This window comes from Nocardia sp. NPDC004068 (genome assembly GCF_042874315.1).
In the GTDB taxonomy this organism is placed as follows: Bacteria; Actinomycetota; Actinomycetes; order Mycobacteriales; family Mycobacteriaceae; genus Nocardia.
Map to the genome: position 1 here is coordinate 168,769 of NZ_JBIAMW010000008.1, position 54,526 is coordinate 223,294.

General features: G+C 70.0%; 59 protein-coding genes (2 of these 59 running past the window's edge). 32 read left to right on the top strand and 27 right to left on the bottom strand.

Annotation, left to right across the window (positions count from 1 at the left end):
* Window positions 1-216, top strand: the 3' portion of a protein-coding gene (locus ACFYTQ_RS21510; protein ID WP_387363546.1) for a bifunctional FO biosynthesis protein CofGH. The gene continues 2,385 nt to the left of window position 1, outside the view; 216 of the gene's 2,601 nt are visible here — the last part of the coding sequence; its start codon lies off the left edge, out of view; its stop codon occupies window positions 214-216.
* Here the strand turns inward: ACFYTQ_RS21510 and ACFYTQ_RS21515 are convergent.
* A complete protein-coding gene (locus ACFYTQ_RS21515; protein ID WP_387363549.1) occupies window positions 194-1,375 on the bottom strand; it encodes an MFS transporter in 1,182 nt (393 codons plus the stop codon). The genes ACFYTQ_RS21510 and ACFYTQ_RS21515 overlap by 23 nt on opposite strands.
* A 76-nt stretch (window positions 1,376-1,451) precedes the next feature.
* Between ACFYTQ_RS21515 and ACFYTQ_RS21520 the strand changes: the two genes are divergently transcribed.
* From ACFYTQ_RS21520 to dapC, 3 genes are all read left to right on the top strand, one after another.
* A complete protein-coding gene (locus ACFYTQ_RS21520) occupies window positions 1,452-1,910 on the top strand; it encodes a MarR family winged helix-turn-helix transcriptional regulator (RefSeq protein WP_387363552.1) in 459 nt (152 codons plus the stop codon).
* Window positions 1,911-2,032: 122 nt separating this feature from the next.
* Entirely contained in the window at window positions 2,033-2,356 is a 324-nt protein-coding gene (gene fdxA / locus ACFYTQ_RS21525) for a ferredoxin (RefSeq protein WP_251914113.1), read from the top strand.
* A 5-nt stretch (window positions 2,357-2,361) separates the two neighbouring features.
* Window positions 2,362-3,471, top strand: a complete 1,110-nt coding sequence (gene dapC, locus ACFYTQ_RS21530) for a succinyldiaminopimelate transaminase (RefSeq protein ID WP_387363556.1) — start codon at window positions 2,362-2,364, stop codon at window positions 3,469-3,471.
* 50 nt (window positions 3,472-3,521) lie between these two features.
* Here the strand turns inward: dapC and ACFYTQ_RS21535 are convergent, their stop codons facing one another.
* The 3 genes from ACFYTQ_RS21535 to ACFYTQ_RS21545 form a co-directional block, all read right to left on the bottom strand.
* Window positions 3,522-3,773 carry a hypothetical protein gene (locus ACFYTQ_RS21535; protein WP_387363559.1) on the bottom strand — a complete coding sequence of 84 codons (252 nt, stop codon included), beginning with the start codon at window positions 3,771-3,773 and terminating at the stop codon, window positions 3,522-3,524.
* Window positions 3,774-3,782: 9 nt separating this feature from the next.
* On the bottom strand, window positions 3,783-5,090 hold the full coding sequence (locus tag ACFYTQ_RS21540) for a S8 family serine peptidase (protein WP_387363562.1): 1,308 nt from the start codon (window positions 5,088-5,090) through the stop codon (window positions 3,783-3,785).
* 70 nt (window positions 5,091-5,160) lie between these two features.
* The gene (locus ACFYTQ_RS21545; protein WP_387363565.1) at window positions 5,161-6,030 is read right to left on the bottom strand and encodes an oxygenase MpaB family protein; all 870 of its coding nucleotides are present in this window, start codon (window positions 6,028-6,030) and stop codon (window positions 5,161-5,163) included.
* 173 nt (window positions 6,031-6,203) lie between these two features.
* Here ACFYTQ_RS21545 and ACFYTQ_RS21550 point away from each other — a divergent pair, with 173 nt between their 5' ends.
* Window positions 6,204-6,836 carry a TetR/AcrR family transcriptional regulator gene (locus ACFYTQ_RS21550; RefSeq protein WP_387363568.1) on the top strand — a complete coding sequence of 211 codons (633 nt, stop codon included), beginning with the start codon at window positions 6,204-6,206 and terminating at the stop codon, window positions 6,834-6,836.
* On the opposite strand, the gene ACFYTQ_RS21555 is transcribed toward ACFYTQ_RS21550, so the two are convergent.
* The gene (locus tag ACFYTQ_RS21555) at window positions 6,833-7,690 is read right to left on the bottom strand and encodes an oxygenase MpaB family protein (protein WP_387363570.1); all 858 of its coding nucleotides are present in this window, start codon (window positions 7,688-7,690) and stop codon (window positions 6,833-6,835) included. The two genes, ACFYTQ_RS21550 and ACFYTQ_RS21555, sit on opposite strands and share 4 nt — an antisense overlap.
* Window positions 7,691-7,822: 132 nt before the next feature.
* On the opposite strand from ACFYTQ_RS21555, the gene ACFYTQ_RS21560 reads away from it, so the two are divergent.
* From ACFYTQ_RS21560 to ACFYTQ_RS21570, 3 genes are all read left to right on the top strand, one after another.
* Window positions 7,823-9,253, top strand: a complete 1,431-nt coding sequence (locus ACFYTQ_RS21560) for an acyl-CoA synthetase (protein WP_387363572.1) — start codon at window positions 7,823-7,825, stop codon at window positions 9,251-9,253.
* Window positions 9,254-9,287: 34 nt separating this feature from the next.
* Window positions 9,288-9,659: a PPOX class F420-dependent oxidoreductase gene (locus tag ACFYTQ_RS21565; RefSeq protein ID WP_387363575.1), complete on the top strand. Its 372-nt coding sequence runs from the start codon at window positions 9,288-9,290 to the stop codon at window positions 9,657-9,659.
* 748 nt (window positions 9,660-10,407) lie between these two features.
* Window positions 10,408-11,337, top strand: coding sequence for a WD40 repeat domain-containing protein (locus ACFYTQ_RS21570; protein ID WP_387363578.1), 930 nt, complete (start codon window positions 10,408-10,410; stop codon window positions 11,335-11,337).
* Here the strand turns inward: ACFYTQ_RS21570 and dapD are convergent.
* On the bottom strand, window positions 11,312-12,265 hold the full coding sequence (gene dapD / locus ACFYTQ_RS21575; RefSeq protein ID WP_387363581.1) for a 2,3,4,5-tetrahydropyridine-2,6-dicarboxylate N-succinyltransferase: 954 nt from the start codon (window positions 12,263-12,265) through the stop codon (window positions 11,312-11,314). The genes ACFYTQ_RS21570 and dapD overlap by 26 nt on opposite strands.
* A 40-nt stretch (window positions 12,266-12,305) precedes the next feature.
* Here dapD and dapE point away from each other — a divergent pair, with 40 nt between their 5' ends.
* The 6 genes from dapE to ACFYTQ_RS21605 all read left to right on the top strand — a co-directional run bounded on the left by dapE (window position 12,306) and on the right by ACFYTQ_RS21605 (window position 18,784).
* A complete protein-coding gene (gene dapE / locus ACFYTQ_RS21580) occupies window positions 12,306-13,403 on the top strand; it encodes a succinyl-diaminopimelate desuccinylase (protein WP_387363584.1) in 1,098 nt (365 codons plus the stop codon).
* Window positions 13,404-13,562: 159 nt separating this feature from the next.
* On the top strand, window positions 13,563-14,366 hold the full coding sequence (locus tag ACFYTQ_RS21585) for a TIGR00730 family Rossman fold protein (RefSeq protein ID WP_387363587.1): 804 nt from the start codon (window positions 13,563-13,565) through the stop codon (window positions 14,364-14,366).
* Window positions 14,363-14,905, top strand: a complete 543-nt coding sequence (locus ACFYTQ_RS21590; RefSeq protein ID WP_387363590.1) for a TIGR00730 family Rossman fold protein — start codon at window positions 14,363-14,365, stop codon at window positions 14,903-14,905. The genes ACFYTQ_RS21585 and ACFYTQ_RS21590 overlap by 4 nt, the downstream gene beginning before the upstream one ends.
* Window positions 14,906-14,985: 80 nt before the next feature.
* Window positions 14,986-16,695, top strand: a complete 1,710-nt coding sequence (locus ACFYTQ_RS21595) for a long-chain-acyl-CoA synthetase (protein ID WP_387364247.1) — start codon at window positions 14,986-14,988, stop codon at window positions 16,693-16,695.
* Between the two features lie 263 nt (window positions 16,696-16,958).
* Window positions 16,959-17,837, top strand: coding sequence for a dihydropteroate synthase (gene folP / locus ACFYTQ_RS21600; RefSeq protein WP_387363593.1), 879 nt, complete (start codon window positions 16,959-16,961; stop codon window positions 17,835-17,837).
* On the top strand, window positions 17,834-18,784 hold the full coding sequence (locus tag ACFYTQ_RS21605) for a glucosyl-3-phosphoglycerate synthase (RefSeq protein WP_387363596.1): 951 nt from the start codon (window positions 17,834-17,836) through the stop codon (window positions 18,782-18,784). Before folP ends, ACFYTQ_RS21605 begins: the two co-directional genes overlap by 4 nt.
* Window positions 18,785-19,146: 362 nt before the next feature.
* Here the strand turns inward: ACFYTQ_RS21605 and ACFYTQ_RS21610 are convergent, their stop codons facing one another.
* The 5 genes from ACFYTQ_RS21610 to sigE all read right to left on the bottom strand — a co-directional run bounded on the left by ACFYTQ_RS21610 (window position 19,147) and on the right by sigE (window position 23,277).
* The gene (locus ACFYTQ_RS21610) at window positions 19,147-19,983 is read right to left on the bottom strand and encodes a hypothetical protein (RefSeq protein ID WP_387363599.1); all 837 of its coding nucleotides are present in this window, start codon (window positions 19,981-19,983) and stop codon (window positions 19,147-19,149) included.
* A 154-nt stretch (window positions 19,984-20,137) separates the two neighbouring features.
* Window positions 20,138-20,545, bottom strand: a complete 408-nt coding sequence (tatB, locus tag ACFYTQ_RS21615) for a Sec-independent protein translocase protein TatB (RefSeq protein ID WP_387364250.1) — start codon at window positions 20,543-20,545, stop codon at window positions 20,138-20,140.
* A gap of 76 nt (window positions 20,546-20,621) precedes the next feature.
* A complete protein-coding gene (locus tag ACFYTQ_RS21620; RefSeq protein WP_387363602.1) occupies window positions 20,622-22,169 on the bottom strand; it encodes a trypsin-like peptidase domain-containing protein in 1,548 nt (515 codons plus the stop codon).
* Window positions 22,170-22,179: 10 nt separating this feature from the next.
* Window positions 22,180-22,563 (bottom strand): hypothetical protein, encoded by a 384-nt coding sequence (locus ACFYTQ_RS21625; RefSeq protein ID WP_387363605.1) that lies wholly within the window; start codon window positions 22,561-22,563, stop codon window positions 22,180-22,182.
* A 45-nt stretch (window positions 22,564-22,608) separates the two neighbouring features.
* A complete protein-coding gene (gene sigE / locus ACFYTQ_RS21630) occupies window positions 22,609-23,277 on the bottom strand; it encodes an RNA polymerase sigma factor SigE (RefSeq protein ID WP_387363608.1) in 669 nt (222 codons plus the stop codon).
* Window positions 23,278-23,531: 254 nt separating this feature from the next.
* On the opposite strand from sigE, the gene ACFYTQ_RS21635 reads away from it, so the two are divergent.
* The 7 genes from ACFYTQ_RS21635 to ACFYTQ_RS21665 all read left to right on the top strand — a co-directional run bounded on the left by ACFYTQ_RS21635 (window position 23,532) and on the right by ACFYTQ_RS21665 (window position 29,362).
* Window positions 23,532-24,179 carry an O-methyltransferase gene (locus ACFYTQ_RS21635; protein WP_387363611.1) on the top strand — a complete coding sequence of 216 codons (648 nt, stop codon included), beginning with the start codon at window positions 23,532-23,534 and terminating at the stop codon, window positions 24,177-24,179.
* Window positions 24,180-24,326: 147 nt separating this feature from the next.
* Window positions 24,327-25,055: a phosphodiesterase gene (locus ACFYTQ_RS21640; RefSeq protein WP_387363614.1), complete on the top strand. Its 729-nt coding sequence runs from the start codon at window positions 24,327-24,329 to the stop codon at window positions 25,053-25,055.
* A 79-nt stretch (window positions 25,056-25,134) separates the two neighbouring features.
* Entirely contained in the window at window positions 25,135-25,797 is a 663-nt protein-coding gene (locus ACFYTQ_RS21645; protein ID WP_387363617.1) for a TetR family transcriptional regulator, read from the top strand.
* 19 nt (window positions 25,798-25,816) lie between these two features.
* The gene (locus tag ACFYTQ_RS21650) at window positions 25,817-26,728 is read left to right on the top strand and encodes an ATP-binding cassette domain-containing protein (protein ID WP_387363620.1); all 912 of its coding nucleotides are present in this window, start codon (window positions 25,817-25,819) and stop codon (window positions 26,726-26,728) included.
* Window positions 26,725-28,383 (top strand): ABC transporter permease, encoded by a 1,659-nt coding sequence (locus ACFYTQ_RS21655; RefSeq protein WP_387363623.1) that lies wholly within the window; start codon window positions 26,725-26,727, stop codon window positions 28,381-28,383. Before ACFYTQ_RS21650 ends, ACFYTQ_RS21655 begins: the two co-directional genes overlap by 4 nt.
* Before the next feature lie 147 nt (window positions 28,384-28,530).
* The gene (locus tag ACFYTQ_RS21660) at window positions 28,531-28,767 is read left to right on the top strand and encodes a hypothetical protein (RefSeq protein ID WP_387363626.1); all 237 of its coding nucleotides are present in this window, start codon (window positions 28,531-28,533) and stop codon (window positions 28,765-28,767) included.
* Between the two features lie 373 nt (window positions 28,768-29,140).
* Window positions 29,141-29,362, top strand: a complete 222-nt coding sequence (locus tag ACFYTQ_RS21665) for a hypothetical protein (RefSeq protein ID WP_387363629.1) — start codon at window positions 29,141-29,143, stop codon at window positions 29,360-29,362.
* A 12-nt stretch (window positions 29,363-29,374) separates the two neighbouring features.
* On the opposite strand, the gene glgC is transcribed toward ACFYTQ_RS21665, so the two are convergent.
* Window positions 29,375-30,589 (bottom strand): glucose-1-phosphate adenylyltransferase, encoded by a 1,215-nt coding sequence (gene glgC / locus ACFYTQ_RS21670; protein ID WP_387363632.1) that lies wholly within the window; start codon window positions 30,587-30,589, stop codon window positions 29,375-29,377.
* 139 nt (window positions 30,590-30,728) lie between these two features.
* Here glgC and glgA point away from each other — a divergent pair, with 139 nt between their 5' ends.
* Window positions 30,729-31,898, top strand: coding sequence for a glycogen synthase (gene glgA / locus ACFYTQ_RS21675; RefSeq protein WP_387364253.1), 1,170 nt, complete (start codon window positions 30,729-30,731; stop codon window positions 31,896-31,898).
* A 7-nt stretch (window positions 31,899-31,905) separates the two neighbouring features.
* Here the strand turns inward: glgA and ACFYTQ_RS21680 are convergent, their stop codons facing one another.
* The 5 genes from ACFYTQ_RS21680 to ACFYTQ_RS21700 form a co-directional block, all read right to left on the bottom strand.
* Window positions 31,906-32,760, bottom strand: coding sequence for a putative RNA methyltransferase (locus ACFYTQ_RS21680; RefSeq protein ID WP_387363635.1), 855 nt, complete (start codon window positions 32,758-32,760; stop codon window positions 31,906-31,908).
* A 16-nt stretch (window positions 32,761-32,776) separates the two neighbouring features.
* Window positions 32,777-32,944, bottom strand: coding sequence for a DUF3117 domain-containing protein (locus tag ACFYTQ_RS21685; RefSeq protein ID WP_019929283.1), 168 nt, complete (start codon window positions 32,942-32,944; stop codon window positions 32,777-32,779).
* A 180-nt stretch (window positions 32,945-33,124) separates the two neighbouring features.
* Window positions 33,125-33,682: a DNA-3-methyladenine glycosylase I gene (locus tag ACFYTQ_RS21690; RefSeq protein ID WP_387363639.1), complete on the bottom strand. Its 558-nt coding sequence runs from the start codon at window positions 33,680-33,682 to the stop codon at window positions 33,125-33,127.
* A complete protein-coding gene (locus tag ACFYTQ_RS21695) occupies window positions 33,679-34,050 on the bottom strand; it encodes a DivIVA domain-containing protein (protein WP_387363642.1) in 372 nt (123 codons plus the stop codon). Before ACFYTQ_RS21695 ends, ACFYTQ_RS21690 begins: the two co-directional genes overlap by 4 nt.
* 174 nt (window positions 34,051-34,224) lie before the next feature.
* Entirely contained in the window at window positions 34,225-34,413 is a 189-nt protein-coding gene (locus tag ACFYTQ_RS21700; RefSeq protein WP_387363645.1) for a hypothetical protein, read from the bottom strand.
* A 216-nt stretch (window positions 34,414-34,629) separates the two neighbouring features.
* On the opposite strand from ACFYTQ_RS21700, the gene ACFYTQ_RS21705 reads away from it, so the two are divergent.
* On the top strand, window positions 34,630-35,922 hold the full coding sequence (locus ACFYTQ_RS21705) for a hypothetical protein (RefSeq protein ID WP_387363648.1): 1,293 nt from the start codon (window positions 34,630-34,632) through the stop codon (window positions 35,920-35,922).
* Window positions 35,923-35,927: 5 nt separating this feature from the next.
* Window positions 35,928-36,848 (top strand): phosphotransferase family protein, encoded by a 921-nt coding sequence (locus tag ACFYTQ_RS21710; RefSeq protein ID WP_387363651.1) that lies wholly within the window; start codon window positions 35,928-35,930, stop codon window positions 36,846-36,848.
* 7 nt (window positions 36,849-36,855) lie between these two features.
* On the opposite strand, the gene ACFYTQ_RS21715 is transcribed toward ACFYTQ_RS21710, so the two are convergent.
* From ACFYTQ_RS21715 to ACFYTQ_RS21740, 6 genes are all read right to left on the bottom strand, one after another.
* Window positions 36,856-37,425: a Uma2 family endonuclease gene (locus ACFYTQ_RS21715; RefSeq protein WP_387363653.1), complete on the bottom strand. Its 570-nt coding sequence runs from the start codon at window positions 37,423-37,425 to the stop codon at window positions 36,856-36,858.
* 84 nt (window positions 37,426-37,509) lie between these two features.
* Window positions 37,510-38,646, bottom strand: coding sequence for an Mrp/NBP35 family ATP-binding protein (locus tag ACFYTQ_RS21720; RefSeq protein ID WP_387363656.1), 1,137 nt, complete (start codon window positions 38,644-38,646; stop codon window positions 37,510-37,512).
* 80 nt (window positions 38,647-38,726) lie between these two features.
* A complete protein-coding gene (locus tag ACFYTQ_RS21725; protein WP_387363659.1) occupies window positions 38,727-39,575 on the bottom strand; it encodes a lytic transglycosylase domain-containing protein in 849 nt (282 codons plus the stop codon).
* A gap of 111 nt (window positions 39,576-39,686) precedes the next feature.
* Complete coding sequence (locus ACFYTQ_RS21730) at window positions 39,687-41,096, bottom strand: lytic transglycosylase domain-containing protein (protein WP_387363662.1); 1,410 nt, start codon at window positions 41,094-41,096, stop codon at window positions 39,687-39,689.
* 173 nt (window positions 41,097-41,269) lie between these two features.
* Window positions 41,270-41,860: a DUF1003 domain-containing protein gene (locus tag ACFYTQ_RS21735; protein WP_387363665.1), complete on the bottom strand. Its 591-nt coding sequence runs from the start codon at window positions 41,858-41,860 to the stop codon at window positions 41,270-41,272.
* A complete protein-coding gene (locus tag ACFYTQ_RS21740; RefSeq protein ID WP_387363668.1) occupies window positions 41,857-43,170 on the bottom strand; it encodes a magnesium transporter MgtE N-terminal domain-containing protein in 1,314 nt (437 codons plus the stop codon). The genes ACFYTQ_RS21735 and ACFYTQ_RS21740 overlap by 4 nt, the downstream gene beginning before the upstream one ends.
* 49 nt (window positions 43,171-43,219) lie before the next feature.
* On the opposite strand from ACFYTQ_RS21740, the gene ACFYTQ_RS21745 reads away from it, so the two are divergent.
* Genes ACFYTQ_RS21745 through ACFYTQ_RS21755 form a run of 3 tightly spaced genes read left to right on the top strand, consistent with a single transcriptional unit; the run spans window position 43,220 to window position 45,254 of the window.
* The gene (locus tag ACFYTQ_RS21745) at window positions 43,220-44,176 is read left to right on the top strand and encodes an HpcH/HpaI aldolase/citrate lyase family protein (RefSeq protein WP_387363671.1); all 957 of its coding nucleotides are present in this window, start codon (window positions 43,220-43,222) and stop codon (window positions 44,174-44,176) included.
* A gap of 12 nt (window positions 44,177-44,188) precedes the next feature.
* Window positions 44,189-44,680 carry a general stress protein gene (locus ACFYTQ_RS21750; protein WP_387363674.1) on the top strand — a complete coding sequence of 164 codons (492 nt, stop codon included), beginning with the start codon at window positions 44,189-44,191 and terminating at the stop codon, window positions 44,678-44,680.
* Window position 44,681: 1 nt separating this feature from the next.
* Window positions 44,682-45,254 carry a suppressor of fused domain protein gene (locus ACFYTQ_RS21755; RefSeq protein ID WP_387363677.1) on the top strand — a complete coding sequence of 191 codons (573 nt, stop codon included), beginning with the start codon at window positions 44,682-44,684 and terminating at the stop codon, window positions 45,252-45,254.
* A 3-nt stretch (window positions 45,255-45,257) separates the two neighbouring features.
* Here ACFYTQ_RS21755 and corA read toward each other — a convergent pair whose 3' ends face one another.
* On the bottom strand, window positions 45,258-46,325 hold the full coding sequence (gene corA, locus ACFYTQ_RS21760) for a magnesium/cobalt transporter CorA (protein ID WP_387364256.1): 1,068 nt from the start codon (window positions 46,323-46,325) through the stop codon (window positions 45,258-45,260).
* A 50-nt stretch (window positions 46,326-46,375) separates the two neighbouring features.
* On the opposite strand from corA, the gene ACFYTQ_RS21765 reads away from it, so the two are divergent.
* The 3 genes from ACFYTQ_RS21765 to ACFYTQ_RS21775 all read left to right on the top strand — a co-directional run bounded on the left by ACFYTQ_RS21765 (window position 46,376) and on the right by ACFYTQ_RS21775 (window position 51,011).
* A complete protein-coding gene (locus ACFYTQ_RS21765) occupies window positions 46,376-47,230 on the top strand; it encodes a PHP domain-containing protein (protein ID WP_387363680.1) in 855 nt (284 codons plus the stop codon).
* Window positions 47,231-47,640: 410 nt separating this feature from the next.
* Window positions 47,641-49,380: an FAD-dependent oxidoreductase gene (locus tag ACFYTQ_RS21770; RefSeq protein WP_387363682.1), complete on the top strand. Its 1,740-nt coding sequence runs from the start codon at window positions 47,641-47,643 to the stop codon at window positions 49,378-49,380.
* A 419-nt stretch (window positions 49,381-49,799) separates the two neighbouring features.
* Entirely contained in the window at window positions 49,800-51,011 is a 1,212-nt protein-coding gene (locus ACFYTQ_RS21775; RefSeq protein ID WP_387363685.1) for an NADP-dependent malic enzyme, read from the top strand.
* Between the two features lie 60 nt (window positions 51,012-51,071).
* Here ACFYTQ_RS21775 and ACFYTQ_RS21780 read toward each other — a convergent pair whose 3' ends face one another.
* From ACFYTQ_RS21780 to ACFYTQ_RS21790, 3 genes are all read right to left on the bottom strand, one after another.
* Entirely contained in the window at window positions 51,072-51,398 is a 327-nt protein-coding gene (locus ACFYTQ_RS21780) for a hemophore-related protein (protein ID WP_387363688.1), read from the bottom strand.
* A 69-nt stretch (window positions 51,399-51,467) separates the two neighbouring features.
* A complete protein-coding gene (locus ACFYTQ_RS21785) occupies window positions 51,468-52,820 on the bottom strand; it encodes an ATP-binding protein (protein WP_387363691.1) in 1,353 nt (450 codons plus the stop codon).
* Window positions 52,817-53,503 carry a response regulator transcription factor gene (locus ACFYTQ_RS21790; RefSeq protein ID WP_387364259.1) on the bottom strand — a complete coding sequence of 229 codons (687 nt, stop codon included), beginning with the start codon at window positions 53,501-53,503 and terminating at the stop codon, window positions 52,817-52,819. The genes ACFYTQ_RS21785 and ACFYTQ_RS21790 overlap by 4 nt, the downstream gene beginning before the upstream one ends.
* 85 nt (window positions 53,504-53,588) lie before the next feature.
* On the opposite strand from ACFYTQ_RS21790, the gene ACFYTQ_RS21795 reads away from it, so the two are divergent.
* Both ACFYTQ_RS21795 and ACFYTQ_RS21800 read left to right on the top strand, forming a co-directional pair.
* A complete protein-coding gene (locus tag ACFYTQ_RS21795; protein WP_387363695.1) occupies window positions 53,589-54,068 on the top strand; it encodes a hypothetical protein in 480 nt (159 codons plus the stop codon).
* A 5-nt stretch (window positions 54,069-54,073) separates the two neighbouring features.
* Window positions 54,074-54,526 carry the beginning of a sensor histidine kinase gene (locus tag ACFYTQ_RS21800; RefSeq protein WP_387363698.1) on the top strand. The gene runs 672 nt beyond the window's last position, so 453 of the gene's 1,125 nt are visible here — the first part of the coding sequence; it begins with the start codon at window positions 54,074-54,076; its stop codon lies off the right edge, out of view.

The following is a 54,526-nucleotide window of genomic DNA, read 5'->3' on the forward strand; positions in this document are numbered from 1 at the left end:
ACCCGGGTCATGCTCAACGGCGGCGCCAACGACCTCGGCGGCACCCTCATGGAGGAGACCATCTCCCGCATGGCCGGTTCCGAGCACGGGTCGGCCAAGACGGTCGCCGAGCTGAACGAGATCGCCGAGGGCATCGGCCGACCGGTGCGGGAACGGACGACGGTCTACGGGGTGCCACCGCATCGGCCGTCGCCTATGACGTTGTCGCTGAGCTAGTTTCGATGCCGCGGCGGCGCGTCGCCTCGGTGCGCGACAGCACCAGGGCGAAGGCGACCGCCGCCGCGGTGGGCACTGCGGCGAACAGCGGCAGCGACCGCATCCCGGTCCCGTCGGCGATCCAGCCGCCGAGGCGGCCCGCCAGCGCCGCGGCGAGCTGATAGGCGGCCGCGTTGATGGCCAGCGCGAGGGTGGGCGCCCCCGTGGCCGCGCCGATGACGCGGGCCTGCATACCGGGGATCACGGCGAAGGCCAGCGCGCCCAGGACGAACACGAGAACCCCTGTGGCCGGGCGATTTCCGAGCGCCACCCAGAACAGCGCCAGCGCGCCCGCCGAGGCCGCCAGCAGTCCGGTCACGGCGGGCAGCAGGGCCCGATCGGCGAGGCGGCCGCCGAGCTGGTTGCCCACGATCGCCCCCGCCCCGTAGAGCAGCAGCAGGGCCGGAACCGCGGCGGTCGCGAAGCCCGCCACATCGGTCAGCAGCGGGGCGATGTAGGTGAAAACCATGACCGCGCCGAGGTTCCCGACGGCGGTGAGGGCGATGGCGGCCAGCAGCCGCCGGTCGGCCAGCACGCGCAGTTCCCCGATGATCGGCCCGGTCGCGGCCGGGGGCAGGTCGGTGACGAAGCGCAGCACGAGCGCCAGCCCGACCGCGCTCACCACCGCCACGGCCGCGAAAGTGGCCCGCCAGCCCAGGTATTGGCCGACCACGGTCCCCAGTGGCGTCCCCAGCACCATGCCCAGATTCAGGCCGAGCGCCACCCGCGCCACGGCCGACGCCGCCTTCCCCTCGGGCGCGAGCCGCACCGCGGTCGCGATGGCGAGGGCGAAGAACGTCGCCACGATCAATCCGGCCGCGAAGCGCGTGACCAGCAGCACCGGCTGATTCGGCGCGAGCGCCGAACCCAGATTGGCCAGCACCGCGAAGCCGACCAACCCGGCGATCAAGCGCCGTCGCGGGACGCGGGCGGTCAGCGCGGTCAGCACCGGCCCGCCCACGATCATGCCCAGCGCGTACGCCGTGACCAGCAGACCGGCCGAGGACACCGGCACCGCCAGCGCGTCGGCCACCTCCGGCAGGATCCCGGCGATCACGAATTCGCCCGTGGTCAAACCGAATACGACCAGGACCAGCGACAGGACGGGGAGTCGCATCATCACCCCTAATAGTTACAGTTCGAATGATTCGAGCTATAACTATCACAGTTGTAATCATCTCCGCTAGACTCGGCGCATGGCCCGGCAGACCCCGGTCGACAGCGAGATCGACCGCGACGTGTGCTTCCTCGTGCACTCGTTCACCCGGCGGCTCGACGGGCACGTCCGCCGCGTCGCCGACCAACTCGGCCTGACCCCCTCGCAGGTCATCGCGCTGCGCGAACTCGACGCCCCGATCACCGCCCGCGAACTGGCGGCCCGCATGTCGTGCGAGCCCTCCAACGCGACCTTCGTACTCGACCGGCTCGAGGCGCAGGGTCTGGTCGAACGGGTGCCGCATCCGACCGACCGCCGGGCCAAGCGGATCGAGCTGACCGCCGCGGGCCGCGGCAGCCGCAAGGCCGTGCTGGCCAAGCTGGAGACGGGGTCCCCGCTGACCCGCCTCGGCGCCGCTCAGCAGCGCGAACTCCGCGATCTGCTACGACTGTTGGTGGGGGCGGAGGACCTCGATCCGACGGCGGCGAACGGGGGATAGCCGATGCCGTCGCCGCGATAGAAGTTAGGCAAGGCTGACCAGTAGTAATGTGTGGGTGCCGGGATACTGTTGCGCGGGCGCGGAAGTATCCCGCGGGCCAGGACCAGACTAGGAGAGCGGCAGTGCCGTACATCATCGCTGAACCGTGCGTTGACGTGAAGGACAAGGCGTGCATCGAGGAATGCCCCGTGGACTGCATCTACGAGGGCGGTCGCATGCTGTACATCCATCCGGACGAGTGCGTGGACTGTGGTGCATGTGAGCCGGTGTGCCCGGTGGAGGCGATCTTCTACGAGGACGACACCCCGGACCAGTGGAGCGGGTACGTCAACGCCAACGTCGACTTCTTCGACGAGCTGGGTTCGCCCGGCGGCGCGACCAAGGTCGGCAAGGTCGACTACGACCCGCCGTTCATCGCCGCGCTACCGCCGATGGCGAGCGAGTAGGACCGTTGTCGACGCGTGGCCGGGTGAGTAGCTCCCTACCCGATTTCCCTTGGGACACCATCGCTTCGGTGAAGCGACGGGCCGCCGAACATCCCGACGGCATCGTCGATCTGTCGGTCGGCACACCCGTGGATCCGGTCGATCCGCTGATCCGGCGGGCGCTGGCCGCGGTGGCGGAGGTGCCGGGCTATCCGGCCACCCACGGCACCCCCGAGTTGCGCGCGGCCGTCGTGGACGCGCTGCGGCGGCGCTTCGGCATCACCGGCGTCGAGCCCGACGCGGCGCTGCCGGTGATCGGTACGAAGGAACTGATCGCGGGCCTGCCCCGGCTGCTCGGGCTCGGGGCCGCGGATCTGGTGGTGATCCCGGAGGTGGCGTATCCGACCTACGAGGTCGGCGCGTTGCTGGCGGGCACGCGAATCGCGCGCGCCGACGGCCTGACCCAGCTCGGCCCGGAGCGGCCCGCCCTGATCTACCTCAACTCCCCGTCCAATCCGACCGGGCGGGTGCTTGGGGTGGACCACCTGCGCAAGGTTGTGTCCTTCGCCCGCGAGCGCGGCGCGATCGTCGCCTCCGACGAGTGCTATCTGGGCCTGGCGTGGGACGAGGAGGCCGTGTCGATCCTCGATCCGCGGGTCTGCGACGGCGACCACACCGGGCTGCTGGCCATCCACTCGCTGTCCAAGACCTCCAATCTGGCCAGCTACCGCGCGGGTTTCGTCACCGGCGACCCGGAGTTGGTGCGCGAACTGCTGGAGGTGCGCAAGCATTCGGGCCTGATCGTCCCGTTCCCGGTGCAGTCGGCCATCACCGCCGCGCTCGGCGACGACGCGCACGAGGCGGCCCAGCGGGAACGCTACCGCGCCCGTCGCGAGATCCTGCGAAACGCCTTGACCGAGGCCGGTTTCCGCATCGATCACTCAGAGGCCGGACTGTATCTGTGGTCCACCCGCGACGAACCGGCCCGCACCACCCTCGACTGGCTGGCCGACCGCGGCATCCTCGCCGCCCCCGGCGACTTCTACGGGCCGTCGGGCGCGCGACACGTCCGCATCGCCCTCACCGCCACCGACGAGCGGATCGCCGCGGCCGTCAAACGGCTCATCGCCGCCTGAGTCAGCGGGGGCGAATCCTCCTCCGGCCCAACGGATCAATGCCGCCTGAGCTAGCGGGGCGGCGAATCCTCTTCCGGCCCAGCGGGTTCGATGCGCGGGTCGGCGAAAACCGTTGCGCCCGTGCCGCTTCCGGTGAGGCGGGTGGCGGCGGATTCGGTGACCCGCAGGGCGAACAGGCAGGTCGCGGGGTCGACGCAGATGAGACCGTAGTCGACGTCGACATCGTCCGCGGCGAGCCGCAGCTCGCGCAGGGCGTCGCTCATGGTCGCGCCCTGCGGGAGCTGGACGGTGAGCAGCAGCATCACACCACGCTACGCCCGATCGGGAGTCCGTCGCAGCTCCGCGAGCAGGGCCGCGGTGTCGGCGATGCCGTACCCGTAGTCGTAGTCGAACCCCTGGCCGCCGCGGTCGGAGGCGGTGCGCTGGAGCAGTTCCCGCAGCCGGGCGGGCGGTAGCGCGGTGGCCGACCACTTCGTGCGGATGGCCGCGACCAGCCCGGCCGCCACCGGGCACGCCGCGGAAGTGCCGGTGTCGGGTTCGTCGCCGAAGGCCCCCGATCCGGTGAAGTGCGTGTACGTGCACACGTCCGGTTTGCGATCGGTCAATCGCCCGGGTCCCTGCGACGAGTAGCCGACGCGCTGATTTTTCGTGTCGACCCCCGCGATGCTCAGCACGCTCGGATGCGAATTCGCCCCGGTGATCGGACGATCCGGGTACCCGCATCGGGCGTCGGGGCAGTCGCGGCCGCAGTTGCCCGCGGCGAAAAGGATGTCCGCGCCCGCCGCCTCCAGCGAGCCCACGATCACGTTGAACGGGTGCGCCGGATTGTCGGAGTAGTTGCCCGCCTGACCCACCGGATAGTCCCAGCTCGGCGCGAACGAACCCCAGCTGTTGCTGATCACCAGCGCGCGGGTGGCCGCGGGCTGATTCGTCAGCACCGTGCGCAGATGCGCGTACGCGGCGAGCGCGTCGGAGAGCAGGCCGTCCATCTGGGTCTTGCCTTGCCGGGCGCTGCGCAGCACGGGCAGGTCCAGGAACGACGCCTGCGGTGCGGCCAGCGACGCGTCGAAGGCGCACATGGTGCCGTGGTCCACGGGGAAGGCGCCCGCGGTTCCGTTGACGCCCTGCGGGTTCCAACTGCGCGCGGCATCGATGGTGAGACGACCGCCGCGCACCTTCTCGACCTGCGCGGCGTTGATGCCGGTGTCGACGATCGCCAGCGCCACCCCCTGACCGGTCAATCCGGCCTTCGCGAGGTCGTCGGCGCGCAGCAGCGCCGCCACCGCGTGCCAGTCGCCGACCGCGGGATCGCCGCCGCAGGTCAGCACGGGTTCGATGGCGGGGTCGGCGAAAACCCCGGTGACGGAATCGGTTTCGCTGATCCGGCGGTGTTCGTCGGGATCGTCGCCGATTCGGCCGCGCACCACGACGGTGGCGTGCTCCGGCGACATCGACGGACTCGGACCGCCGAGCCAGGGGATGGCGACCGGCTCGAAGTCCGGGTCGAGGTCGAGGCCGGGCAGTTCCCCGGCGACGTCCGCCGCGGCGACCCGGACGTCCGGATCGGCGACGGCGGTGATCAGTTCGGCGGTGGGGCGAAGCTCGATGACGACGCGCATGATCGACATCCTGCCGTCCCGGGCGCGAATTCGCTAAGCGTGTGCCGACTTCCGCACGCGCAGCGCGCGTTCAGACCAGCGGACGGCCGAGGCGACGGCGAATTCGCATGTCCAGCAGGTAGTAATTGAACGGGAACCGGCGCAGCGGCGGGGGCAGCCGCACCCACACGAACGAGATCGCCCGCAGGATACGGGTATAGCGGCGCTCGTCGCGTTCGGTCCAGGTCATGCCCATCTGATCGCGCAGATGCGGGGGGAGCAGCGCGGTCACGCCGAATCGGTGCAGCCGCCCGAAGATCCTGCGCGGCACCGGATGCAGCATCCTCAGGTCGATGAGGTCGTCGAAGTAGCGCCGCACCGGTTCGTCGATGGTCCGCTGGGTGAGGTTGTCCTCCCAGTAGCGGTAGAACGCCGACCGGTCCGCGGGCCACATCTCCGGGCGCATCTGCAAGGTGGTGCCCAGGCGCGCGGAGTACTGGTAGAAGGCTTCGGCCAGTGCGGGTTCCATCGGTCCGCGCATCCGGGTGTAGAGGTCGTCGAAGCCCCAGTACAGGCAGGCCGCCACCCACAGTTGCAGCTTCGGGTCGAAGGCGTTGTACTTCACCGCCGCGCCCGGCTCGGAGTGGATCGGCCGATGCGAGCCGTTGACCGCCTCGCGGTAGGCGCGCCGATCCTCCTCGGTGCCCATCCAGGCGACCGCGAGATAGGTCAGCGTGGTGCGCAGGCGCTTGAGCGGATGCACCATGACGCTGCCGCTCTCGACCGGGCTCTCCAGCACGCCGTAGCCGACGGGCGGATGGCTCAGCTGCATGACGACGTTGGCCGCGCCGCCCAGGAACGCCGCGACACCGTCGAGATGGGGACGGACGTCCTCGGGCGTGAGAATCCGGATGGGCGGCTCGGTGGGCTCGTGGTCGTAGCGCAGGGGGGCGGCGGTCATCGTTGATCCGTCTCCTCGGTCCGGCTTCGCGCCCGCGGGCGGACGAAGGGTGAGAAACTTCCTCTCGCACCTTCTCATCGAACCGACCGGCCTGTCAATGCCATAGGAGCCCGGCTGATCCTATGGGAAGATCGCCTTGTCATCGTTTCGTGTCGCCGAAAGGGGCCCAGCACATGGCCAAGCCGGCCAACCTGTTGCCGCTGGTCCGGGAGGCGGGTCCGGAGGATCGGAATCAGGCCAAGGTGCTCGATGCGGCCCTGCTCGCCTTCCTCGACTTCGGCATCAAGCGGACCAGCATGGTCGAGGTGGCCCGCCGCGGTGGTCTGTCGCTGGCCACGCTGTATCGACGGTTCGCGGGGAAGTCGGATCTGATCCAGGCGGTCGGGCTGCGGCAGGCCCGGCAGTTCGTCGAGCGGGTCGACGCCGCGGTGCAACCGCAGATCGACCGCGGGGCCGCGGCCGAGGATCAGATCGTGGAGTTGTTCGTCGCCTTCCTCGACGGGTTGCGCGGCAATCGGCTGCTGGATCGGCTGCTGAAGACCGAGCCGGAGGTGGTGCTGCCGCATCTGACCGTGCGCGGCGCGCCGGTGATCGAGCTCGGGCGCGACTATCTCGCGGAGTTCATCGCGCGGTTGCAGGCCGAGGGCAAGCTCGAGTCCTACGATCCGCTGCCGCTGGCCGAGTTGATCGCGCGCAACGCGCTGTCGATGGCGTTGACGCCGCAGACGGTCATCCCGCTCGACGACGACGCGGCGCTGCGGCGGTTCGCCCGCGAGCACATCGTGCCGGGGTTCCGGGTGCGTTAGACCGGGCGCAGCCCGAGCTGGCGGCGTAGGCGCAGGTCGGTCAGCAGGATGTGCATCGGAAACAGCCTGAGCCGCTGGGGGATTCGCTCCTCGACCGCGCCGACGGCGCGCAGCAGCAGGGCCAGGCGTCGGTCGTCGCGGTCGGTCCAGGTCATGCCCAGTCGCGCGCGCAGATCCGGCGGTAGCAGGCCCGCGACCAGCCAGCGGTGAAAACCGGCGCAGGACAACTGGATCGGGCGCGGGAACATCCTCAGGTCGACCAGTTCCAGGAGGTGGGCGCGCACCGGCGGATCGAGGGTCGCGCTCGCGAGGGTGGCGGCCCAGTACTCGTCGAAGGCTTTGCGGTCGGGCGGCCACAGCGCGGGCGGCATCTGGAGCGTCGTGCCGAAGCGGGCGCAATGGGTGTAGAAGGCGTCGGCGTCGGCCTCGCTCATCCGGCCGTGCATGCGCTCGTACAGATCCCGCGCGCCCCAGTACAGGCAGGCCGCGACCCACAGTTGCAGGCGGGGGTCGAAGGCGTTGTAGCGCACCGGGCTCGACGGACCCGAGCGGACCCGGCGATGGGACCGGTTGACCGCCTCGCGGTAGGCGGCGCGCTCGGTCTCGTCGCCGAGCAGGGCGACGACCAGATAGGTGAGCGTGGTGCGGGTGCGCTTGATCGGATGCAGCATGATCTTGCCGCTGTCGACGGTGCTCTCGACGACGCCGTAGCCGACGGGGGCCGCGCTGAGTTGCAGGATCACATTGGTCGCCGCGCCGAACAAGGCCGTGGTGCCGTACAGGTAGCGGGTGATGTCGAAATCGTCCCGCCGCACCGGCGAATCGTGCGTCGTCGCGCGAAGTGGCCCGGTCATCGTCGACCTCGTACTTCTCGAGAGGTTGTGAATCAAAGCTCTCATTGCGTCATCGGCATGTCAACGGCCGCGCGGCGAGGGTGACCGTTTCGCAATTACGGGGCGCGAGCAGCGGATTGGTAGGTTGGGCGGGTGTCTTTCGCGTCGTCGCCGCTGCTGCGCTCACTGAATCCGGCCGCCGTTGCCGCGGGGGCCGATATCCCCGACGCGGTCACCATCGACAGGCAGACGCTGTCCCGCAGCGATGTGCTCGGCGCGGCAACCTCGGTCGCCGAGCGGATCGCCGGGGCGGGCCGGGTCGCGGTGCTGGCGCGGCCGACGGTGACGACGGTGCTGGCGGTGGTCGGCTGTCTGATCGCGGGGGTGACGGTGGTGCCCGTTCCGCCGGATTCCGGGGCGGCCGAACTCGAGCACATTCTCGCCGACTCCGGCGCGCGGGCGTGGCTGGGTGAGGCGCCGGAGGGGTCGACGTTGCCGATGGTGCCGGTGCGCAGGCACGCGCGGTCGTGGCACACGTATCCCGAACCCGACTCGCGGGCAACGGCTTTCGTGCTGTACACCTCCGGGACGACCGGGGCGCCGAAGGGGGTGATGCTGAGCCGCGGCGCGATCGCGGCCGGGCTGGACGCCTTGGCCGAGGCATGGGCGTGGACGTCGAACGACGTTCTGGTGCACGGACTTCCGTTGTTCCATGTGCACGGGTTGATTCTTGGCCTGCTCGGGCCGTTGCGGGTGGGGAGTCCGCTGGTGCACACCGGTAGGCCGACGCCCGCGGCGTACGCGGCGGCGCGGGGGTCGTTGTATTTCGGGGTGCCGACGGTGTGGTCGCGGGTCGTCGAAGATCCCTCGGCGGCAAGGGAATTGGCGGGCGCGCGGCTGCTGGTCTCGGGGAGTGCGCCGCTGCCGGTGCCGGTGTTCGAGCGGCTGCGCGAGCTGACCGGGCACGCGCCGGTCGAGCGGTACGGGATGAGCGAGACCATGATCACGCTGTCCACGCGGGCGGACGGGGAGCGGCGGCCCGGCTGGGTCGGCACGCCGGTGGCGGGGGTGGAGACGCGGCTGCGGGACGAGGCCGGGAACGCGGTCGCGCACGACGGGGAGAGCATCGGCGGGTTGCAGGTGCGCGGGCCGATGCTGTTCGACGGGTACCTGAATCGGCCCGAGGCGAGCGCCGAGTGCTGGACCGAGGACGGCTGGTTCCGGACCGGGGACGTCGCCGCGATCGACGCGTCCGGCTTTCATCGGATCGTGGGGCGGGAGTCGGTGGATCTCATCAAGTCCGGCGGGTTCCGGATCGGGGCCGGGGAGATCGAGACGGCGTTGCTGGGGCACGCGGGCGTCGCGGAGGCGGCGGTGGTCGGGGTGCCCGACGACGATCTCGGGCAGCGCATCGTCGCGTTCGTCGTCCCCCGCGGCGAGCCCGCCGAGGACCTCGCCACCGACCTGATCGACCATGTCGCACAACAACTCTCGGCCCACAAACGCCCCCGCGAGGTCCGCCTGGTCGACGCCCTCCCGCGCAACGCCATGGGCAAGGTCCAGAAGAAGCTCCTCACCCCTTGACCTGCACCGCACTCGAGGTCCTAGGCTCCCCCTCATGATCGCAACCCTGTCGCCCGCCCAGATCGACTATCTGCGCACCCAGCGGCTGGGCCGCCTGGCCACCATCCGCCCCGACGGCACCCCCCAGAACAACCCGGTCGGCTTCCGCTACAACGAATCCCTCGGCACCATCGACATCGCCGGCCACAACCTCGGCGCCTCCCAGAAGTTCCGCAACCTCACCAAACACGAGAAGGTGGCCTTCGTCGTAGACGACATAAAATCCCTGTCCCCCTGGACAGTCCGCTGCCTCGAAATCCGAGGCACCGCCCAACCTCTCCACGACGTGGAAACCTACCTCCCCGGCGGCACCCCGGAACTGATCCGAATCACCCCGGAACGCATCCTCGCCTTCGGCATCGAGTAACCCCTCGCTCCGCTCGGGGACAGGGGTAGTGCGCGACCGCAGCTGCGCTGTAGGCGAACCCCTCGCTTCGCTCGGGGACAGGGGGAGAGCTCGTTGGCAGGCTGGTTAGTGGACGCGGCCCTCATGGCGGCAGTCACGGGCGCGCTTGGGGCGTCTGCCCCGCCCCGCCCTGCGGACCTCCATGTTCCCGGCTGCCCACTTCATGTTCTCTGCTGCACGCTTTATGTTCTCCGCCGCGAGCCGCTCTATGTTCCCCACCGCGAGCGCTCTATGGTTTCCGCCTCGAGCGCTCTGTGGGCTTCCGTCGCAGCGCGATTTTGAGGTTCCCGGCTGCGGGCGGGGTCAGAGATACCGGGCAGCGAGAGTGGTCAGAGCTGCGCGGCCCCAGGTCTGGTCAGCGGTGCCAGGACGGGGGTGCGGTTGGGGTGCCAGGCTGCGGGCGCGGTTCCTATGTTCCCGTAACAAATGAGCCCCTCATGTTCCCAGGCGGGCGGTCCCCATGCTTCCAGCTACGAGCGCGGCCTGCATGTTCTCCGCTGTGGTCGCGGCCTCCATGTTTGCCGCTGTGGTCGCGGCCTCCAGTTTCCCCGCCGCGGGCTACGGTCCCTATGTTCCCCACCGCGAGCGCTAGCGAGTGGTGGGGATCTCGCGGGAGAATGCGGAGCGCGATCACTTGGGAGGGAAGATGACTGGAATCGGGTGGGTGGGGAAGGGGGAGGGGATTGCTGTTCATCCTGAGCTTCCGCGGGTGGTGACGACGGATCAGGAGGGGGCGGTGCTCGTGGTGTGGGCGGTGGGGGCAGTGGGGGAGATTGTCGAGATCGTGTGGGTGGGGGAGGGGGTTGGGCGGCGTGGGCCGTATGGGGCGGTGGGTGGGGAGGGGTTGGCGTTTGTGACCGATGCGGGGGTGGAGATTCGGGAGTGGGGGAATCTTAAGCGTGCCAGGGTATTACCTGCCGAGTTGTTGCCGGGTGGGGGTAGGGGGAGGGAGGTTGCCTGGTCGCCGGATGGGCGGCTGCTGGCTGTGGCGTCGGGGGGACAGGTGGTTGTCATCGATGTCGAACGCATGGTTCGGCACGACGTTTCGGTCGGCGATCATGCCGGTTTCGGGGATTGGGCCTGTGTGCCCGAATTCTCGCCCGACGGAAGGTATTTGGGCGTCGGCAATTCGAGGCAGGGCGGTTGGTGGTACACCATGCTGCGGGTCGGGTCGGACGGGGCACTGGCGTACGGATTCGATTACGAACCGGGCGACATCCCGGTCGTTGGCGGTGACAACCTCACGGGCGCAGTCGCTTTCACGCCCGACAACGCGCGAGTCGCGAGCTGGGTCTACCGCGCCCCCGGACATCCCGATACCGACGGCCCTCGCGGTGTGCTCGTGCTGATCGACAGCGACACCGGAAACCTGGTGTGGCACAGGACGATAGACGATTCCCTCGCCGGGCGACCGATCCGCCGCCCGGACCGGGGATCGCTCTGCTTCACTCCGGACGGCACTCGCCTCGCGCTCGGACTCGACACCGGAATCATCTGGCTGGACGCCGAGACCGGAGCGCCGGTGCACACCGAATCCACCGGCGCGGTCAGCGCTTTCGCCTACGCACCCCACACGGGAATGCTGGCGCTGACCACCCGGGGACCTCGCCGAATCAGTTGGCGTGCAACGCCGCGTTGAGTTCGATCCCGGTTCCCTTGCGCGCCACCACTTCCACCGCACCCGAGAGCGAGTTACGCCGGAACAGCAGGTTGGACTGGCCCGACAATTCCGACGCCTTGGCGGTGCGCCCGTCGGGGAGGGAGACCTTGGTGCCCGCGGTGACGTACAGCCCCGCCTCGATGACGCAGTCGTCTCCGAGGGAAATGCCCAGACCCGCGTTCGCGCCCAGCAGACACCGTTCCCCGATCGAGATGACCTGCTTGCCGCCGCCCGACAGCGTGCCCATGATGGAGGCCCCGCCGCCCACGTCGGAGCCGTTGCCGACGACGACGCCCGCGGAGATCCGGCCCTCGACCATGGAGGCCCCGAGGGTGCCCGCGTTGTAGTTGACGAAGCCCTCGTGCATGACCGTGGTGCCTTCGGCGAGGTGGGCGCCGAGGCGGACGCGATCGGCGTCGGCGACGCGCACACCGGTCGGCAGGACGTAGTCGACCATCCGGGGGAACTTGTCCACGCCGAACACCGTGACCGGCCCGCGGGCGCGCAACTTCGCGCGCACGAGCTCGAAATCCTCGACCGCACACGGCCCGTGGTTGGTCCACACCACGTTCGCCAGCAGGCCGAAGATACCGTCGAGATTCGCGCCGTGTGGGCGCACCAGCCGATGCGAGAGCAGATGCAGCCGCAGATAGACGTCGTGCGCGTCCACCGGCGCGGCCGACAGGTCGGCGATCGTGGTGCGCACCGCGACCACCTCGACCCGGCGGGCCTCGTCGGACCCGACCAGCTCCGCGAACCGGGCGTACTCCGGATCGGCGGCGCTGATCCGCTCCGTCCCGGCCTGCCGGAACTCGCCCAGCTCGGGATACGGGTACCAGGTGTCGAGGACCGTGCCGTTGACGGTCACCGTCGCGAGGCCGACTGCGGATGCTCCCTGAGTGCTCACGACGAGCAGTTTAAGCAACCGAAATATTAGGGTGGACGGGGTGACCATCGATCTGCGCGCCGACCCCATCGCCCTCACCGCCGCACTCGTCGACATGCCGAGCGTCTCGCGGGACGAGGCGGCCATCGCCGACACGGTCGCCTGGGCGCTGCGCGAACAGACCGAGGGCTTCGAGGTGCTCCGCCACGGCAATACGGTGCTGGCCCGCACGAACCGCGGCCGCCCCACCCGCGTCGTCCTCGCCGGCCACCTCGACACCGTCCCCATCGCCGACAACGTGCCCGGCCACTTCGTCACCGAGGACGGCGTGGAGAAGCTCTACGGCTGCGGCAGCGTCGACATGAAATCCGGCGACGCGGTCTTCCTGCATCTGGCCGCCACCGTCGCCGACCCGGTCTGCGATCTGACCCTGATCTTCTACGACTGCGAGGAGATCGCCGCGGAGTACAACGGCCTCGGCCGCATCGAACGCGAACTGCCCGACTGGCTCGACGCCGACCTCGCCATCCTCGGCGAACCCTCCGCGGGCTGGATCGAGGCGGGCTGTCAGGGCACCCTGCGCGCCCGGCTCACCACCTCCGGTATTCGTGCGCACACCGCGCGAGCGTGGTTGGGCGACAACGCGATTCACCGTCTCGCCCCCATCCTGGAACGGCTGCGCGACTACCGTCCCCGGGAGATCGACCTCGACGGCTGCGTCTATCGCGAGGGCCTGTCGGCGGTGCGGGTCGGCGGCGGCGTCGCGGGCAATGTGGTGCCCGACGAGGCCGAGGTGGTGGTGAATTTCCGCTTCGCCCCGGACCGTTCGCTGGACGAGGCGACCGAGCATGTGCGCCAGGTCTTCTCGGGTCTGGACGTCGAGTTCGAGCGCACCGACGGCGCTCCCGGCGCGCTGCCCGGCCTGTCGGCCCCGGCCGCCAAGAACCTCGTCGACCAGGTGCACGCGCACGGCGGCGGCGGAGTACGGGCCAAGTACGGGTGGACCGACGTTTCCCGCTTCGCCGCCCGTGGCGTTCCCGCGGTGAACTTCGGCCCCGGCGACCCGAATCTGGCCCACAAGGTCGACGAGCATGTGCCCACGGCCCAGATCACCACGGTCACCGAGATTTTGCGCGCGTATCTGACCGGGCGGGCGTGACGCGCCGTCGGTCGATCGTGGCGGACGTGTTGTCCGCCATGCGGCCGCGCCGTCGGTGGACCGCGCACCGCCGGTGGGGTATGGCCGCGTGACACGTTGTTCGCCGGATGGTCGGGCGTCCGTGACCGGGCGGCGGTAGCGGATCGGTAGCGTGGATTCATGTCCACCGAGTCCGATCACGGCGTCGCCCCGCCGCCGAAGTCCACGCCGAAATTCCGCGGACCCATCATGCTGCGCCGGGATCGCAAACAGGGCACCACGACCACCGATCAGCATTTGCTGGACGGTCGCGGCCCCACCGACTGGGTTCACACCGACCCCTGGCGCGTACTACGGATTCAGAGCGAGTTCGTGGAGGGTTTCGGCGCGCTCGCCGAAATCCCCAGGGCCGTCACGGTTTTCGGCTCCGCGCGCACCGCGCCGGACAGCCGCGAGTATCAGGCGGCCCGCGAGATCGGCGGGGCGCTGGCCCGCTCAGGATTCGCGGTGATCACCGGCGGCGGACCGGGCGTGATGGAGGCGGCCAACCGGGGCGCGTCGGAGTCGGGCGGCTACTCGATCGGGCTGGGCATCGAACTGCCGATGGAACAGGGCCTCAACGACTGGGTCGATCTGGGCCTGAACTTCCGGTACTTCTTCGCGCGAAAGACCATGTTCGTCAAGTACTCCCAGTCGTTCATCTGCCTGCCCGGCGGATTCGGCACGCTGGACGAGCTGTTCGAGGCGCTCACCCTGGTGCAGACCCACAAGATCACCCGTTTCCCGATCATTCTGTTCGGCAGCGAATTCTGGGCCGGTCTGGTGGACTGGATACGGAATACGCTGCTGGCCTCGGGCAAGATCTCGCCCGGCGACGTGGATCTGCTGCACGTCACCGACAGCGTGGACGAGGTCGTCGAGATCGTGCTGCGGGCGGCGGAGAGTCGTGGCCGGGACGCGATCGGCACGGAGGATCAGTGGTGAGCTTCGCGGTGTGCGTCTACTGCTCGGCGAGTACGCAATCCCTCGAGAGCATCGAGCTGGCGACCGAGGTGGGCGCCGAAATCGCCCGGCGCGGTTGGCAATTGGTGTCCGGCGGCGGCAATGTGTCGATGATGGGCGCGGTGGCGACCGCGGCCCGCGCGGGCGGGGCGCGCACGATCGGCGTGATCCCGAAGAACCTCGTGCATCTCGAGGTCGCGGACGTCGCGGCCGACGAGCTGGTCGTCACCGACACCATGCGCGAACGCAAACGGATCATGGAGGCCCGCGCGGACGCCTTCCTCACCCTGCCCGGCGGCGTCGGCACGCTCGAGGAGTTCTTCGAGGCGTGGACCGGCGGCTATCTCGGCCAGCACGACAAGCCGCTGGTGGTGCTCGATCCGCACGATCACTATCGCGGGCTGTTCGCGTGGCTCGATGAGATAAAGAGTGCCGGGTTCATCGGTTCGGCCGCGCTGGACCGGGTTACGGTGACCTCGGACCTGGCGGCGGCGTTCGAGGCCCTCGCCCGGCCGAGCTGAGTTCGAATCCTGGTGGAGGACCCGTGACCGCGGACGCTCGTAACGTCTCCCTGTTCGATCTGGCCCGCCGACTGCCCGGCATGGCGTGGGACGCGCCCGGAATGCTGCGCGGCGCGCTCGGCATGTTGGTGCGCGGGCACGATCGGTCGTCGGTGGGGCTGTATTTCCAGCGCGCGGCCGAGCGGGTGCCGGATCGGCCGTTCCTGCGGTTCGAGGGGCGCGATTACAGCTACGGTTCGGCCAACGCGGAGGTCAACCGGTACGCCGATGTGCTGACCGCGCGCGGGGTGGGGCGCGGGGATGTGGTCGGGGTGTTGATGACCAATCGGCCGGAGACGGTGTTCGTGGTGCTGGCCGCGGTGAAGCTCGGCGCGACGGTCGGCCTGCTGAACACCAATCAGCGCGAACAGGTGCTGGCGCACAGCTTCGGGTTGCTCGACAGCGTGGTGAACGTGATCGGTGAGGAGTGTCGCGAGGCGCTCGACACGCTGCCCGAGCAACCGGCGAACGTGCTGTGGTCCGGTGCGCTGGAGGAGTTGGCGCGCGGCGCGGACGCCACGAATCCGCCTGTGTGCGAGGACATTCGGGCCCGCGAACGTGCGTTTCTGATCTTCACCTCCGGCACCACCGGCATGCCGAAGGCCAGCGTGATGACGCATCTGCGGTGGACCAAGAGCATGAACGGCCTTGGCGCACTGGGGATTCGGCTGCGCGGCGACGACACGATGTACTGCTGTCTGCCGCTGTACCACAACAACGCGCTGACGGTGGCGCTGGGCGCGGTGCTCGGGGCGCGCGCGACGCTGGCGGTGGGGCGCAAGTTCTCGGTGTCGCGGTTCTGGGACGAGGTGGTGGCCTCGCGGGCGACGGCGTTCATCTACATCGGCGAGCTGTGCCGGTATCTGATCAATCAGCCGGAGAAGCCGCAGGAGCGGCAGCATCGGGTGCGGCTCGCGGTGGGCAACGGGTTGCGGCCGGAGCTGTGGGACGAGTTCCGCGAGCGGTTCGGGATCAAGCGGATCGTCGAGTTCTACGGGGCGAGCGAGGCGAATATCGCGTTCATCAACGCGTTCGGGGTGGATCGGACGGCCGGATTCGGGCCGCTGCCCTACGCGGTGGTCGAATTCGACGATGCCACAGGCAAACCCGAGCGTTTCCCGGACGGGCGGCTGCGGCGGGTGCGGCCGGGCGGGGTCGGGCTGCTGCTGGCGAAGGTGACCGACAGTTCGCCCTTCGACGGCTACACCGATCGGGAGGCGAGCGAGGCCAAGCTGGTGCGGGACGCCTTCACGGACGGGGATTGCTGGTTCGACACCGGGGATCTGGTACGGGATCAGCACTGGCGGCACATCGCGTTCGTGGACCGGCTGGGCGACACATTCCGGTGGAAGGGGGAGAACGTGGCGACGACGGAGGTCGAGGGCGCCTTCGACGGCGCCGCCTCGATCGAGGGAGCCGTCGTCTACGGCGTCGAGGTCCCCGGCGCCGACGGCAAGGCCGGTATGGCCGCGGTGACCCTGCGCCCCGGCGCAGACTTCGACGGCAAAGCCGTCGCCGCCCACCTCTACGACCGCCTCCCCACCTACGCCGTCCCCCTCTTCATCCGCGTCGTCCCCGAACTGGAGACCACCTCCACCTTCAAGAGCCGCAAGGTAGACCTCCGCAAACAGGCCTACACCCCCGACGACCACACCGACCTCTACGTCCTCACCACCCGCACCGACGGCTACATCCCCTTCTACGACACCTACCCCGAAGAGGTAGCCACCGGCAAAACCCCCAGGCCCTGACCGCCCCCCCAGGCCCACGAACCCAGCCGCACCCTTTATTCGGATCCGCACCCGTTGTATGGCTATGCAGGGGGTGCGGATTCGAATAAAGGGTGCGGCTGGGGTGCCTTGCGTTGGGGTGGTAGGCCGCTGTGGGGTTGCTGCTCGGATCGCTCGCGCTTCCCTCGTGGTCCCGGCTCGCCTTCTCTCATGTTCCCGGGTCGCCCTACTCTCATGTTCCCGCCGAAGGCAGGGGCGGGACAGGGGTCGGTACAGTCGGGGGCATGAGTTCGACGCCGGGGTTGTCCACTTTGTGCGGGAGGCCGGTGGCGGGGGATCGGGCGTTGGTGATGGCGATCGTGAATCGGACGCCGGACTCGTTCTACGACCGGGGGGCCACGTTCAGTGACGAGGCGGCCATGGCGGCGGTGGGGCGGGCCGTGGCCGAGGGGGCGGATCTGGTCGACATCGGGGGTGTGAAGGCGGGGCCGGGGGTGGAGGTGGACGCCGCGGAGGAGGCGCGGCGGGTGGTGCCGTTCGTGGCGGCCATTCGGGAGGCGTATCCGGAGCTGTTGATCAGTATCGATACGTGGCGGTCCGGGGTGGCTCGGGCGGCGATCGAGTCGGGGGCGAATCTGATCAACGACACATGGGCGGGGGCCGATCCGGAACTGGTGGGGGTGGCCGCGGAGTTGGGGGTGGGGATCGTGTGCAGTCACACCGGCGGGGCGCGGCCGCGGACCCGGCCGCATCGGGTGCGGTACGCCGATGTCGTGGCCGAGGTGACCGAGACCGTCGTGCGAGCGGCCGAGGAGGCCGCCGCGGCGGGCGTCGCCAAGGATTCGATTCTGATCGATCCGACCCATGATTTCGGCAAGAACACTTACCACGGGCTCGAACTGTTGCGGGCTGTGGACGTTCTTGTAAATACCGGGTGGCCAGTCTTGATGGCGTTGAGCAATAAAGATTTCATCGGAGAGACTCTTGGTGTCGGTCTATCCGAGCGATTGGAGGGCACATTGGCGGCAACCGCGTGGTCCGCCGCGGCCGGCGCCCGAGTGTTCCGTGTCCACGAGGTCGCCGCGACCCGGCGCGTGGTGGACATGATCGCCGCGATCCAGGGCATCCGGCCCCCCGCACGAACCTTGCGAGGTCTGGTATGACAACCAACCCCGAAATTCTCGACAACACAACCGACTGGGCGCTCTCCCGTACCTGGGACCGCCCCGAATGGACGGTCGACGAACTGGTCGCCGCCAAGGACGGGCGCACGGTCTCCGTGGTGCTGCCCGCGCTGAACGAGGAACGCACCGTCGCCGAGGTGGTGGCGAGCATCCGGCCGCTGCTCGGCACGCTCGTCGACGAACTCGTCGTGCTGGACTCCGGTTCGACCGACGCCACGATCGAACGGGCGCGCGCGGCCGGGGCCCGGGTCGTCACCCGGGAACAGGCCGTGCCAGAGCTGGATCCGGTGCCCGGCAAGGGCGAGGTGCTGTGGCGCTCGCTGGCCGCCACGAGCGGCGACGTCATCGCCTTCGTGGACTCCGATCTGATCGACCCCGATCCGATGTTCGTGCCCAAGCTGCTCGGCCCGCTGCTGACGGTCGAGGACACCCATCTGGTGAAGGCTTACTACCGGCGTCCGCTGCGGCAGGGGCAGTCGGTGGATCACAACGGCGGCGGCCGCGTCACGGAGTTGGTCGCCCGCCCGCTGCTGTCCGCTCTGCGTCCCGACCTGTCGAAGGTGTTGCAGCCCTTGGGCGGTGAATACGCGGGGACTCGCGAACTGCTCACCGCGGTCCCCTTCGCCCCCGGTTACGGCGTCGAGATCGGTCTGCTCCTCGACACCTACGACCTGCTCGGCCTGTCCGCCATCGCCCAGGTCAACCTCGGCGTCCGCACCCACCGCAACCGCCCCCTCTCCGACCTCGGCGTCATGAGCCGCCAAATAGTCGGAACCATGCTGCGCCGCAGCGGAATCCGCGACTCCGGCGCCGCCCTCACCCAATTCCCGTTGATAGGCGACGAATTCACGGCCCTCTCCACAGAGGTCTCCCTCGCCGACCGCCCCCCGATGAACACCCTCCGGCCGTCGAGAGTGGCGGCCTGACCCCACCACTCGCTTCGCTCGTGGCGGGGTACTGAGTGGTCTCGTCGCAGCGGGGTGCTGAGTGATCCCGCCGTGGCGAGGCACCAAGGGGTTCACGTCATAACGAGCACTGAACCCCCGCGTGGACAGGCAACCCAGCCGCACCCCTTGTTCGGATCCGCACCCCTTGTAGAGCCCTGCAAGGGGTGCGTTTACGAATAAAGGGTGCGGCTGGGTTCGTGTACCTGGGGTTGTCCGCTGAACTCCCAAGTGTGTAGGCAGCTCAGCCGCACCCTTTATTTGGATCCGCACCCTTTGTGGAGCCCTGCAGCGGGTGCGGATTCGAATAAGGGGTGCGGCTGGGTTCGTGGGCCTGGGGGAGTTCACCTTTCGTGGCGGTAGATGGGGGTTAGGAGGTCGGCTTCCAGGGGTTCGCCGGTGTTGCGGTCGTAGCGGACGCCTACTACCGCGGAGAAGGGGTGGGTGGTGGCTCGTTCGTGGAGGGTGGCGAGGCGGGTGGCGAGGAGACGGATTGCGCCGAGGGAGCCGGGTGGGTGGAGGCCGTCTATGACGAGGACGGTGCCTCGGGCGTCGGGGCGGGGGAGGCGGGCGAGGTAGGCGATGTCGTAGGGTTCGGTGCCGCCGGGGCGGTAGACGCGGCGGGCGGCTCGGTCCTCGATGCCGCGGCGGACCCGGCCCGCGCGGGCGACCGTGCGGCGGAGGCGGGGGTCGGCGGCGACGAGGTAGCGCAGGCTGGGGGAGAGTTCGGGGCCGCCGAGGACGATGAGGCCCTCGCGGTCGAGGTCGAGGGGGCGGCCGGGCAGGAAGCGCTCGACGGTGACCGTGAAACCCAACTCGCGCAACAACTCCACGAGACGATGCGGGGCCGCGGGATCGGGAGCGCCGACGAGGGGAGCCGCGCGGGTGGTGCTGCGAACGTCGGGGGCGAGAATCGTCAACGGGCCGTGCCCGAAGAACAGCCCCTCCGGCACCGGACCCTGGGTACTCACCTGATGGATGCGCGCGCGTGAAAGTCCCGCCGCCGCACCGATTCTGGCGAAGGTCCACCCCTCGGCGTGCAATTCGCGAATGACGGCCCGTCGAATACGCGTGAGCTCATTGATGGTCTGCTGGGCCTGAGCAACCCCTTCGGTGGCCGCTTTCAGGCGCTCGACCTTGTCTTCGATAGCGAACACCCGTGCCACCTCGTCGGCTGACATGTGCGCAGTCTAGAGCGCTCGACAGCCGGATGTGTCCAGTCGGCTTGACTACCCCCCGACCCCCTAATCGCTGTCCCGCAACCCTATTGGCCTGCGAAAATACCTCTCGATCACCCGCATGGCCGGTAACTTGCGCCGAACCCTGCGGAAATCGTTATGTCGCGTCGAAGTCGATCGGGGGTTTTTCGTTGCGCGACAGCGGTTTCGGCGTCTCCGGCGGAGTGTAATCCGGCGGCGGGGAATATTCCGAACCAATAGAAGTACTGGTCGGTTTGTCGAACTTTCCCGTGAACAACGAATCATCCCCGTCGAGAAGATGTTTCGTGACCATCGACCGCGGCGTCATTCCTCGGAAGTCGTTGAACGGCCGCCGCAACTCGTTGAGTTCCTCGAGCGGTTTACGCAATTCGTCGAGTTCGGGTCCGAGTTCGGTGCGCAGCTGCGTCGTCGCGCCGCTGGCGTAGTCGCGGACCTGCCGCAGACTCTGCGCGGTCCAGCGGATCGCGCCGGGCAGCCGCTCGGGACCCAGGATCACCAACGCGGCGACCACCAGGATCACCATCTCGGGCCAGCCGATGTTGAACACACAGACAGGCTACCTGGGCCGACGCGCGCCGGACCAGGTAGCCCGCCGGGTCTCAGTCGGATTCGAGCCGCACCGGAACATCCACGCGGCGGCCGTCGCGAATCAGCTGAACGTTCACCGTCTCGCCGATCTGATGGGACATGACCGCGACGGTCAGCTCCGCCTTCTCGGTGACGTCGCGATCGCCGACGCGAACGATGATGTCGCCCTCACCGATTCCGGCCTTGGCCGCCGGGCCGCCCGGCTTGACGTCGGCCACCTGCACGCCGCTGAGGTTGTCGTTCTCGATCGGCTTGGTGCGCGCGCTCAGGCCGATATCGGGGTGATGCACCGAGCCGTCACGGATCAGCGTCTGGCTCACCTGCTGCACGAGGTCGACCGGGATGGCGAAGCCGAGGCCGACCGAGCCGCCGCTCTCGCTGCGGATGGCGGTGTTGATGCCGATCAACCGGCCCTGGTCGTCGACGAGCGCGCCACCGGAGTTGCCGTGGTTGATCGCGGCGTCGGTCTGCACGGCGTCGAACGCGCCCGCGGAGTCGTCCCCGGCCTCGGGCTGCTCCTCCATCGCGCGATGCAGCGCGCTGACGATGCCGGAGGTGACGGTCTTGGTCAGACCCAGCGGCGAGCCGATGGCGAGTACGTCGTCGCCGACCTGCACATCGGAGGATTTGCCGAGGCGGGCGACGGTCAGACCGGTGACGTCGACCTTGAGCACGGCCAGATCGGTCTTCGGATCGCGGCCGACGAGCCGCGCGGGGGCCTTCTTGCCGTCGAAGAACGACACCTGGATCTTGGCCTTGCCGGACTTGTCCATCGCGGCCATCGAGATGACGTGGTTGTTGGTGACGATGTAGCCGTTGCCGTCGATCACCACGCCCGAGCCGAGCGCGCCGTTGTCGCCGACGGTTTCGCGGATCGACACCACCGCGGGCACGACCGCGTCGGCGACCTTGGCCACCTGGGTGCGCGGCTTGTCGCCCGAACCCTCCTGCTGGAGGGTGACCTTGCGCGAGGTCAGCGCGGCGGTGGTCTCGGCCGTCAGTCGGCCGATGAGACCGCCGACCAGACCGATGAGCAGCGCCAGCACACCGAGCAGGGCCAGCGCCTTGGGCGCGACCCGGCCGCCGAAGAGGACCTCGCGCGCGCTGAGTTTCGTTGCGGGCGGCAGGGTTTGAGACCGCGGCGTGGGGATCGCGGGATCACCCAGGCGCGCACCGGAATCCGGATCGCGCCACGGATCGGCGGGCGGCGCGGGCGCGGTGGTCTCGTCGGTCGCGTCCGGATCCCGTTGCAGCACTTCGGTGGAGCCCTCGGGCCGCCCGAACGCCTCGGCCAGCACCGCGTCCGGCGGACGGTTCACCAGTTCGGGTCCGTCGTGGCGCGGCGTCGCGGCGGCGGGGGTGTGCGGGGCGAAGGATCCGGCCTGCCCACTGGGGCGACGGAACGCCCGGGTGGTGTGGGTGTCGATGTGGGGGCGATAGACCGGACGCGGACCCAGGACGGGCGCGTCCGGCGGCCTCAGGTTCCCCCTGTCGGCGGCCGAATCCGACGCGTCGCGATCCTCGGAGGTCGATCCGGCGTTCGTGGAGTCGGAGGTCACGGGGTGAACTCTACTTGCGCCACCAGCCGGTCCACCGCCTGCTGTCGGAGACGAAGTGGAACGAATCCGCCCGCAGCCCGAGGAAACTCGTGCCGCGCGACATCTCGTCCACGCCGGGCCCGGTCAGGTCGGCGAGCGGAATGCGGCTCAGGGTGTCGTGCAGATTCGTGGGCGCGGAGATCTGCATCTGCGCGGCGCGGCGCAGCGCGACGCGGGCCTGCTGCTGGGCCTCGACCTCGGCCGCGCATTCGGCGCACTTGGCCAGATGCTCGGCGGCGCGCAGATAGGCGTTCATGCGAAGCTCGCCGTCCACGTAGGCGGCGATGGCCTCACTGGCCAGATGCTCGGTGGGGGCGAATCGGGGTCGGTTCGCCGCGGCATCCTCGCCACTCATACGGTGCACACCCTTCCGACGGAACTTCAGCTGCGCCGGGTCGCGTCACCCGACCTTCTCATTATGCGCAAGGTACTCGCGCAGTGCCTGGCGCCCACGGTGGATCCGACTGCGCACGGTGCCCAGTTTGACGCCGAGCGTGGCGCCGATCTCCTCGTAGGACAGGCCCTCGATATCGCAGAGCACCACGGCCGCGCGGAACTCCGGCGCGAGCGAGTCCAGCGCCGATTGCAGGTCGGGGTCGAGCCGGGAGTCGTGGTACGCCTGCTCGGGGCCGGGGCCCTCGGACGGGAGACGGTCGTAGTCGTCGGGCAGCGACTCCATGCGAATCCGGTTGCGCCGCCGGACCATGTCCAGGAACAGGTTGGTCGTGATGCGATGCAGCCAGCCCTCGAAGGTGCCGGGCTGGTAGTTGGACAGCGAGCGGAACACGCGGATGAAGGTCTCCTGCGTGAGGTCCTCGGCGTCCTGGGGATCGCCGGTGAGGCGATAGGCCAACCGGTAGACGCGGTCGGCGTGTTCGCGGACCAGCTCGTCCCAGGTGGGCATCATGGTCCGGTCGCCGGTGGCGTCGAAGGCCGCGGTGCCGGACAGGTTGTCGTTGTCGGGGACGGGGTCGCCGTCCTCGGCGGTGGGCAGCTCGTAGTCGGCCGGGCCGTCGATCGGCAGGCCGGACTCGGGCAGGGTGGCGAACTCACGCGCCGCATCGACCATGTGGATGGGGTTACCTCCTACTCGGGACCGTGGTCGGCGCAATACCACGACAGTTCGTGGTGCAAACGAGACAACCGATCGTCGGAGCCGGTTGTTCCCGCGGCGTCGCCCGGCGGTCGGCCGGCCTTTGCGTAGCCCTTACTTTGTCGGGTCCCGATGTGGCCGTCGTATGGGGAGGCTGAGGGACACCTGAGAAAAACGAACGGGCTCGTCGTTGGCGACGCCGACGGGCCTCCGCCGTTAGCCTCATACCCGTGAGTCAGTTACCCACTGCTGCGGCCGCGCAGCGCAACCTCGCCTATGTCGAGGATTCGGTCGTCGAGGACGAGATCCTCCTCGCGGCGCGGGAGCGGGCCACCGAGCTGGGCGCCGGGCCGGTGCCGCCGTCGGTGGGTGCGTTGCTGAGTATGTACGCCCAGCTCCTGGGCGCGCGGGCGGTCGTCGAGGTGGGTACGGGCGCGGGGATCAGCGGGCTGTGGCTGCTGGACGGGATGCGGGAGGACGGGACCCTCACCACGATCGACTCCGAACCCGAGCATCAGCGCGCGGCCCGCGACGCGTTCCGGGCGGCCGATATCGCGCCCGCGCGCACCCGTCTGATCAACGGCCGCGCGCTGGACGTGCTGCCGCGCCTGGCCGACGGCGCCTACGACCTGGTGTTCATCGACGCCGCCCCGCTCGAGCACCCCCAGTACGTGGCGCAGGGCGTCCGCCTCCTGCGCGAGGGCGGCGCGATCGTGCTGCACAACGCCCTGCTGGGCGGCCGCGTCCCCGACCCGGCCCAGCGCGACCCGGCGACCCAGGCCGTCCGCGCGGCCACCCGAGCCATCGCCGAGGACCCGGACTTGACGTGCGTTCTGATCCCGGTGGGCGACGGACTGCTCTGCGCCTCGCGGGGGTGAGCGAGACGGGGCGCTGACGACGGATTGCCCAGCGCCTCGTGCGGCCCAATGGCACCCCGGCTGATTGGCGACGCCCCGGACTGGGTATGGCGAGGGGTGGACGCGTCGGCCGGGCCGCTCTCCGGCCATCAGAACCGAGGTGATCGCATGCCGCTTCCGGATCGTATTGTAGCCCAGACGTTTTCGGCCCTGGCGCGGGTGCGTCGGGCGCGTGTGTTCCATCCGGAGGGGTTGCCGCTCACCGGGTGGTTGCACGCGGTCGACGACGACTACGCCCGGTTGATCGGGGCGCGCGACAAGCCCGCGCTGGCGCGTATGTCGAAGGCCACGGGGATGCCCGGCGGTATTCCGGACGCGCTGGGATTGGCTGTGCGCGTGCTGGATTGGCAGGATCGGCCGTGGGATCTGGCGCTGGCCACCACCGGCACCGGCGCGCTCGGGCGGTTCGTGGTGCGGCCGGTGCGCAGCTGGGCGCAGGCCCGGTACGGCAGTCTGATGGCCTACTCGTTCTTCGGCGGGCCGCCCGCGTGGGTGTTCGCGGAGCCGGATTCGGCTCAGCCGCAATCGGTTTCGATCCAGTCGCTGTGCGACTACCGGGACGGGCACCGGCTGGGCTTCACGCTGCGGTCGTCCTCGCTGCTGGGTCCGGAGCGGACGCTGGCCGAGATCACGCTGTCGCGGCCGGAGATCGGCGAGCACGCCGCGCCCGGCTTCTTCGATCCGGTGCTGAACCGGCCGCCGGAGGTGCGGCTGCTGCCGGAGGCGGTGGCGACGCTGCGCGAATGGGCCTACGCCGGAAGCCGCGACGGGCGCGGCGAGCACGCGGCCGTCGCGGAGGAGGGTATGCCCGCCTTCCAGGGCTGGCAGATCCGCTGAGCCGGGTCCGAGGACACCGAAAACGCAGGTGGATTGGCTCTTGCGTGCGGATTGAACGCGCGTTTAGTATATTGAACATGTGTTTAAAGGAGCAGCCGTACCGGAAGGATCCGCCGACGATCTGAGCACCCGCGCCCGCATCCGGGACGCCGCCGTCGTCGTCTTCGGCGAGCAGGGGTTCGGGGTGGGGGTGCGCGCCATCGCCGCGGCGGCGGGGGTGTCCCCGGGATTGGTCAATCACCACTTCGGTTCCAAGGAGGGACTGCGGGAGGCGTGCGACGATCACGTGCGGGACGTCATCCGGGCAGTCAAGACCGAGTACATCCGCCACCCCACCACCAAGGGGTTGCTGGAGGCGATGGCGGACATGGAGGACTTCGCGCCCTACACCGCCTATCTGATGCGCAGCTTCCAAGCCGGGGGCGACCTGATGGTCACCATGTTCGAGCACATGGTCGAGGACGTGGAGGGCTACCTCCGCGCCGGTGTGGAAGCGGGAACCATTCGCCCCCAACCGGATCTGAAGGCGACCGCGCGTTACCTGGCGATGCACAACGGTGGCGGATTCTTCTTCTTCCTCCAGCTCTACACCGCACGCCACGGCGGCAAGCTCGACTACCGCAAGGCGCTGCGTGACTACGCCGACCAGGTCATGCTGCCGGCGGTCGACATCTTCACCAATGGCCTGTTCGCCGACTCCACCACGTACGACACCCTGCTGGGGGGTGGCGGCGAACTCTGAGATCTCACAAGGAGATTCGATGTCATCGGCAATCAGCGTCCGAGATCTGCACAAGCATTTCGGACGGGTGCACGCCCTCGACGGCCTCGACCTCGAGGTCGCCGAGGGGGAGGTGCACGGCTTCCTCGGCCCGAACGGCGCCGGGAAATCGACCACCATCCGGATCCTGCTGGGCATCCTCGCCAAGACCTCCGGTGACGCCCGGGTGCTCGGCCGCGATCCCTGGGCCGACGCGGTCGCGCTGCATCACGAGATCGCTTACGTCCCAGGCGATGTCACGTTGTGGCCGTCGCTGTCGGGCGGGGAGACCATCGACCTGCTGGCCCGCATGCGCGGCGGCCTGGACGCCGACCGGCGTGCGGAGCTGATCGAACGCTTCGAACTCGATCCGCGCAAGAAGGCCCGCACCTACTCCAAGGGCAATCGGCAGAAGGTCGCGCTGGTCTCGGCGTTCTCCTCCGAGGCGCGGCTGCTGCTGCTCGACGAACCCACCTCGGGCCTGGATCCGTTGATGGAACAGCAGTTTCGCGACTGCGCCCGGGAGGCGGCCGAGCGGGGCGTGACGGTATTGCTGTCCAGTCACATCCTCTCCGAGGTGGAGGCGCTGTGCGATCGGGTGACGATCATCCGCGACGGCCGGACCGTGGAGAGCGGCACGCTGGCCGAGATGCGGCACCTGTCGCGGACCTCGATCAAGGCCGAATTGCTCGGTGACCCAGGCGATCTCAGCCGGATCCCGGGTGTCGAGGACATCAGCATCGACGATCACACCCTGCACTGCCAGGTCGACGGTGAGCATCTGGGCGAGCTGATCCGGGTGCTCGGCGACGTCGGGGTCCGCAGCCTGATCAGCCAGCCGCCGACGCTGGAAGAGCTGTTCCTGCGGCACTATTCGATCAACGGACGCGAGCTGGCGGAGGCGTCGAAATGACCACGGCCACCGTCGCCCGTCCCCGTCCCGCCGAATTCGCCCGGGGCGGTGGGGATTTCACCGGAACGCTGCGGCTGCTGCGGTTGTATCTGCGCCGCGACCGAATCGTGTTGCCGCTGTGGGTGCTGTTGCTGTCCGCGCCGTTGGGCAGCGTGTACATCGACAGCACCGAGAAGGTGTACTCGACGCCGGAGCAGGTGCAGAACTTCGCGCACTCCATCCTGTCCAATCCCGCGATGCTGGCCATGTACGGGCCCATCTACAACACCACCTCGGGGGCGGCAGCCGGGTTGTGGAAGGCGGGCATGTTCCACACGCTGATCGGGGTCGCCACGATCCTGGTCGTCATCCGGCACACCCGCGCCGAGGAGGAGACCGGGCGGGAGGAACTGCTGGCCTCGACCCGGTTGGGCCGCTTCGCGAATCTGACGGCGGCGCTGATCGTCGCCTGCGGCGGCGCGCTCGTCACCGGGCTGATCGGCGCCGCCAGCATCGCGGGCGCCGGGGAGCCGGGTGTGGACGCGCTGGCCTTCGGACTCGCCGAGGCCGCGTCGGGCATCGTGTTCGCGGCCGTCGCCGCGGTGGCCGCGCAGCTGAGCGCGAGCGCCCGCACCGCGCGCGGCATCGCCTTCGCGGTGCTCGCGGCATGCTACGGGCTGCGCGCGCTCGGCGACGTCCGATCCGCCGGGGGGTCGACCAGCGTGCTCACCTGGCTCTCCCCGCAGGGGTGGTCGTTGCAGGTTCGGCCGTTCGCGGGCAACCACTTCGGGGTCCTGCTGCTGCACGCGGTCACCGCGGTCGTGCTCGTCGCGGTGGCGTACACGCTGCTGAACCGGCGGGATCTGGGCGCGGGCATGATCGCCGAACGGCCCGGCGCACCGGCCGCGGGGCCCGCGCTGACCGGGCCGTTCGGGTTGGCGTGGCGCTTGCAGCGCGGCACCCTGCTGGCGTGGACGATCGGAATCACGTTGTACGCCTTGGTGTTCGGCGGCGTCATCCACGATCTGGGCGACGAGCTCGGGGACAGCAAGGCCGTCGCCGACATCATCGCGCGGCTCGGCGGGGCGCAGGTCGTCGAGGACGGCTTCGTCAATATGGCGTACACGCTCATCGGGGTGGCAGCGTCCGCGTACGCGATCTCGGCCGCGCTGCGGTTGCACTCCGAGGAGAGCACGCAGCACGCCGAAACCGTGCTCACCGGCTCGATCGGCCGGATGCGCTGGGCCGCTTCCCATCTGATCTTCGCGGTGCTGGGGCCGGTGGTGATGCTGCTGGCGGCCGGTGTGGTGGGCGGTCTGGTCTACGGCGTCGCCGCGGACGACATCGGCGGCAAACTGCCGCGGGTGCTGGGCGCGGCGCTGGTGCAGTTGCCCGCGGTGTGGCTGTTCGCCGGGGTGGCGATCGTGCTGTTCGGGTTGGTGCCGCGGTGGGCGCCGATGGCCTGGGGAGTGTTCGTGGCCGCCCTCGCGGTGTATCTGCTCGGCGCGGTTTCCGGTGTGCCGCAATGGGTTCTGGATCTGGCTCCGTACAGTCATCTGCCGAAGCTGCCCGCCGAGGCGTTCCGGGCGACGCCCGTGGTGATCCTGATCGGGGCGGGGATCGTGCTGACGGCGGTGGGGCTCATCGGGTTCCGGCGCCGGGATCTGCGGCAGTAGCCCTCGCCGAATGCCGCCCGCTCCGGGATACTGGGGCGGGCGGCCGTGGTTTTCCCCCGCACGGGTGGGTATCCGGTCGGCAGCGAGTCGAGCACGGGCCCGACGAGCATCCGGGTGTCCGACGGCTGCGATGCGGAGGGACGAGCGATGGCCGCTGACGAATACGGTGAGGTCGGAATATTCTTCGGCGAACACATGCCGCGCGGCTGGCTGTGGCCCGCCATCGTGGTGCTGTTGGGCGTGCTCGCCGCGGCCATCGTCGTCATGGTCCTGGTGAGCAACGCGCATTTCGACCCGGGCCCGACCACCGTCCCGACGACCACCCCGGGAACCTGCGAACCATTCTGCACGGGAGGCAGTCTCGCGCCCGCACAACCCCACTGATCCCTAGCCTCGCGTCGCAGCCCTCGATCCCGGGCCTGCCAAGGCGGGTGTCCTTGCAGCCCCGCCGATCTGGGGCCGCTGTTTCCCACCCCGCACCGCAGCCCTTGATCTCGAGCCCGCTAACCCGGAGCCCAAGGCGGGTGTCATTGCAGCCCCGCTGATCCAGGGCCGCTGTTTCCCACCCCGCATCGCACCCTCGGTCCCGAGCCCGCTGGCCCTGAGCCCGGCGCGGGTGTCCTTGCGGCCCCGCCGATCTCGGCCCCGCTGTTCCCCGCCCGGCATCGCGGCCCCTCGTTCTCGGGGCCGCCGCGTCCGACCCCCGGGTGGTTATCATTGAGCGCAAAGGGGTTTGGGTAGCGGGTGAGGAGTTGGGATGGTCTTCCAACGCGGGATCATCATCGAGGCGTTGGCGCCGCGGGGATGGCTGGTGCTGGCGGCGGTGGCGTTGGGGCTCGCGGTGTTCGTCGCGCTGCTGGTGCTGTTGTTGGTGACCAACAACGTGTTTCACGAACCGGCGCCGGTGCCCAAGGGGTCGTGCTACCCGTTCTGCACGGTTACCCAGGAGCCGCCCCCGCCGGGGTCCGGCTGGGAGTAGGCCGGGCGGGTCTCAGACCCACACGCCCTTGCCGACGGTCACCACGCCGCCGTTGCTGACCGCGAACCGTTCCCGGTCGCGCGCTAGGTCGACGCCGATGATCTCGCCCTCGCCGACCATGACGTTCTTGTCCAGGATCGCGCGCCGCACCACCGCGCCCCGGCCGATCCGCACGCCCGGCATGAGCACGCTGCCCTCCACGGTCGCGCCGTCCTCGACGAACACGTTGGAGCTCAGCACCGAATTGCGGACCGTCGCCGCCGACAGGATGCTGCCCGCGCCGACGATCGACTCCTGCGCCAGGCCGCCCTGGGCGAACTTCGCGGGCGGCAGGTTCTCCGCGGCCCCGCGAATCGGCCAGTGCCGGTTGTACAGATTGAAGATGGGGTGCACCGACACCAGATCCATGTGCGCGTCGTAGAAGGCGTCGATCGTCCCGACATCGCGCCAGTAACCGCGGTCGCGGTCGGTGGAGCCGGGCACGTCGTTGCGCGCGAAGTCGTACACGCTCGCCTCGCCCTGCGCGACGAGGGCCGGGATGATGTCGCCGCCCATGTCGTGATCGGAGTCGGAGTTGTCGGCGTCGGCGCGGATGGTGTCGACGAGCACCTTGGTGCTGAAGACGTAGTTGCCCATCGAGGCGAAGGTCATATTCGGATCGTCGGGCGTGCCCGGCGGATGCGCGGGCTTCTCCAGAAAGCCCGTGATGCGGCCGGATTCGTCGGAGTCGATGCAGCCGAACGCGCTGGCCTCCGCGCGCGGCACCCGGATCCCGGCCACCGTCACCCCGGCGCCGGAGTCGATGTGGTGCTGCACCATCTGCTCGGGATCCATGCGGTACACGTGGTCGGCGCCGAACACGACGATGTAATCGGGATCCTCGTCGTAGATGAGGTTCAGCGATTGCAGGATCGCGTCGGCGCTGCCGGTGTACCAGCGCGGGCCGAGCCGCTGCTGGGCGGGGACCGGGGTGATGTACTCCCCGGTGAATCCCGACAGCCGCCAGGTCTGGGAGATGTGCCGGTCCAGCGAGTGCGACTTGTATTGCGTGAGTACGCACAATCGCAGATATCCGGCGTTGACGAGGTTGGACAGGACGAAATCGATGAGCCGGTACGCGCCCCCGAACGGGACCGCGGGTTTGGCGCGGTCCTTGGTGAGCGGGAAGAGGCGCTTGCCCTCACCGCCGGCGAGCACGATCCCGAGTACGTGCGGCTGGCTCCTCACAAATCCAACCTACAGGGTTCCCGGGCGCGTCCGCTGGGTTGCGGGCCGGACCGACCGGCGCGAGTGGGCAAGCTCGCTCCGGAGCCGTTAGTTTGGAGCGGTGAGTTTCGGCGCGGATGGCGGTCACGAGCCCGAGCGATTGCGGGTGGCGATGCTGACCCGGGAATGGCCGCCCGAGGTGTACGGCGGCGCCGGGGTGCACGTCACCCAGCTGGTCCCGCGGTTGCGGGAGATCTGCGATGTGACCGTGCACTGCATGGGGGTGGCCCGCGCGGACGCCGTGGTGCACCAACCGGATCCGAATCTGTACGCGGCGAATTCGGCCGTGCAGATGATGTCGGCGCAGTTGCGGATGGCCGACGCGGTGGGCGAGATCGACGTGGTCCACTCGCACACCTGGTACACCGGCTTCGCGGGACATGTGGCGGGCACGCTGTACGGGGTGCCGCACGTGCTGACCGCGCACTCGCTCGAACCGCGCCGCCCGTGGAAGGCCGAGCAGCTCGGCGGCGGCTATCGACTCTCGTCGTGGTCGGAGCGCAACGCCATGGAGTACGCCGACGCGGTCGTCGCGGTGAGCGAGGGCATGCGGCACGACGTGCTCGACGCCTACCCGACCATCGATCCCGCGCGAGTGCACGTGGTGCACAACGGCATCGACGCCCTCGCCTGGCATCCCGGCGATCCCGCGCCCGAGGCCCGCGACGTGCTCGCCGAACTCGGGGTCCGGCGCGATCTGCCGATCATCGCGTTCGTCGGGCGGATCACCCGGCAGAAGGGCGTCGCCCACCTGGTCCGCGCCGCCCGTGACTTCGATCCGGACCTGCAACTGGTCCTGTGCGCGGGCGCCCCCGACACCCCCGAGCTCGAGGCCGAGGTCTCCGCCGCCGTCGCCGAGCTGGCCCGCAGCCGCGGCGGCGTCTTCTGGGTCCGGGAGATGCTCCCCACCGAACAGGTGCGCCAGATACTCTCCGCCGCAACGGTTTTCGTGTGCCCCTCGGTCTACGAACCGCTGGGTATCGTCAACCTGGAGGCGATGGCCTGCGGCACGGCCGTGGTCGCCTCCGATGTCGGCGGAATTCCCGAGGTGGTGGCCGACGGGGTCACCGGGCGGCTGGTGCACTACGACGGCGAACGTCCCGCCGACTACGAGCACGCCCTCGCCGAGGCGGTCAATGCGATCGCGGGGGACGCGGACCTCGCCCACGCTTTGGGCGTCGCGGGCCGGGATCGGGCCATGGCCGAATTCGACTGGTCGCAGGTGGCTCGGCAAACCGTCGCGCTGTACGAGAGTGTGCGTAAGGGCTGACGCTGACTCACCGCGGCCGGTACGTCGATACCGTCACCGAGGCCGTCACCCGAACGATCTCCGGTAGCCCGGCGATCCGCTCGTCCCGTTCCGCCGCCTCGTGGTGCGCCGAGGGACCCATTCCCGCCACATTGCGAATATCGTTGTGCCCCAGCGGCATCGGATACTCCACCGGCGCCCGGTCGACCAGCTCGAAACGGGCGGACAGGGATTCGGCGAGCCGATCGTCCTTGGCCTCGTCGACCCGCACCATCCGCAGCGGCTCGATGAGTTCGGCCAGATGGTTCGGGGTGGGGGTGACCACGACGAAGCGGCCCTCGGGGGTGAGGACGCGGGCGACCTCCTCGGGGTTGCGGGGGGCGAAGACCGACAGGACGTGGGTCATGGTCGCGTCGCGGAGGGGGAGGGGTCGCCAGGCGTCGGCGAGGATCGAGGCGGCGCGGGGGTGCGCGCGAGCGGCGCGACGAGCCGCGGGTTTGGCGACGTCCAGGGCGATGCCGTGCGCGTCGGGTGCGGCGTCGAGCACCGCCGCGAGGTAGTAGCCGGTGCCGGAGCCGATCTCCAGCAGGGTGCGCGGGGGCGCCGCCGCGGTGGCGGCCGTGACCAGTGCGTCGGCGATCGGGGCGAAACGACCCGAACCCTGAAAGGCGGCCCGCGCGTCCAGCATCGCCGCGGTGTCGCCGCTCATCTTGGTCGACGCACCGGTCAGCAGGCTGACATAACCCTGTCGGGCGAGGTCGAAACTGTGGCCCCGCGCGCAGGCCAGCGAACGGTCGCGCACGGCCATGTCGTCCCGGCATTCGGGACAGGCGAGCAACCGCGCGACCGCGGTGAGCGGCTCGGCGCCGGAATTCACCGGCATCGATGACGACGAGCGACTAGCTGGTGACTTCGGTGAGCTCTTTGCCGAGGGCCGCGGCCTCTTCCGGCGTGAGCTCCACGACCAGACGCCCGCCACCCTCGAGTGGAACCCGCATGACGATTCCACGCCCTTCCTTGGTTGCCTCGAGGGGACCGTCCCCGGTGCGGGGCTTCATGGCCGCCATCCTCTGCTCCCTCCAGATCCGCGCGGTCTGCTGCGCACTTTCTTGGAACTCGTGTTGTCACCAACCGGCAGCCGCCCCGCACGCGGAAACCGCGCCCGGAGGGCTGCACCCCGCCCATTGTTCCTCATCACGGAAGTGGGCGGGTACCTGAGTTCGAAAACCGACCGCCGTGGCGCGTGTTCACCCGCGCGGGGAGACCCAGCAATCGGCCAGATGATCGTCGACCATACCGGTCGCCTGCATCAGAGCGTAGGCCGTGGTGGGACCGACGAAACGGAAGCCTCGGCGTTTCAGTTCCTTTGCCAGGGCAACGGATTCGGGCGTCACCGCGGGCACGTCTCCGGTCGTGCGGGGGCGCGGGCGCGGCGGCGGGGCGAACGACCACAGCAGCTCGTCGAGGCCGATGTCGAGCTCGGCGGCGACCCGCGCGTTGCCGATACAGGATTCGATCTTGGCGCGATTGCGGACGATGCCGGGATCGTTCAGCAACCGCTCGGCGTCCGCGTCGGTGAAGGCGGCCACCCGCTCGATGACGAACCCGTCGAACGCCGCGCGGAAGGCGGGCCGCTTGCGCAGGATGGTGATCCAGGACAGCCCCGACTGGAACGCCTCCAGGCACATCCGCTCGAACAGCGCGTCGTCGCCGTGCAGTTCGCGGCCCCACTCCTGGTCGTGGTAGTCGCGGTACAGCTGCGAGGACTCCGCCCAGGCGCAGCGGATCCGATCGTCGCCGGTCATCGGGCGTCCCGGGACTCGGCGCGGGTGTCCTCGACCAGTTGCGCGGGCGGCTGCACCTGGGGGATCGCCGGGGGTTCGGCGGGCAGGCCGCGGACCTTGGTGAGCTGGGCCTCGAGTTCATCGATGCGGGCGGCGAGCCGGGCCAGGGCCCAATCCACCTCGCCCGCCTTGTAACCGCGCAGGACCTGCTGGAAGCGCAGGGCCCGCACATCGGCGCCGGTGATGCCGTCGGCCGGGAGGACCGTGGCCGTGGTGCCCTCCGGCAGCGGGCCCAGCTCCTCGCCGCGGCCGAACACCGCGCTCGCGACCACGAACAGCAGCGCGGCGACCAGGCCGACGATGAGCACGTACAGCAGCAGCGTGAGCATAGGCACGAGGATAGGGGCAGCGTCCGACAGGTACGGACCGGCGTCGCGCCGGCCGTGCCCGCCGGATCGGACCCCCATCGCCCGACCCGGCGGGCACGGCGGGAAGCGTGCCGCGAGTTCGAGAATTCGGCGCGCCGGGCTCGGGAGTCTGCTCGTTCGTCGCGGAGGTGTCGCTCAGTGTTCGCCGGTGCGCCGGAAGCAGTACGCCGCCGCCGCTAGGTACTGACGACAGCCGCCGCCGTGCCCCGCGTGCACCGCGAGGATGAAGCGCGCGCGGTCGTAGGTGAGGTCGAGCGGTTCGTGTGCGCAGTCGCGGCTGGCTGCCAGCCACAGATCTCGAACACCGGGGGTGGGTGTGTTCACGGCGATACCTCCAACAGGAGAACGGAGCATCCGGCGCCGCCACCGAACCTTGGGATCGCCGGCTCGGTGCTGGTTGTCACGGCTGCGAAGGATGTGTCGCCTCGACGCCGGATGCACTTAGTACTTTCGCCGTGTTCCGACCGATATGAAATCGCACACCGTTGGTGTTGCTGTTGGCCTACTGTTGGCACGGACACGGGAAACAAGGACGTAACAATGGTGTTGGGTCGACCCTGGACGGGGTTCGAGGCGGTCGCGTTGCAGGAAGCGATGCGAAAGTCGGTGCGCGAGTTCGCGGCTCACCTGGGCATCGAGATGACGACGGTGGCCAATTGGCGATCCGGGCTGAGCGCGGTCACGCCGCGCCCGCTCACCCAGGAACTGCTGGATACGCTGCTGGTTCAGGTCAGTCCGGAGGTGCGCGAGCGGTTCGAGCAGATTCTGGCCGAGGGCGAGCAGGCCCTCGGCTCGCGCCGGTTGCCCACGCGCCGAACCGTTTCCAGCGCGGCGGGCGCGACCGCCGCGGGCAACGACGCGGCGCTGCTGGCCCGGCTCGACGACGCCCGCACGCTGGTGGATCGGACGCTGGCGGCGTGCACGATCGCCCCCTCGATGGTCGAGCTCATGGAGGAGCGCGCCGCGGGGCGGGTGCTCACCTACACGAGCACCCCGCCCTCGCAGGTGTTGGCCACGGTGTTGCCGGATGTGCTGGAGGTGCAGTCGATCTCGACGCAGCGCCAGCCCGCCGCCATCCAGTCGCGGCTGTCGGAGGTCACCGCCGTGTTGGGATTGCTGATCGCCGACGCGCTGATGAAACTCGGTCAGATCGAGCGCGCCAACTTCTGGTACGGCACCGCGCGGATGGCCGCCGACGACACCGGCAACATGCGGCTGCGGGCGCGGGTGCGGGCGCAGCACGCGATGTTGCCGTACTACTACGGCAGTCCCGAACACGCCGTGATGCTGGCGCGCGCGGCCCAGGCCCAGCTGCCCGAAACCGCCGACGACGCAACGGCGTTGGCGGCCGCGGCGGAGGCGCGGGCGCTGGCCCGGCTGGGGGACGCGGACGGGGCGGAGTCGGCGATGCGGCGGGCCCGCGCGCACACCGCGGCGTTGGGGGAGATGTCCTCCGACGAGGCGTTCCGCTTCGGTGAGAAACGTTTGCTGCTCTACCTTTCCGGCACGCTGACCAATCTCGGCCGGGTGGCCGAGGCGCGGCGGGTGCAGGAACAGGCGTTGCGGTTGTATCGGGACAGCCCCGGCGTGGTCGTGGATCCGGCGCTCATCGAGCTGGACATCGCGATCGGTTACGCGCTCGAGGGTGCGGTGGACGAGGCGTGCGAACAGGCGGCGCGGGTGCTCACCACGCTGCCGGGCGAGCATCGGACCACGATCGTGGTGTCGCGGGCGGCCGCGGTGGTCGACGCGATACCGGAGGCCGCGCGCGGCCGTAGGACGGTGGAGGAACTGCGGCACCTGGTCGCCGCCGGAGCGAGCGAACTGCGGTGATCGCCATGTCGGAGCCGATGACGACGGGAGCGCCCGGCTTACCCTTCACCCCCCGCCGGACCCGATGGATTCTGCAACGGGCTTGCGGCGCAGGCGGTTTCGACGCCACCGGGGCGCAGCTGCTGCGGCATCACACCAATGCCGTGTACCGGTTGGTGAGCGCGCCGGTGGTGGTGAAGATCGATCGGCCGTTCGGGGTGCGGCCGCCGGTGGACGTGGTGGCGCTGGTGCGCTGGCTGCGGGAGCGGGGCGTGCCGACCGTGCCGCCGACGGCCATCGCGCAACCGCTGCGGATCGGCGGCTGCACGGTGACCTTCTGGGACTACCTGCCCCAGCACCGCCCGATCGCGGCCGTCGACCTCGCCGCCCCCCTGGCCGCCCTGCACGGCCTGCGCACCCGCCCCGCCCAATGGCTGCCGGACCGCCATCTCGACGACGCCTTCGCCCATATCGGCCGCTCCATCGAGGCGAGCACGATCCTCTCGCCCTTCGACCGCCGCCTGCTGCACGACGAACGACTCCGCCTCGCCGCCGCGGCCCCCGCCGTCGACTTCCCCCTGCGCCCCGCCCTCATCCACGGCGACGCCCATCATCGAAACACGTTGTGGGACCCCGACTCCCGCCGCGGCGTCCTCTGCGACTGGGAGAGCGTCGCCGTCGGCCGCCCCGAATGGGACCTGGTCACCCTCGAGGTCCACTGCCGCCGCTTCGCCCATCCCCCCACCGAATACGAAACCTTCTGCGACGCCTACGGTTTCGACATCCGCACCTGGCCCGGCTACCCCTGGCTCCGCGACCTCCGCGAACTCCGCATGATCACCACCAACGCCTACAAATCCACCCCCGGCACCCCCACCGCCGAAGAGGTCCTCCGCCGCGTCCAGGGCCTCCGCGAGGACATCGCCCTGCGCTGGAACATCTTGTAGCGCGGGCTCATCGGCGTTCGGTCAGTGCCCCGAGGTCGACGGTCAGCGGGAACGGCGACTCCACGGTGACGACTCCCGTCGCGCGCGGGGTGATGTGGTACTCGCCGGTGGTGTCGAGGGTGTAGACCGTCAGGCCGACGGACTCCGGATCCAGGATGTCGATCACCCAGTAGTGGGCGATCTTGTTGGCCGCGTATTCGCCCGCCTTGACGGCGTAGTCGCGCACCGCGGACTCGCCGGACGTCGCGATCTCGACGGCGAGGGCGATCTGCTCGCTGCGCACCCGGGTCTGCTCGTCGACCTCCACGGGGGCGACCACGAGATCGGGAACCCGCCGGGGCGACCGACCCACCAGTTCGGCCTCCAATTCCGCGAATGCCTCCCAGCCCGTGGGCAATTGGCTGTCGAGCTGGGCGACCAGTCGGGTGACGGCACGGCTGTGCAGTGGTGCGGGGCGAGCGTTCACGAGCAAGAATCCATTCTCGATCTCGTAACGATGGGCGGTGTCGACCGGCAGAGCGTCGAATTCTTCCACGGTGATCGACCGCCTGCGGGGCATCTCAATGTCCACCGTCATCATCGCCTCCGTGCGCGAGCCACTGGTGTGCGTTCTGGTGCCATCATCGCATCCGCCCGACTGCCGTGGCGGACGCCGGAACGCCTACAGGTGGCGGGTGGTGTCGATGCTGAGGGACATGCCGGCCAGGCCGCGGCGGCGGACGGACAGTTTTTCGGAGATGGCGAGGAGGGACTCGGCGGCGGGGTCGGTGGGGTTGGAGAGGACTATGGGGGTGCCCTCGTCGCCGGCTTTGCGGAGGTCCTGGGTGAGGGGGATCTGGCCGAGGAGGGGGACGTCGGCGCCTACCGCGCGGGAGAGGCGGTCGGCGACGGCCTGGCCGCCGCCGGAGCCGTAGAGGTCCATGCGGGTGCCGTCGGGGAGGTCGAGCCAGGACATGTTCTCCACGACGCCCGCGATGCGCTGGCGGGTCTGGAGGGCGATGGCGCCGGCGCGCTCGGCGACCTCGGCGGCGGCGGGCTGGGGGGTGGTGACGACCAGGATCTCCGCGTTGGGGATGAGCTGGGCGATGGAGATGGCGACGTCGCCGGTGCCGGGCGGGAGGTCGAGCAGCAGGATGTCCAGGTCGCCCCAGAACACGTCGGCGAGGAACTGTTGCAGCGCGCGGTGCAGCATCGGGCCGCGCCACACGACGGGCGTGTTGCCCTGGGTGAACATGGAGATCGAGATGACCTTCACGTCGTGCGCGATCGGCGGCATGATCATCCGCTCGACCTGGGTGGGCCGGGCGTCGGTGCCGAGCATGCGCGGCACCGAGTGACCGTAGATGTCCGCGTCGAGCACGCCCACCGACAGTCCGCGCGCGGCCATCGCGGCCGCGAGATTGACTGTGACACTGGACTTTCCGACGCCGCCCTTACCCGAGGCGATGGCGTACACCCGGGTCAGCGAGCCGGGCTGGGCGAACGGGATGACCGGCTCGGGCGAATCGCCGCGCAGCTTCTTGCGCAACTCGGTGCGCTGCTCGTCGTTCATGACGTCGAGGTCGACGGTCACCGCGCCCGCGCCGGGGACGTCGGCGACCGCCTTGCGCACCATCTCGGTGAGCTTGGTGCGCAGCGGGCAGGCCGCCGTCGTCAGGTAGATCTCGACATGGACACCGCTGTCGGCGTCGATGGCGACGCTCTTCACCATGCCCAGTTCGGTGATCGGTTTACGGATCTCCGGGTCGTCCACCTTCGCGAGAGCAGCCCGCACATCCGATTCCGTTACCACTGGCATGACGCCCAGCTTAGCGGCGGCCGTCCGGGCCCCCGAGGGGCAGCTTGCGTAAGCACGTCCAGGGCCCGGGAACGTCGGACTCAGATCCGGGGCAGCTGGCTGGCCTGCGGGGCGACGCCGGTGCGGTACGCCACCTCCCAGGCCATCACGTTCGCCACGTAGGCCATCGAGTTGTTGTAGCGCATGATCGCCTTGGACTGCTGGGACAGGTCGTTCATGTCCAGCCCGCCGGAGCACAGGTACTTGCCCGCGGTCAGGGCCGCGTCGAACAGATTCTGCGGGTCGGAGATGCCGTCGCCGTCGCCGTCCGCCGCGAACTTGCGGTAGGTCTCGGGCAGGAACTGCATCGGACCGACCGCGCGGGTGAAGCCGCGCATACCGCCGTCGAGCTCGCCGTCGGTGGCGCGGACCATCTGGTTGCCCGCGAGGCTGCCGTCGAGCACCGGGCCGTAGATCGGGTCGATCGGATTGCCCTTGGCGTCGGCCTTGCCGTTGGCGTGATGCGATTCGATCCGGCCGATCCCGGCGAGCACCGACCACGGCATGTGGCAGTCCGGATTCTCCTGGGCCAGTACGCGTTCGGCGTTCAGATAGGCCGCGTGCGCGATGCCGGGCATGCCGAGCGGACCGGCGGGCAGATCCGCCGCGACCCGATCCCCGCTCTGGGCAACGGTTTTCACGATCGGGGGCCCGGGATGCTTGGCGGCGTGCAACAACTCGTCGGCGACCACCGCGGCCCGCGGGGCGACCTCGGCGCTCGCGCCCTCCGAAAGCTGTTGCGGCGCGGCCAAAGCCGCGTGCTCCGCGGTCTCCACATCCGATGCCGAGGCCGCGCTGACGGCGACGACTCCCGCAGGCACCAGCCCGGTCAGAGCGATGACTGATCCGCGCCGGACGGTGACGGTCGGCGGCTTGCGATGACGTCCCACTGTGCGGTGGCCCTCCAATGCTCGCTGTGAGCCTTTCGTGACACAACGAGATGAGGTTACCGCATCCGAGATCTTTTCGTTACTTCTTCGTGACCGGGTTTCCGGTTTATCTCACGCGGGCGGGGCGGGGAGCGGCACCACGATGCCGAACGGCAGGGTGATCGCGGGCGGCGGCGGGGGCGCGGGCGCCTCGGCGGGCGCCTGCTCGGGCGGCGCGGCCGGGCCGGGTTCCGGTGTCTTGGTGGGAGCTTGGGGCTGCTCCTCCTCGAGCGCCGGGCCCTGCGGCGCGGGCGGCTGTCCCGGCGCGGCGGGTGCGGCGGGCTGGCCCGGGGCGGGCGGCTGCTGCGGGGCCGCGCACTGGGCCTGGCGCTGGACGTCCGAATTCTGCGGCGCCGCATTGGGATCCAGCGGCTTGTTCGGGTCCTGGCCCACCTGCGCCTGGTCGCTCGCCGACCAGCGTTGCGTATCGGCCGGTTTCGCCGGTTCGCCCGGTTTGGGCATCGGCGCCGGATTCGCCGCCGGGTCACACGGTTTCGGCGGGGGCGGCGGGCAGAAGATGCCGCACGGGATCGGCGGCAGCCCCGGGATGTTGATCATGACCTGGGTGGGCTGCTGGGGCGTGGTGGTGGTCGCCGCGGAGCTGGGCGGTTCGGTGGTGGTCGTGGTCGAGTTCGGGCTCGGATAGGTCGTATTGACCGCCAGCATGGTCGAACCCGCGCCCTCGGGCATCGCCCCCGGCGGGATCAGATCGGGGGAGATCTGCACCTGGGTCGGGGCGCCGCCGTTCTTGTAGGCGTTGGACCAGCTCAGCACCTGCGCGGCGTAGGCCACGGAGTTGTTGTAGCGCAACACCGCTCGCAGCTCCTGCTGCGGATCGCGCAGATCCAGTCCGCCCGAGCACAGGTACTTGCCCGCGCCGAGCGCCGCGTCGAAGACGTTGTTGGGGTCGGAGATCCCGTCGCCGTTGCCGTCGGAGGCGTAGTGCGCCCAGGTGCCGGGCAGGAACTGCATCGGGCCGACCGCGCGCACGAAACCGCCGTCGGCGGCCTTGATGACCTCGTTGCCGGGCAGCGTGCCGTCCAGGGCGGGACCGTAGATCGGCCCGACCGTGGTGCCGTTGGCGTCCGTGCGTCCGAAACCCGCGTGGTTGGACTCGATCTTGCCGATGCCCGCGAGCAGGTGCCAGCTCACCCCGCAGTTGGGCATCGAGGATTGCAGGGCGAGTTCGGCGTTGCGGTAGGCCGCGAGCACGATCTCCGGGATGCCGAGCACGCCGCCGCCGGGCAGCGAGATGTTCTGCAACGGCACGGTCCCCGCGAACGGGGGCAGACCGTCGCTCGGCGGGATCATTGCCCGGAGTTTGCGAGGCGGTTCGGGAGCGGCCGGAACGAGGCCGACGGCCTGGGCGGTCGCGGTATCGGCGGCGTCGGCGGGACCGGTCGCGGCGGCCAGCTGCGCCTCGGGGGCCTTGGGCGCGTCGGGCTTGGCGACCGGCTGCACGGCCGTCGAACCCGAAGCCATCAAACCCGCTACCACCAGCGCCGATACGGTTATCGGACCAGACATTCGCATCGGCACACCAAACCCCTTCGTAGTCGGTGAGCGACCGGGTCGACACCCCGTCCGGGCCGGTCGCTCCGGACAACGTGATCCAGGTTACCCGGCGGTCAGCTTGTTGTTGTCGATATTTACGGTCAGTTGCCTTCGATCTGTGGAGAAATCGGTACCCGCCCCCGCTTTCTATCGGTACTCTTCTTCGATTTGGCCGCCGCGACAGATTCTTCTCCGGCGCTCGGCGCGCCCGCCTCGAGACGCGCCAGCGTGTCCTTGATGTCCTCGAGTTCGCGGCGCAGATAGTCGCGGGTGGCGACCTCGCCGACGGCGATCCGCAGCGAGGCCAGTTCGCGGGCGAGGAATTCGGTGTCCGCCTTGGTCTGCGCGGCGCGCGAGCGGTCCTCCTCCAGCGACACCCGGTCCCGGTTGTCCTGCCGGTTCTGCGCGAGCAGGATCAGCGGCGCGGCGTAGGCGGCCTGGGTGGAGAAGGCCAGATTCAGCAGGATGAACGGATACGGATCCCAGCGAAGCGCCGCGACGAAGACGTTGACGATGATCCAGACGATCACGACCACGGACTGCAGGACGAGATAGCGCCCGGTGCCGAGGAATCGGGCGATGCGCTCGCTCGTGCGGGCCATGGCCTCGGCGTCGAGTTCGAAGCGGAACCGCGATTCGACCGGAGTCTCGAGGCGCTGGCGTGCGATCGGCTTGTCGGCGCGCTCGTTCATGGGCGTTCTCCCGTTCCCGTGGCGGCGGCGGCCGCGGCGGTGGCATTGCTGTCCTCGTCCTGCTCGCGCCAATCCTCCGGCAGCAGATGGTCGAGCACGTCGTCGACCGAGACCGCGCCCAGCAGGTGGTTCTCCTCGTCGACGACCGGGCCGCACACCAGGTTGTAGGTGGCGAAGTAGCGGGTCACCGCGCTCAGCGAGGCGGCCGGCCGCAAGACCGTCAGATCGGCGTCGACCAGTCCGCCGACCAAGGTCGCCGGAGGTTCGCGCAGCAGTTGCTGAATGTGTACGCAGCCGAGGTAGCGCCCGGTCGGGGTGGCCGTGGGCGGCCGGACCACGAAGACCAGGGAGGCCAGCGCCGGGGTGAGGTCCGGATCCCGCACGCGCGCCAACGCTTCGGCGACGGTCGCGGCGGGCGTGAGCACGACCGGGCGCGGCGTCATCAGACCGCCCGCGGTGTAGGGCGAGTACTCGAGCAATCGGCGCACCGGCTCGGACTCCTCGGGATCCATGAGCGACAGCAGCGCCTCGGCCTCACCGGTCGGCAACTCGCCCAACAGGTCCGCCGCGTCGTCGGGGTCCATCGCCTCGAGGACGTCGGCGGCGCGCTCGACCCCGAGCTGCTGCAGGACCGTGACCTGATCGGTCTCGGGCAGTTCCTGCACGACGTCGGCGAGCCGTTCGTCGTCGAGCGCGCGGGCCAGTTCGATGCGCCGCTTGCCCGGCAGCTCGCGCATCAGGTGCGCGACGTCGGCGGGGCGCAAACCCTCGAACTGGCCGAGCAATTGGGTCACGTCCTGGCCGGGCAGATTCAGCTCGTACGGGGTCAGCCCGCGCACGTGGTTCCAGTCCACGACGTGGATCGCGCGGCGGCGACCGAGGCGGCGATGCCCGCGCACCGCGACCCGCGAGACCAGCCAGTCGCGGGTGCGGGTCTGCTCGATGCCCAGATCCACCACGAACAGATCGACGTCGTGCAGATCCGGCAGCTCCGGATCGTCCACGCGGACCGTGGAATCCAGCACCTGGGCCAGCGCCAGCATCTCGCCGGGCCGTTGCTCGAAGCGGCGCAGGCTGACCGTGCCGGTGTTGAGGTTCACCGAACCGGGCTCGATCGCGGTCACCCGCAGCATGGGCACGAATATTCGTTTGCGCGTGGGCAGTTCGACGAGCAGGCCGAGCACCCGGGGTTGCTGGCGGTCGTATCGGATGGAGATCACCACGTCCCGGACCCGGCCGATAGACTCGCCGTCCGGACCCAGCACCACCAGGCTCGCCAGCCTGGCGGCGAAAACCCTCGTCGCTGCCATGATGCCCAGGCTAGAGGGTGCTCTGTCCGGATACTGGAGGAGATGTCGCATGTCAGTCCGCCGTTCGGTGCTCGCCGTGCCCGGCAGCAATCCCCGCATGATCGAGAAGGCCATGGGTTTGCCCGCGGACGAGGTCTTCCTCGACCTCGAGGACGCGGTGGCGCCCGGGGCGAAGGCCGCCGCCCGGGCCAACATCATCGCCGCGCTCAACTCCTCGGGCTGGGGTGAGCAGCTCAAGGTGGTGCGGGTCAACGACTGGACGACCGAATGGACCTACGCCGACGTGATCGCCGTCGTCGAGGGCGCGGGCGCGGCGCTGGACGCGATCCTGCTGCCGAAGGTCACCGACGGCGGTCAGGTGCGGGCGCTGGATCTGCTGCTGACCCAGGTGGAGAAGGCCGCCGGACTCGAGGTCGGCCGCATCGGCATCGAACCGCAGCTCGAGAACGCCCTGGGCCTGCGCAATATCGATGACATCGCGACCGCGAGCCCGCGGGTGCGGACACTGGTCTTCGGGCCCGCGGACTTCATGGCGAGCATCAATATGCGCACCCTCGTCGTCGGCGAACAGCCGGAGGGCTACGAGCCCGGCGACGCCTACCACCACATCCTGATGACCATCCTGCTCGCCGCGCGGGCGCACGGCCTACAGGCCATCGACGGACCCTATCTCCAGATCCGCGATCTCGACGGCTTCCGCCGGGCCGCATCCCGAACGGCCGCACTGGGTTTCGACGGCAAGTGGGTGCTGCACCCCACCCAGATCGAGGCGGCCAACGAGATCTTCTCCCCGCGCCAGGCCGACTACGACCGGGCCGAGGAGATCCTCGACGCCTACGCCTTCCACACCTCCGAGGCGGGCGGCGCGCGCGGGGCGGTCATGTTGGGCGACGAGATGATCGACGAGGCGAGCGCGAAGATGGCCCGCGTCATAGCCGAGAAGGGCAGGGCCGCCGGAATGGCGCGAACCACGCGTTTCACTCCCCCGTCGCCGGCGGATCAATAGCATGATGGAGCCATGACTAGTCCGTTGGGGAACTCCAACCGCAATCGGCCCGGCCTGCCGACGCCGCCGTCGGGTTGGCCCGTCGGGTCGTATCCCACCTATGCCGAGGCGCAGCGGGCGGTCGACTATCTGGCCGACAACCAGTTCCCGGTCGAGAACGTGACCATCGTGGGCGTGGATCTGATGCAGGTCGAGCGGGTGCTGTACCGGCTGACCTGGGGCAAGGTGATCGGCGGCGGCATGGTGTCGGGTGCGTGGCTGGGCCTGTTCCTGGGTCTGCTGCTGAGCCTGTTCACCACCGGCGGCGCGCTCGGCCCGCTCGTGGTGGGTCTGGTCGGCGGTGTCATCTTCGGTGTCATCTCCACCTCGATCCCCTACGCCGCCACCCGCGGGCAGCGCGATTTCGCCTCCACCATGCAGTTGGTCGCCGGGCGCTACGACGTGCTGTGCGAGCCGAAGGAGGCCGAGGCCGCCCGCGACATGCTGGCCCGGCTGGCCATCTGACGTGCGCGTGCTCGACGAGGTCCGGGCCGCGACGCTCGGCTATTTCGGTGTGCCCTCGGCGGATTCGGCCTCGGTGACCTTCCTGGGGCTGGAGCCGATCGAGATCCTGCGGATCCCCGACGGCGAGGTCCTGCACTACGTGACGCTGGGCGGTTCGCGCCATCCCATGACCGATCCGTCCGACGCCCTGGCCGATCCGGTGCGCGGCCCGCGCGCGGAGCTGGTACTCACGTTGCGCGCCACGGGATCTCACGCCGGGATCGCGCGCGGGCTCGGCGTGCTGATCGCCTCCCCTGCGGTGGAAGGCGTTGTGCTGCAAGCGGATGCGCTGCTGGATCTGGGAGAACCCTTGTGGGACAAGGCCCCGTTCACCGCGGTGCTGCTCGGCCCCAGCGAACTGCCCGAGGTCGCGCTGCCCGAACCGGCCGAACCCGTACGGTTCCTGTCGGTCGCGCCGCTGACCGCGACCGAGGCGGCGTGGGTACGGGTGCGCGGGGCGCAGGCGCTGCGGGAGGCGTGGGCCGAGGCGGGTATCGACGTCACCGATCCGGGGCGCGGCGCGGCGACGCTGTGAGCGTCACAGCCAGTTGTTGCGCCGGAAGGTGACCAGCAGGGCGCTGCAGATCACCACGATGACGACGATCACCAGGGGATAGCCCAGCGTCCAATGCAATTCGGGCATGTGGTCGAAATTCATGCCGTAGATGCCCGCGATCATGGTCGGCACCGCGGCCATCGCGGCCCACGCCGAGATCTTGCGCATATCGGTGTTCTGCTGCACGCTCACCTTCGCCAGAGCGGCGTTGATGAGCGAACTCAGCGATTCGTCGAAATCGCTGATCCGCTCGGCGACCTGGGTGTGATGGTCGGCGACGTCGCGCAGATAACGCCGGATCTCCTTGGGCAGCGGCAATTCCGAACTGCGCGAGAGCAATTGCAGCGGCAGCGCGAGCGGATTGACCGCGCGGCGCAGCTCGACCACCTCGCGCTTGAGCTGATAGATGGCCTCGATGGCGAGATTGCTGCGCGGGGTGAAGACCTTCTCCTCCATCTCCGCCACATCGTCCTCGATGTCCTGGGTCACGTCGACGTAGGAGTCCACGACGTGGTCGGCGATGGCGTGCAGCACCGCGCCCGGGCCGAGCGCGAGCCGTTCCGGATTGGCCTCGAGGTCGCGGCGCACGCCGGTGAGCCCGGTGTGCTCGCCGTGCCGCACGGTGACCACGAAATCGCGGCCCATGAAGATCATGATCTCGCCGGTCTCGACGATCTCGGAGATGCTGTTCGGATCGTGCTCGACGTATTTCACCGTGCGCAGCACCAGGAACAGGACGTCGTCGTAGCGTTCGAGTTTCGGCCGCTGATGCGCCTGCACCGCGTCCTCGACGGCCAGTTCGTGCAGGCCGAAAGTGGTTGCGACATCGGCCATCTGGAATTCGTCGGGCGCGTGCAGGCCCACCCACGCGAAGCCGGCCCCGCGCTCGCGCACCGCGGCCAGCGCCTCGGCGTGGGTGAAATGGCCGGGCAGCCGGTGCCCGTCGACGTAGACGCCGCAGTCGATGATCGCGCGCGCGGTGGGCACCGGGATGCGCGGACGCGGTTCCACCGCCTTGCCGCGACCGCGGAACGAGGGCAGGGGTGGCATCTGGGGCACGAGTTGCGATGCTAGTCGCTGCCGTTCGGCAAGATGGACGGGTGCGCATCGACCTGCATACCCACTCCAACGCCTCCGACGGCACCGACACCCCGGCCGAACTGGTCCGCAACGCCGCGGCGGCCGGATTGGACGTGGTCGCCCTCACCGATCACGACACCACCTCCGGCTGGACCGAGGCCGCCGAGGCGCTGCCGAACGGGATGACCCTGGTGCGCGGCATGGAGATGTCGTGCACCGGCCCCGGCGAGGACGGCTGGCCGGTGTCGGTGCATCTGCTGGCCTACCTGTTCGATCCCACCGACGCGGCCTTCGCGCGCGAACGCGAACGGCTGCGCGGCGAGCGCGTGGCCCGGGTCCGGGCAATGGCCGAGCGGATGGCCGCCGACGGCCTGCCGGTCGACGCCGACGAGGTGCTCGCCTCCGCCGGGGCCTCGGCCGGACGACCGCATCTGGCCCGCGCCCTGGTGTCCGCCGGGGTGGTGCCGACCGTCGGCGCCGCCTTCGAGAGCCTCCTCGCCCCGCGCGGCCGCTACTACGTCGAGAAGGCCGACACCCCCTTGCGCCGCGCGGTCGAAATGGTCTCGGCCGCAGGCGGAGTCAGCGTCGTGGCCCACCCGCGCGCTCGCACCCGCGGCCGCCTGCTCGCCCTCGACGAGATCCGCGCCCTGCCCGCCCTGGGCCTGTCCGGCCTCGAGGTCGACCATCCCGACCACAATGCCGCCGACCGCGCCCTGCTCCGCGACCTCGCCGCCGAACTCGACCTCCTCACCACGGGCTCGTCGGACTACCACGGCGCGAACAAGACCATCCACCTCGGCGACTGCACCACCGCCCCGGAGCAGTTCGAACGGCTCGCCGACAAGGCGAGCGGGGTGGGGGTGATCGTGTCGTGAGACTCCCTGCGTACGGGGGATATTCGCTGGGGGCGGGGTGATCGTGTCGTGCGACGGGTAGGCCGGGTCGTTCGGGGTGAGGGGAGGCTGTCGTGAGGTTGGTGCGCGGGTTGAGCGGAATCGTGGCGGGTGGGCTCGTGGTGCTGTGCCTGGTGGTGATCGGGGCCGAGGTGCTCGGGGCGCGGCGGGGATTTCCGGGGCCGGGGGCGGCGACGGTGGCGTGGCATGTGGGAATCGCGTTACTGGCCGTGTGCGCGCAGGTATTCGCGGATCGGCGACGGGGTTTTGCGGCCTTTTTCGGGTCCGTGGTCGTTTTCTGTGCGGCGGGTTATCTTTTGGTTACGCAGTGGTGGAATTAGGGCGAGCGTAATGGTTGCCATCGGGTGAAATGTGCCCGAATATTTTCCTTTGTGGGCGTGCTGGAGTCGGATGTGCTGGTGGTGGGGGGTGGTCCCGCGGGGGCGTGGGCCGCGCTCGCCGCGGCGCGCTCCGGGGCCCGGGTGATCCTGGTCGACAAGGGGCGGTGCGGGGCCAGCGGACCGACCGCGAAAAGCCTTGTGGCCCTGGCGAATTTCCCGCCCGGACCGGCTCGGGAGGAGGCGGTCCGGCTGGCCTTCGCGCGCGGCGGCCGACTCGGCGATCCGGAATGGACGCACCGCGTGCTCGCCGAGACCCACCTCCGGCTCGACCACCTGTTTCGTCGCGGCCGGGTGCCGCACGGTGACCGGTCGGGCGGCCCGACCCGGATTCGCCTGAGCGGCGTCCGCTACCTCGGCCTGCTGCGGCGGAGCCTGCTCGTGGCGGGCGTGCGGATCCTGGACCATCATCCGGCGCTGCGGCTGCTCGTCGACGCCGAGGGCGTCGTGGCCGGGGCGAGTGGATTGTGCTCGGCACGCGGCTACGAGGAGTGGTCCGTGCGGGCGGGCGCGGTGGTGCTGGCCACGGGCGGCTGCGCGTTCCTGTCCGGCGCCGCGGGCGCCGATGTCGCCACCGGCGACGGCCTGCTGATGGCCGCCGAGGTCGGCGGTGAGCTGTCGGGCATGGAATTCTCCAGCGCCTACACCCTCGCCCCGCTCGCCCCACTGCCGCCCACCCCGACCCTCCGCTTCGCCGCCTTCCACGACGAATCCGGCGCGCCCCTCGAAAACCCTGCCCTCGGCCCACACGCCGCCGCCCTCGAGGCCCTCGCCAATGGCCGCCGGGTCTACGCGACGCTCGCGGAGGCCGGTGGGTCGGAAGGCGCGGAGCCTCGGGTTCGCCCGACGCTCGCGGAGATCGATGGGTCGGGAGGTCCGGAGGCTCGGGTTCACCCGAGCTTCGCGGAGGCCGGTGCGTCGGGAGGCGCGGAGGCCCGGGTCGGCGGTCGAGGGGTCTTCGCCACGCTGGAGGCGCTCGCCGGGCTGGGGAGCACCGGCGACGGCGGAGGGGGCCTCGGAGTTGGAGGGGCGGAACACGTTGGCGCTCCGCGCCTTTCGGGTGCGGTTCAGGTGCGGGCGGTGCTGGCCGGTACGGTGCGCGGTACCGGTGGTCTGCGGCTCACCGGGTTCGATTGCGCCACAACGGTTCCCGGGTTGTTCGCGGCGGGGGATGTGACCTCGCGGGAGGCGATCGCCGGGGCGTACGGGGGCGTCGGTGGGCAGCGGGCGGCGTGGGCGATCGCCTCCGGGATGTGGGCGGGTACGGGGGCGGTGCGGTTCGCGCGCGGGCGGGGGCGGGCGGTTCCGGCCCGGGTGGGCGGGGGGCTGCGCGCGGTCGCCGGGATCGATCCGCGGGCGGTGATCGGGCTCGTGCAGGAGCACACCCTGCCGCTGCGGCGCAGCTACTGGCGCAGTGCGGGAAGCCTGCGGGACAGCATCGCGGAACTCGACGCGCTGTGGCCGGTCACCGAGTGCGATCTCGGCGGCACCGGGGCGGAACTGCTGCGGGCCCGCGAGGCGGCCGCGCTGCTGGCCGTGGCACGCTGGACCAAGCACAGCGCGCTGGCCCGCACCGAGAGCCGCGGCATCCACCGCCGCACCGACCATCCCGGCGAGGTCGAGGACTGGCGGCTGCGCCTGCACACCGGGGGTGTCGGGACCGTCTGGGTCGCGCCCCCGCGCGACCTCACTCGGGCGGCCGCCGCATGCGAGTTTCCCCTTACGTCGGGGTAATTCGCGCGCCCTAGGCTCGGGCAATGGCAGCCCGCTCGCCCCCGCGCCACCCGCCTCGCGCAGGCGATTTGGAAACCACTCACCTTTCCTGGCAGAATGTTCCGATCCCTGGCCGACGCCACCGCCCGGTCCGGGAGGTCGGTGAACCGGCACCCGTGACGCACTGCTCCGGATGCGCGGTACGCCCCAACGGCATTACCCGGACACACCCGTCCGGTTTCCGGCTCGACGGATCTCTGCGGCGATACGCCGTAATACCCGGTGCGGCACACCGCGATGTCACCATCGAACGGTATTGCGCGGCAAGCGAGTGTGATCAACGCACCTGCCGAGTAACCGAAAACCATTGATACCAAATACCCGACGGTAACCGCGAGACGGTTCAGTCGACACCGAGCAGGAGTGAAATCGTGTCACCCGTGACTGATGCACCGAACGCCGCCACGGCGAGCCGTGAAACCGATTCGGCGAACCTGTCCGCCATTACGCACGAGGAAATCTTCGCGGGTCATCTGGGGGGCAAGCTCTCGGTGGAACTCACGTCCCCGCTGGAGACCCAGCGCGATCTGTCCATCGCCTACACGCCCGGCGTGGCGCAGGTGAGCCGGGCCATCCACACCGACGCCGCGCTGGCCAAGCGCTACACCTGGACCGACCGTCTCGTCGTCGTGGTCAGCGACGGCACCGCGGTGCTCGGTCTCGGCGACATCGGTCCGCGCGCCTCGCTGCCGGTGATGGAGGGCAAGGCCGCGCTGTTCAAGAAGTTCGCGGGTCTGGATTCGATTCCGATCGTGCTGGACACCAAGGACGTCGACGAGATCGTCGAGACCCTGATCCGGCTGCGCCCGAGCTTCGGCGCGGTGAACCTCGAGGACATCTCCGCGCCGCGCTGCTTCGAGATCGAGAAGCGCGTCATCGAGGCGCTGGACTGCCCGGTCATGCACGACGATCAGCACGGCACCGCCATCGTGGTGCTGGCCGCGCTCAACGGCGCCGCCAAGGTGCAGGGCCGCGACATCGAGGGCCTGAAGGTCGTGGTGTCGGGCGCGGGTGCGGCCGGTGTCGCGTGCACCAACATCCTGCTGGCCGCCGGTGTCGCCGACATCGTCGTGCTCGACTCCAAGGGTGTGGTGAGCCGCGACCGCGCCGACCTCAACGAGGTCAAGGCCGATCTGGCCCAGCGCACCAACCCGCGCGGCATCACCGGCAGCGCCGCCGACGCGATGGCGGGAGCCGATGTGTTCCTGGGCCTTTCGGCGGGCACGATTCCCGAGGCGCTCATCGCGGCGATGGCCCCCGAGTCCATCGTGTTCGCGATGTCCAATCCGGATCCGGAGATCCACCCCGAGATCGCGCACAAGTACGCCGCGATCGTGGCCACCGGCCGCAGCGACTTCCCCAACCAGATCAACAATGTGCTCGCCTTCCCCGGCGTGTTCAAGGGCGCGCTGGACGCGGGCGCTCGGCGCATCACCGAGGGCATGAAGATCGCCGCCGCCGACGCCATCCTGGCCGTGGTCGGCGACGAACTGGCCGCGGACAAGATCGTCCCGAGCCCGCTCGATCCCCGGGTCGCCCCCGCGGTCGCCGAGGCCGTGGCCGCCGCCGCTCGCGCGGAAGGCGTTGCCTAGCAACGATATTCGAACAGCACTCGGGCGCTTCGTTTTCGAACGAAGCGCCCGTCGCCGTTGTCAGCCCTTGCACGCCTTGCGGAGGTCGCGCAGCGGCTGGCGAATGTCGCGGAACTCCCGCAGCTCCTGCTGATGCGACTGCCGATACGCCTGCAATTCGGTGTGCCGCTGATCCTTCGGAAGCGTGCGCACCTTCGCGAGTTCGGCGGCCAGATCCGGATGCGCCGCCAGGTAGTCCGCGGTCCGGGAGGCGACCTGGGCGTGAACCTGCGCGCGTGCCTGCGGACCGCAATCGGGCCCGTCGGCCGAGGCGACGCCGGGCACCGCGACGAGCAGAGCGGCCGCGCCCGCGGTCCCGGCGAGCAGAGCGGCAAGGGTTCGCTTCATCAGAGCAACTCCATTCGAGTCGAGGAATCTTCCACCCACGAATCTGCCCGTCCGGAACGCCTTTCGCCGCTATCCGCCCCCCTTCTTCAGCCGATCCTCAGGCCCGCGCGGGAGCGGCAGTTCGAGCCGGAACAGCGCGCCCGGGCCGTCGTCCGGGGGCGCCAGGCAGCGGAGGTCGCCGCCGTGGGCGCGGGCCGTGCCGCGGGCGATGGTGAGGCCGAGGCCGGAGCCCTCGGCGGAGGCGGGGGTGAGGCGGACGAGTCGCTCGAAGACGCGCTCGCGGTCGGCGGCGGGGACGCCGGGGCCCGAGTCGCGGACGTCGAGGACGGCGGTGGTGGGAGTGCGGGTGAGGTGCACGGTGATTGTGCGCGTGGGGGTTTCGGCAACGGCGCGGGCGGCGTTGTCGAGCAGGTTGGCGAGGATCTGGCCGAGGCGTTCGGGGTCGGCGGTGACGGTGACCGGCGTGCCGTCGAGGCGGAAGTCGATGTCGGGGTGCAGCACGCGCTGTTGTTCGAGGCGGGTGCGGGCCAGGTCGTACAGGTCCACCGGTTCGGTGCGCAATTGCAGGCCCGCGTCGACGCGGGCCATGTCGAGCAGATCGTCGACCAGACGTCCGGCGCGGCGGGCCTCGCGGATCAGCAGGACGTACAGGCGTTCGCGTTCGGCCGGGTCGGCGTCGGCGGGCTGGTGCAGGACGGCCTCGGCGACGGCGCGGATACCCGTGACGGGGGTGCGCAGTTCGTGGGCGGCGTCGGCGACGAAATCGCGCAGGCGCCGCTCGGAGGCGCGGGCGCGGGCCTCGGCCCCCTCGAGGGCGTCCAGCATCTCGTCGAAAGCGCTCGCGGTGCGGCCCAATTCGGTGTCGGTGCGGGTGGGGGAGAGGCGGCGGCCGCGGTCGCCGCGGGCGATGGCGCGGGCCAGTCCGGTCATGGTGTCCAGCGGAGCGAGGGCCTGCCGCACGCCCAGCCAGAGCCCGCCGGTGAGGATGGCGAGCGCGGCCACGACGGAGCCGAGCAGGACGAATCCGAGCCGGGACTGCACCCGGCTCAGCAGCGGCGAATCGATCACCAGGGTCAGCCGGGCGCGGTCGAGTTCGCCGGGCCCGGTGAGCAGCAGCCGCCGCGACGGACCGCGGACGTCCTCGCCGCGCGCGCCGATCCCGTCGTAGTTCCGCCCGTCGGCCAGTTCGAGCCGGGCCCGGATCGACCGATTGTCCAGCTGCCGCATGAGATCGGGCGCGGAGACGTCCTGCTGCGCGAGCTGCCGGGCCAGCCGGGCGCGGTCGGCGAGGATGGTGTTCTCGCCGCGCTGCACGGCCACGGCGAACAGCCCGTGCACCAGCACCACCGCGACCAACAGCGCGATCCCGGAAACCATTGCGGCGGTGAGGGTTACGCGCCTGCGCAGCGATACCGTCCTCATCGCTCACCCACCCGCAGCGCGTAGCCGAGTCCGCGCACGGTGTGCAGCAGCCGGGGGCCGTGCTCCTCGAGTTTGCGCCGCACCGCGCTGACGTACACCTCCACCAGATTGGGGTCGTAATCCTCGTAACCCCAGACGGCCGTGAGGATCTGGGTCTTGGTGAGCACCCGGTCCCGATGCGCGGCCAGGTGGGCGAGCAGCCGGAACTCGGTGGCGGTCAGCGTGATCGGCGTCCCGTTCCGCGTCACCGTCCCCCGATCCACGTCGATCTCGAGATCGCCGACCGTGATCCGCGTCCGCAGCCGTCCCATCCGCCGCAACAGCGCCTCCACCCGGGCCACCAGCTCGGCGAGGTCGAACGGCTTCACCACGTAATCGTCGGAGCCCGAACGCAATCCGCGCACCCGATCGGCCACCTCGTCCCGCGCGGTCAACATCAGCACACCCGCCTCGCACCGGGCCCGGACGATATCGAGCAGTTCGAACCCGTCCCGCCCCGGCAGCATCACGTCCAGCACGACCACATCGGGCCGGAACCGCTCCAGATCCTGTTCGAGACCCGCGCCGTGCTCGCGCGCCAGCACCCGATGCCCCGCCGCGCCGACGGCCGCGGCGACGGCCGTCCGGATGGCGTCGGCGTCCTCGACCAGCAGAATGCGTCCCGGTTCCTGCACGAGCGACATTCTGCGCCGCGGCCCGCCCGGATTCCACCCGCCCTCCACCCGCGGGTGGTGGGCGCGCGCGCCCGCGACGGCGACGCTGAAACACATGAGCATGATCATCGAGGGCGTCGCGATCGTCGCGGTGCTGGTGTGGATCGCGGTGCGGCAGACGCGGTGGCGCGAACTGGCGGCGGGACGGATGTGGCGCACCCCTCTCGTCATCGGCGGGGTCGGCCTCGTCGAGCTGAACGGCGAGATCGCCCACGAGACGGTCGACGCGGTGACGGTCGCGCTGCTGGCCGTGTCGGCCGCGCTGAGCCTGGCGGTCGGCGTCGCCATGGGCCTGCTGTCGCGGATCAGCGAATTCGACGGCAGACTGTGGGCGCGCACCGGCCGGGCCGGATCGGCGCTGTGGTTCGTGCTGCTGGTCGTGCGCGTCGGTGTGGACGTGTGGGCGCACGCGATCGGCGCGCGGCTCGTCACCTCCGTCGCGGTGATCCTGGTGATGCTCGCCCTCAATCGCGTCGGCCGCACGCTGGTGCTGCTGCGGCGCGCCGAGCGTTTCCGTCCGGTTGCGGCACACTGAATCCGATGACCGAACCGTTGCCGATCACGGGCCTGTCCAGGTTGCTGCGCCTGGTCGGGCTGGTCGCCGTGATCGCGACCTCGGCGCCCGCGGTGCGCTGGCAGCATCCGTGGCTCGCGGCGGGGGTGCTCGTGTCCTGGGCCGGATGGGCGGGGTGGACGGTGGCTCCGGCGGGCGCCTCGCGCTGGTGGCCGCGAACGGCGTTGTGCGCGATGGCGATCGGCGGCGGACTCACCGCGGCCCGCTCGACCGGTTCGGCGATCACCGCCTTGGCGACGGTGTTCAGCGTCCTGTCGTGGGTCGCCGAATCGGTGCCCGTCTGCGTGGCGATCGCGGCCGTGGCCGTGCTGTGCGGCGGCCTGTCCGCGGCCGTCGCGCCGCACCCGGTGCGCGCCCTGCCGGATCTGCTGTTCGCGCTCCTGGTCGCCGGGCTGATGGGCTGGAGCCGCCGCCAGTCC

What these genes read in the sequence shown, in the direction of transcription:
- ACFYTQ_RS21685 (WP_019929283.1), bottom strand. Translation starts at nt 32,944, where the DNA reads ATGGCGGCCATGAAGCCCCGCACCGGGGACGGTCCCCTCGAGGCAACC.
- ACFYTQ_RS21695 (WP_387363642.1), bottom strand. Translation starts at nt 34,050, where the DNA reads ATGCTCACGCTGCTGCTGTACGTGCTCATCGTCGGCCTGGTCGCCGCG.
- ACFYTQ_RS21780 (WP_387363688.1), bottom strand. Translation starts at nt 51,398, where the DNA reads ATGAAGCGAACCCTTGCCGCTCTGCTCGCCGGGACCGCGGGCGCGGCC.
- tatB (WP_387364250.1), bottom strand. Translation starts at nt 20,545, where the DNA reads ATGGTGATCCTGGTGGTCGCCGCGTTGGTGATCCTGGGTCCCGAGCGG.
- ACFYTQ_RS21515 (WP_387363549.1), bottom strand. Translation starts at nt 1,375, where the DNA reads ATGATGCGACTCCCCGTCCTGTCGCTGGTCCTGGTCGTATTCGGTTTG.
- sigE (WP_387363608.1), bottom strand. Translation starts at nt 23,277, where the DNA reads ATGGTCGATGCGGCGCGTGAGTTCGCCACCCTGCCCGAGTCCGGCCTG.
- ACFYTQ_RS21740 (WP_387363668.1), bottom strand. Translation starts at nt 43,170, where the DNA reads ATGGCAGCGACGAGGGTTTTCGCCGCCAGGCTGGCGAGCCTGGTGGTG.
- folP (WP_387363593.1), top strand. Translation starts at nt 16,959, where the DNA reads ATGAGTTCGACGCCGGGGTTGTCCACTTTGTGCGGGAGGCCGGTGGCG.
- ACFYTQ_RS21710 (WP_387363651.1), top strand. Translation starts at nt 35,928, where the DNA reads ATGTCGGAGCCGATGACGACGGGAGCGCCCGGCTTACCCTTCACCCCC.
- ACFYTQ_RS21545 (WP_387363565.1), bottom strand. Translation starts at nt 6,030, where the DNA reads ATGACCGCCGCCCCCCTGCGCTACGACCACGAGCCCACCGAGCCGCCC.
- ACFYTQ_RS21680 (WP_387363635.1), bottom strand. Translation starts at nt 32,760, where the DNA reads ATGCCGGTGAATTCCGGCGCCGAGCCGCTCACCGCGGTCGCGCGGTTG.
- ACFYTQ_RS21595 (WP_387364247.1), top strand. Translation starts at nt 14,986, where the DNA reads ATGGCGTGGGACGCGCCCGGAATGCTGCGCGGCGCGCTCGGCATGTTG.
- ACFYTQ_RS21720 (WP_387363656.1), bottom strand. Translation starts at nt 38,646, where the DNA reads ATGCCAGTGGTAACGGAATCGGATGTGCGGGCTGCTCTCGCGAAGGTG.
- ACFYTQ_RS21520 (WP_387363552.1), top strand. Translation starts at nt 1,452, where the DNA reads ATGGCCCGGCAGACCCCGGTCGACAGCGAGATCGACCGCGACGTGTGC.
- ACFYTQ_RS21735 (WP_387363665.1), bottom strand. Translation starts at nt 41,860, where the DNA reads ATGAACGAGCGCGCCGACAAGCCGATCGCACGCCAGCGCCTCGAGACT.
- ACFYTQ_RS21605 (WP_387363596.1), top strand. Translation starts at nt 17,834, where the DNA reads ATGACAACCAACCCCGAAATTCTCGACAACACAACCGACTGGGCGCTC.
- ACFYTQ_RS21640 (WP_387363614.1), top strand. Translation starts at nt 24,327, where the DNA reads ATGCCGCTTCCGGATCGTATTGTAGCCCAGACGTTTTCGGCCCTGGCG.
- ACFYTQ_RS21790 (WP_387364259.1), bottom strand. Translation starts at nt 53,503, where the DNA reads ATGTCGCTCGTGCAGGAACCGGGACGCATTCTGCTGGTCGAGGACGCC.
- ACFYTQ_RS21550 (WP_387363568.1), top strand. Translation starts at nt 6,204, where the DNA reads ATGGCCAAGCCGGCCAACCTGTTGCCGCTGGTCCGGGAGGCGGGTCCG.
- ACFYTQ_RS21795 (WP_387363695.1), top strand. Translation starts at nt 53,589, where the DNA reads ATGAGCATGATCATCGAGGGCGTCGCGATCGTCGCGGTGCTGGTGTGG.
- ACFYTQ_RS21655 (WP_387363623.1), top strand. Translation starts at nt 26,725, where the DNA reads ATGACCACGGCCACCGTCGCCCGTCCCCGTCCCGCCGAATTCGCCCGG.
- ACFYTQ_RS21660 (WP_387363626.1), top strand. Translation starts at nt 28,531, where the DNA reads ATGGCCGCTGACGAATACGGTGAGGTCGGAATATTCTTCGGCGAACAC.
- ACFYTQ_RS21705 (WP_387363648.1), top strand. Translation starts at nt 34,630, where the DNA reads ATGGTGTTGGGTCGACCCTGGACGGGGTTCGAGGCGGTCGCGTTGCAG.
- ACFYTQ_RS21750 (WP_387363674.1), top strand. Translation starts at nt 44,189, where the DNA reads ATGACTAGTCCGTTGGGGAACTCCAACCGCAATCGGCCCGGCCTGCCG.
- ACFYTQ_RS21690 (WP_387363639.1), bottom strand. Translation starts at nt 33,682, where the DNA reads ATGACCGGCGACGATCGGATCCGCTGCGCCTGGGCGGAGTCCTCGCAG.
- ACFYTQ_RS21730 (WP_387363662.1), bottom strand. Translation starts at nt 41,096, where the DNA reads ATGGCTTCGGGTTCGACGGCCGTGCAGCCGGTCGCCAAGCCCGACGCG.
- ACFYTQ_RS21610 (WP_387363599.1), bottom strand. Translation starts at nt 19,983, where the DNA reads ATGTCAGCCGACGAGGTGGCACGGGTGTTCGCTATCGAAGACAAGGTC.
- ACFYTQ_RS21540 (WP_387363562.1), bottom strand. Translation starts at nt 5,090, where the DNA reads ATGCGCGTCGTCATCGAGCTTCGCCCCACCGCCGAACTGATCACCGCC.
- ACFYTQ_RS21565 (WP_387363575.1), top strand. Translation starts at nt 9,288, where the DNA reads ATGATCGCAACCCTGTCGCCCGCCCAGATCGACTATCTGCGCACCCAG.
- ACFYTQ_RS21650 (WP_387363620.1), top strand. Translation starts at nt 25,817, where the DNA reads ATGTCATCGGCAATCAGCGTCCGAGATCTGCACAAGCATTTCGGACGG.
- corA (WP_387364256.1), bottom strand. Translation starts at nt 46,325, where the DNA reads ATGCCACCCCTGCCCTCGTTCCGCGGTCGCGGCAAGGCGGTGGAACCG.
- ACFYTQ_RS21715 (WP_387363653.1), bottom strand. Translation starts at nt 37,425, where the DNA reads ATGACGGTGGACATTGAGATGCCCCGCAGGCGGTCGATCACCGTGGAA.
- ACFYTQ_RS21745 (WP_387363671.1), top strand. Translation starts at nt 43,220, where the DNA reads ATGTCAGTCCGCCGTTCGGTGCTCGCCGTGCCCGGCAGCAATCCCCGC.
- ACFYTQ_RS21555 (WP_387363570.1), bottom strand. Translation starts at nt 7,690, where the DNA reads ATGACCGGGCCACTTCGCGCGACGACGCACGATTCGCCGGTGCGGCGG.
- ACFYTQ_RS21535 (WP_387363559.1), bottom strand. Translation starts at nt 3,773, where the DNA reads ATGCTGCTGCTCACCGTCCAGCTCCCGCAGGGCGCGACCATGAGCGAC.
- ACFYTQ_RS21585 (WP_387363587.1), top strand. Translation starts at nt 13,563, where the DNA reads ATGTCCACCGAGTCCGATCACGGCGTCGCCCCGCCGCCGAAGTCCACG.
- ACFYTQ_RS21665 (WP_387363629.1), top strand. Translation starts at nt 29,141, where the DNA reads ATGGTCTTCCAACGCGGGATCATCATCGAGGCGTTGGCGCCGCGGGGA.
- ACFYTQ_RS21625 (WP_387363605.1), bottom strand. Translation starts at nt 22,563, where the DNA reads ATGAGTGGCGAGGATGCCGCGGCGAACCGACCCCGATTCGCCCCCACC.
- ACFYTQ_RS21785 (WP_387363691.1), bottom strand. Translation starts at nt 52,820, where the DNA reads ATGAGGACGGTATCGCTGCGCAGGCGCGTAACCCTCACCGCCGCAATG.